General features: G+C 50.7%; 55 protein-coding genes and 1 tRNA gene (1 of these 56 cut by a window edge). 38 read left to right on the top strand and 18 right to left on the bottom strand.

From position 1 onward, the window contains the following. The 6 genes in view from rfaD to CWM66_RS13715 are tightly spaced (at most 4 nt apart) and all read left to right on the top strand, a layout consistent with a single transcriptional unit that may run on beyond the window. Window positions 1-207 carry the 3' portion of an ADP-glyceromanno-heptose 6-epimerase gene (gene rfaD, locus CWM66_RS13740; RefSeq protein ID WP_007369507.1) on the top strand. Its footprint begins 726 nt before the window's first position, so only the last 207 of its 933 coding nucleotides appear in the window; the start codon falls outside the window, past its left edge; it ends in the stop codon at window positions 205-207. A 2-nt stretch (window positions 208-209) separates the two neighbouring features. Continuing rightward, window positions 210-1,256 carry an ADP-heptose--LPS heptosyltransferase RfaF gene (rfaF, locus tag CWM66_RS13735; protein ID WP_035886784.1) on the top strand — a complete coding sequence of 349 codons (1,047 nt, stop codon included), beginning with the start codon at window positions 210-212 and terminating at the stop codon, window positions 1,254-1,256. A gap of 3 nt (window positions 1,257-1,259) precedes the next feature. Continuing rightward, a complete protein-coding gene (rfaC, locus tag CWM66_RS13730; RefSeq protein WP_107146790.1) occupies window positions 1,260-2,240 on the top strand; it encodes a lipopolysaccharide heptosyltransferase RfaC in 981 nt (326 codons plus the stop codon). 3 nt (window positions 2,241-2,243) lie between these two features. After that, window positions 2,244-3,353 (top strand): glycosyltransferase family 9 protein, encoded by a 1,110-nt coding sequence (locus tag CWM66_RS13725; RefSeq protein ID WP_007369504.1) that lies wholly within the window; start codon window positions 2,244-2,246, stop codon window positions 3,351-3,353. A 4-nt stretch (window positions 3,354-3,357) separates the two neighbouring features. Continuing rightward, window positions 3,358-4,266 carry a glycosyltransferase family 2 protein gene (locus tag CWM66_RS13720; protein WP_107146789.1) on the top strand — a complete coding sequence of 303 codons (909 nt, stop codon included), beginning with the start codon at window positions 3,358-3,360 and terminating at the stop codon, window positions 4,264-4,266. Next, window positions 4,254-5,462, top strand: coding sequence for an O-antigen ligase (locus CWM66_RS13715; protein WP_035886787.1), 1,209 nt, complete (start codon window positions 4,254-4,256; stop codon window positions 5,460-5,462). Before CWM66_RS13720 ends, CWM66_RS13715 begins: the two co-directional genes overlap by 13 nt. Before the next feature lie 33 nt (window positions 5,463-5,495). Here CWM66_RS13715 and CWM66_RS13710 read toward each other — a convergent pair whose 3' ends face one another. Then, complete coding sequence (locus CWM66_RS13710) at window positions 5,496-6,449, bottom strand: polysaccharide deacetylase family protein (protein WP_035886859.1); 954 nt, start codon at window positions 6,447-6,449, stop codon at window positions 5,496-5,498. Window positions 6,450-6,602: 153 nt separating this feature from the next. Between CWM66_RS13710 and rfaQ the strand changes: the two genes are divergently transcribed. The 7 genes from rfaQ to coaD all read left to right on the top strand — a co-directional run bounded on the left by rfaQ (window position 6,603) and on the right by coaD (window position 13,498). Beyond that, on the top strand, window positions 6,603-7,670 hold the full coding sequence (gene rfaQ, locus CWM66_RS13705; RefSeq protein WP_035886789.1) for a putative lipopolysaccharide heptosyltransferase III: 1,068 nt from the start codon (window positions 6,603-6,605) through the stop codon (window positions 7,668-7,670). After that, on the top strand, window positions 7,667-8,794 hold the full coding sequence (locus CWM66_RS13700; protein ID WP_072440419.1) for a glycosyltransferase family 4 protein: 1,128 nt from the start codon (window positions 7,667-7,669) through the stop codon (window positions 8,792-8,794). Before rfaQ ends, CWM66_RS13700 begins: the two co-directional genes overlap by 4 nt. Before the next feature lies 1 nt (window position 8,795). Next, window positions 8,796-9,899, top strand: a complete 1,104-nt coding sequence (locus CWM66_RS13695; RefSeq protein WP_035886790.1) for a glycosyltransferase — start codon at window positions 8,796-8,798, stop codon at window positions 9,897-9,899. Between the two features lie 11 nt (window positions 9,900-9,910). Then, entirely contained in the window at window positions 9,911-10,900 is a 990-nt protein-coding gene (locus CWM66_RS13690) for a glycosyltransferase (RefSeq protein WP_007369497.1), read from the top strand. Window positions 10,901-10,967: 67 nt separating this feature from the next. Beyond that, on the top strand, window positions 10,968-12,242 hold the full coding sequence (gene waaA, locus CWM66_RS13685) for a lipid IV(A) 3-deoxy-D-manno-octulosonic acid transferase (RefSeq protein WP_007369496.1): 1,275 nt from the start codon (window positions 10,968-10,970) through the stop codon (window positions 12,240-12,242). Then, window positions 12,242-13,012 carry a glycosyltransferase family 2 protein gene (locus CWM66_RS13680; protein WP_007369495.1) on the top strand — a complete coding sequence of 257 codons (771 nt, stop codon included), beginning with the start codon at window positions 12,242-12,244 and terminating at the stop codon, window positions 13,010-13,012. Before waaA ends, CWM66_RS13680 begins: the two co-directional genes overlap by 1 nt. Before the next feature lie 3 nt (window positions 13,013-13,015). Then, window positions 13,016-13,498, top strand: coding sequence for a pantetheine-phosphate adenylyltransferase (coaD, locus tag CWM66_RS13675; RefSeq protein WP_007369494.1), 483 nt, complete (start codon window positions 13,016-13,018; stop codon window positions 13,496-13,498). Between the two features lie 97 nt (window positions 13,499-13,595). On the opposite strand, the gene mutM is transcribed toward coaD, so the two are convergent. The 4 genes from mutM to radC form a co-directional block, all read right to left on the bottom strand. Next, the gene (gene mutM / locus CWM66_RS13670; RefSeq protein ID WP_007369493.1) at window positions 13,596-14,405 is read right to left on the bottom strand and encodes a bifunctional DNA-formamidopyrimidine glycosylase/DNA-(apurinic or apyrimidinic site) lyase; all 810 of its coding nucleotides are present in this window, start codon (window positions 14,403-14,405) and stop codon (window positions 13,596-13,598) included. Between the two features lie 75 nt (window positions 14,406-14,480). Continuing rightward, a complete protein-coding gene (rpmG, locus tag CWM66_RS13665; RefSeq protein WP_003024094.1) occupies window positions 14,481-14,648 on the bottom strand; it encodes a 50S ribosomal protein L33 in 168 nt (55 codons plus the stop codon). A gap of 20 nt (window positions 14,649-14,668) precedes the next feature. After that, window positions 14,669-14,905, bottom strand: coding sequence for a 50S ribosomal protein L28 (rpmB, locus tag CWM66_RS13660; protein ID WP_002436699.1), 237 nt, complete (start codon window positions 14,903-14,905; stop codon window positions 14,669-14,671). Window positions 14,906-15,242: 337 nt separating this feature from the next. Beyond that, window positions 15,243-15,911, bottom strand: coding sequence for a DNA repair protein RadC (gene radC, locus CWM66_RS13655; RefSeq protein WP_007369492.1), 669 nt, complete (start codon window positions 15,909-15,911; stop codon window positions 15,243-15,245). A gap of 171 nt (window positions 15,912-16,082) precedes the next feature. Between radC and coaBC the strand changes: the two genes are divergently transcribed. The 3 genes from coaBC (at window position 16,083) to slmA (ending at window position 18,454) form a co-directional block, all read left to right on the top strand. Beyond that, complete coding sequence (gene coaBC / locus CWM66_RS13650; protein ID WP_007369491.1) at window positions 16,083-17,297, top strand: bifunctional phosphopantothenoylcysteine decarboxylase/phosphopantothenate--cysteine ligase CoaBC; 1,215 nt, start codon at window positions 16,083-16,085, stop codon at window positions 17,295-17,297. Then, complete coding sequence (gene dut, locus CWM66_RS13645; protein ID WP_035886792.1) at window positions 17,275-17,733, top strand: dUTP diphosphatase; 459 nt, start codon at window positions 17,275-17,277, stop codon at window positions 17,731-17,733. Before coaBC ends, dut begins: the two co-directional genes overlap by 23 nt. Before the next feature lie 124 nt (window positions 17,734-17,857). After that, window positions 17,858-18,454, top strand: a complete 597-nt coding sequence (slmA, locus tag CWM66_RS13640; RefSeq protein WP_007369489.1) for a nucleoid occlusion factor SlmA — start codon at window positions 17,858-17,860, stop codon at window positions 18,452-18,454. Window positions 18,455-18,636: 182 nt separating this feature from the next. Here the strand turns inward: slmA and pyrE are convergent, their stop codons facing one another. Both pyrE and rph read right to left on the bottom strand, forming a co-directional pair. Beyond that, the gene (gene pyrE / locus CWM66_RS13635) at window positions 18,637-19,278 is read right to left on the bottom strand and encodes an orotate phosphoribosyltransferase (RefSeq protein ID WP_007369488.1); all 642 of its coding nucleotides are present in this window, start codon (window positions 19,276-19,278) and stop codon (window positions 18,637-18,639) included. Window positions 19,279-19,428: 150 nt separating this feature from the next. Continuing rightward, the gene (gene rph / locus CWM66_RS13630) at window positions 19,429-20,145 is read right to left on the bottom strand and encodes a ribonuclease PH (RefSeq protein WP_007369487.1); all 717 of its coding nucleotides are present in this window, start codon (window positions 20,143-20,145) and stop codon (window positions 19,429-19,431) included. A 122-nt stretch (window positions 20,146-20,267) separates the two neighbouring features. Between rph and CWM66_RS13620 the strand changes: the two genes are divergently transcribed. Continuing rightward, complete coding sequence (locus CWM66_RS13620; RefSeq protein ID WP_079517218.1) at window positions 20,268-21,131, top strand: YicC/YloC family endoribonuclease; 864 nt, start codon at window positions 20,268-20,270, stop codon at window positions 21,129-21,131. Window positions 21,132-21,309: 178 nt separating this feature from the next. On the opposite strand, the gene CWM66_RS13615 is transcribed toward CWM66_RS13620, so the two are convergent. Beyond that, window positions 21,310-23,853, bottom strand: a complete 2,544-nt coding sequence (locus CWM66_RS13615) for a filamentous hemagglutinin N-terminal domain-containing protein (protein WP_107146788.1) — start codon at window positions 23,851-23,853, stop codon at window positions 21,310-21,312. 639 nt (window positions 23,854-24,492) lie between these two features. Here CWM66_RS13615 and CWM66_RS13610 point away from each other — a divergent pair. After that, the gene (locus CWM66_RS13610; protein ID WP_007369484.1) at window positions 24,493-24,771 is read left to right on the top strand and encodes a hypothetical protein; all 279 of its coding nucleotides are present in this window, start codon (window positions 24,493-24,495) and stop codon (window positions 24,769-24,771) included. Window positions 24,772-24,898: 127 nt separating this feature from the next. On the opposite strand, the gene ligB is transcribed toward CWM66_RS13610, so the two are convergent. Then, window positions 24,899-26,590, bottom strand: a complete 1,692-nt coding sequence (gene ligB / locus CWM66_RS13605; RefSeq protein WP_007369483.1) for an NAD-dependent DNA ligase LigB — start codon at window positions 26,588-26,590, stop codon at window positions 24,899-24,901. A gap of 258 nt (window positions 26,591-26,848) precedes the next feature. Between ligB and gmk the strand changes: the two genes are divergently transcribed. The 8 genes from gmk to lpxO all read left to right on the top strand — a co-directional run bounded on the left by gmk (window position 26,849) and on the right by lpxO (window position 37,097). Next, entirely contained in the window at window positions 26,849-27,472 is a 624-nt protein-coding gene (gmk, locus tag CWM66_RS13600; protein ID WP_007369482.1) for a guanylate kinase, read from the top strand. A gap of 54 nt (window positions 27,473-27,526) precedes the next feature. Continuing rightward, window positions 27,527-27,802, top strand: a complete 276-nt coding sequence (gene rpoZ, locus CWM66_RS13595; protein WP_007369481.1) for a DNA-directed RNA polymerase subunit omega — start codon at window positions 27,527-27,529, stop codon at window positions 27,800-27,802. Between the two features lie 18 nt (window positions 27,803-27,820). Further along, complete coding sequence (gene spoT / locus CWM66_RS13590) at window positions 27,821-29,941, top strand: bifunctional GTP diphosphokinase/guanosine-3',5'-bis pyrophosphate 3'-pyrophosphohydrolase (protein WP_007369480.1); 2,121 nt, start codon at window positions 27,821-27,823, stop codon at window positions 29,939-29,941. Between the two features lie 4 nt (window positions 29,942-29,945). Next, window positions 29,946-30,635, top strand: a complete 690-nt coding sequence (trmH, locus tag CWM66_RS13585; protein ID WP_035886794.1) for a tRNA (guanosine(18)-2'-O)-methyltransferase TrmH — start codon at window positions 29,946-29,948, stop codon at window positions 30,633-30,635. Between the two features lie 3 nt (window positions 30,636-30,638). Continuing rightward, a complete protein-coding gene (recG, locus tag CWM66_RS13580) occupies window positions 30,639-32,720 on the top strand; it encodes an ATP-dependent DNA helicase RecG (protein WP_107146787.1) in 2,082 nt (693 codons plus the stop codon). Window positions 32,721-32,844: 124 nt separating this feature from the next. Then, window positions 32,845-34,230: an NCS2 family protein gene (locus tag CWM66_RS13575; protein WP_007369477.1), complete on the top strand. Its 1,386-nt coding sequence runs from the start codon at window positions 32,845-32,847 to the stop codon at window positions 34,228-34,230. A gap of 120 nt (window positions 34,231-34,350) precedes the next feature. Next, on the top strand, window positions 34,351-36,087 hold the full coding sequence (locus CWM66_RS13570; protein ID WP_107146786.1) for an AsmA family protein: 1,737 nt from the start codon (window positions 34,351-34,353) through the stop codon (window positions 36,085-36,087). 101 nt (window positions 36,088-36,188) lie between these two features. Beyond that, on the top strand, window positions 36,189-37,097 hold the full coding sequence (gene lpxO / locus CWM66_RS13565) for a lipid A hydroxylase LpxO (RefSeq protein ID WP_007369475.1): 909 nt from the start codon (window positions 36,189-36,191) through the stop codon (window positions 37,095-37,097). A 42-nt stretch (window positions 37,098-37,139) separates the two neighbouring features. On the opposite strand, the gene yicI is transcribed toward lpxO, so the two are convergent. Further along, window positions 37,140-39,458, bottom strand: coding sequence for an alpha-xylosidase (gene yicI, locus CWM66_RS13560; protein ID WP_107146785.1), 2,319 nt, complete (start codon window positions 39,456-39,458; stop codon window positions 37,140-37,142). A 10-nt stretch (window positions 39,459-39,468) separates the two neighbouring features. Further along, window positions 39,469-40,860, bottom strand: coding sequence for a glycoside-pentoside-hexuronide family transporter (locus CWM66_RS13555; RefSeq protein ID WP_072440438.1), 1,392 nt, complete (start codon window positions 40,858-40,860; stop codon window positions 39,469-39,471). A gap of 289 nt (window positions 40,861-41,149) precedes the next feature. Between CWM66_RS13555 and CWM66_RS13550 the strand changes: the two genes are divergently transcribed. Together CWM66_RS13550 and CWM66_RS13545 are read left to right on the top strand one after the other, a co-directional pair. Beyond that, window positions 41,150-41,244, top strand: a tRNA-Sec gene (locus CWM66_RS13550). Between the two features lie 162 nt (window positions 41,245-41,406). Beyond that, window positions 41,407-42,585, top strand: a complete 1,179-nt coding sequence (locus tag CWM66_RS13545; protein WP_107146784.1) for a tyrosine-type recombinase/integrase — start codon at window positions 41,407-41,409, stop codon at window positions 42,583-42,585. Window positions 42,586-42,617: 32 nt separating this feature from the next. Here CWM66_RS13545 and CWM66_RS29100 read toward each other — a convergent pair whose 3' ends face one another. The 4 genes from CWM66_RS29100 to CWM66_RS13530 all read right to left on the bottom strand — a co-directional run bounded on the left by CWM66_RS29100 (window position 42,618) and on the right by CWM66_RS13530 (window position 45,752). Then, a complete protein-coding gene (locus CWM66_RS29100; protein ID WP_199200046.1) occupies window positions 42,618-42,785 on the bottom strand; it encodes a hypothetical protein in 168 nt (55 codons plus the stop codon). 1 nt (window position 42,786) lies between these two features. Then, on the bottom strand, window positions 42,787-44,307 hold the full coding sequence (locus tag CWM66_RS13540; protein ID WP_107146783.1) for an anti-phage dCTP deaminase: 1,521 nt from the start codon (window positions 44,305-44,307) through the stop codon (window positions 42,787-42,789). Window positions 44,308-44,747: 440 nt separating this feature from the next. Next, the gene (locus tag CWM66_RS13535; protein ID WP_107146782.1) at window positions 44,748-44,951 is read right to left on the bottom strand and encodes an ogr/Delta-like zinc finger family protein; all 204 of its coding nucleotides are present in this window, start codon (window positions 44,949-44,951) and stop codon (window positions 44,748-44,750) included. A 3-nt stretch (window positions 44,952-44,954) separates the two neighbouring features. After that, window positions 44,955-45,752 (bottom strand): capsid protein, encoded by a 798-nt coding sequence (locus CWM66_RS13530; protein WP_107146781.1) that lies wholly within the window; start codon window positions 45,750-45,752, stop codon window positions 44,955-44,957. Window positions 45,753-46,323: 571 nt separating this feature from the next. Between CWM66_RS13530 and CWM66_RS13520 the strand changes: the two genes are divergently transcribed. From CWM66_RS13520 to CWM66_RS13490, 7 genes are all read left to right on the top strand, one after another. Next, complete coding sequence (locus CWM66_RS13520; protein ID WP_107146780.1) at window positions 46,324-46,590, top strand: AlpA family transcriptional regulator; 267 nt, start codon at window positions 46,324-46,326, stop codon at window positions 46,588-46,590. Further along, on the top strand, window positions 46,587-47,135 hold the full coding sequence (locus CWM66_RS13515) for a host cell division inhibitor Icd-like protein (RefSeq protein WP_107146779.1): 549 nt from the start codon (window positions 46,587-46,589) through the stop codon (window positions 47,133-47,135). Before CWM66_RS13520 ends, CWM66_RS13515 begins: the two co-directional genes overlap by 4 nt. Beyond that, on the top strand, window positions 47,132-47,359 hold the full coding sequence (locus CWM66_RS13510; protein ID WP_020454813.1) for a hypothetical protein: 228 nt from the start codon (window positions 47,132-47,134) through the stop codon (window positions 47,357-47,359). The genes CWM66_RS13515 and CWM66_RS13510 overlap by 4 nt, the downstream gene beginning before the upstream one ends. After that, window positions 47,356-47,676, top strand: coding sequence for a DUF5375 domain-containing protein (locus CWM66_RS13505; RefSeq protein WP_107146778.1), 321 nt, complete (start codon window positions 47,356-47,358; stop codon window positions 47,674-47,676). The genes CWM66_RS13510 and CWM66_RS13505 overlap by 4 nt, the downstream gene beginning before the upstream one ends. Before the next feature lie 13 nt (window positions 47,677-47,689). Next, entirely contained in the window at window positions 47,690-50,023 is a 2,334-nt protein-coding gene (locus CWM66_RS13500) for a primase-helicase zinc-binding domain-containing protein (protein WP_107146777.1), read from the top strand. Window positions 50,024-50,486: 463 nt separating this feature from the next. Continuing rightward, window positions 50,487-51,440, top strand: coding sequence for a retron St85 family effector protein (locus CWM66_RS13495; protein ID WP_107146776.1), 954 nt, complete (start codon window positions 50,487-50,489; stop codon window positions 51,438-51,440). Continuing rightward, the gene (locus tag CWM66_RS13490) at window positions 51,427-52,377 is read left to right on the top strand and encodes a retron St85 family RNA-directed DNA polymerase (RefSeq protein WP_107146775.1); all 951 of its coding nucleotides are present in this window, start codon (window positions 51,427-51,429) and stop codon (window positions 52,375-52,377) included. Before CWM66_RS13495 ends, CWM66_RS13490 begins: the two co-directional genes overlap by 14 nt. A gap of 715 nt (window positions 52,378-53,092) precedes the next feature. On the opposite strand, the gene CWM66_RS13485 is transcribed toward CWM66_RS13490, so the two are convergent. Beyond that, window positions 53,093-53,266: a YlcI/YnfO family protein gene (locus CWM66_RS13485; RefSeq protein WP_072000377.1), complete on the bottom strand. Its 174-nt coding sequence runs from the start codon at window positions 53,264-53,266 to the stop codon at window positions 53,093-53,095. A gap of 132 nt (window positions 53,267-53,398) precedes the next feature. Between CWM66_RS13485 and CWM66_RS13480 the strand changes: the two genes are divergently transcribed. Both CWM66_RS13480 and CWM66_RS13475 read left to right on the top strand, forming a co-directional pair. Then, window positions 53,399-53,707 (top strand): SymE family type I addiction module toxin, encoded by a 309-nt coding sequence (locus CWM66_RS13480; RefSeq protein ID WP_007369470.1) that lies wholly within the window; start codon window positions 53,399-53,401, stop codon window positions 53,705-53,707. Window positions 53,708-53,817: 110 nt separating this feature from the next. Next, window positions 53,818-54,855 (top strand): virulence RhuM family protein, encoded by a 1,038-nt coding sequence (locus CWM66_RS13475; RefSeq protein WP_107146774.1) that lies wholly within the window; start codon window positions 53,818-53,820, stop codon window positions 54,853-54,855. 146 nt (window positions 54,856-55,001) lie between these two features. Here CWM66_RS13475 and CWM66_RS13470 read toward each other — a convergent pair whose 3' ends face one another. After that, window positions 55,002-55,685 carry a hypothetical protein gene (locus CWM66_RS13470; protein ID WP_107146773.1) on the bottom strand — a complete coding sequence of 228 codons (684 nt, stop codon included), beginning with the start codon at window positions 55,683-55,685 and terminating at the stop codon, window positions 55,002-55,004. Window positions 55,686-56,162: 477 nt separating this feature from the next. On the opposite strand from CWM66_RS13470, the gene CWM66_RS13465 reads away from it, so the two are divergent. Continuing rightward, window positions 56,163-56,444, top strand: a complete 282-nt coding sequence (locus CWM66_RS13465) for a hypothetical protein (RefSeq protein ID WP_007369466.1) — start codon at window positions 56,163-56,165, stop codon at window positions 56,442-56,444. Between the two features lie 103 nt (window positions 56,445-56,547). On the opposite strand, the gene CWM66_RS13460 is transcribed toward CWM66_RS13465, so the two are convergent. Next, window positions 56,548-57,174 (bottom strand): LuxR C-terminal-related transcriptional regulator, encoded by a 627-nt coding sequence (locus CWM66_RS13460; protein ID WP_107146772.1) that lies wholly within the window; start codon window positions 57,172-57,174, stop codon window positions 56,548-56,550. Between the last annotated feature and the right edge of the window lie 497 nt (window positions 57,175-57,671).

The following is a 57,671-nucleotide window of genomic DNA, read 5'->3' as shown; positions in this document are numbered from 1 at the left end:
TTCCAGGCGGTTGCGGATGCGACGCTGGCTTACCATAAGAAAGGTTCTATTGAGTACATTCCGTTCCCCGAGAAACTGAAAGGTCGCTACCAGGCGTTTACCCAGGCGGATCTTACTAACCTGCGCAAAGCGGGCTATGACAAGCCATTTAAAACCGTTGCCGAAGGCGTCACCGAGTATATGGCCTGGCTGAACCGCGACGCGTAAGTATGAAAATTTTGGTCATTGGCCCGTCATGGGTGGGCGACATGATGATGTCGCAAAGTCTCTATCGCACGCTCAAAGCGCGCTTTCCCCAAGCGATAATCGATGTGATGGCACCCGCGTGGTGCCGTCCTCTTTTATCACGCATGCCGGAAGTCAACGAAGCGATCCCGATGCCATTGGGCCACGGCGCGCTGGAAATTGGCGAGCGCCGCAAGCTGGGCCATAGCCTGCGGGAAAAACGCTATGACCGGGCATACGTCCTGCCAAACTCCTTTAAATCGGCGCTGGTCCCCTTCTTTGCCAGAATCCCTCATCGTACCGGCTGGCGCGGCGAGATGCGTTATGGGCTGCTGAACGATGCGCGGGTACTGGATAAGCAAGCCTGGCCGCTGATGGTCGAACGCTACGTAGCGCTGGCCTATGACAAAGGCGTCATGGCCTCGGCGAAAGATCTGCCGCAGCCGCTACTGTGGCCACAGTTGCAGGTCAATGACGGGGAAAAAACACAAGCCTGCGCCGCATTTGCCATCTCAGCAGAACGCCCGATGATTGGCTTCTGCCCCGGCGCGGAGTTCGGCCCGGCCAAGCGCTGGCCGCACTATCACTATGCGGAACTGGCAAAGCAGTTGATTGACGAAGGTTATCAGGTGGTGCTGTTCGGTTCCGCGAAAGACCATGAAGCGGGCAACGAGATCCTCGCCGCGCTGAATGTCGAGCAACAAGCCTGGTGCCGCAATCTGGCCGGGGAAACCCAGCTGGAACAAGCCGTGGTGTTGATCGCCGCCTGCAAAGCGGTCGTCTCCAACGACTCCGGTTTGATGCACGTCGCCGCCGCGCTCAACCGTCCGCTGGTGGCGCTGTACGGCCCAAGCAGCCCGGATTTTACCCCGCCGCTGTCGCATAAAGCGCGCGTCATCCGTTTGATTTCCGGCTATCACAAAGTGCGTAAAGGCGATGCTGCCGAAGGCTATCATCAGAGCCTGATCGATATTACGCCGCAACGCGTACTGGAAGAGTTAAATGCACTGCTGCTGGATGCGGAAGGATAACCGATGCGGGTATTGATCGTGAAAACCTCCTCAATGGGCGATGTGCTGCATACCTTGCCCGCGCTGACAGATGCCATGCAGGCGATTCCTGGGGTCCGCTTTGACTGGGTGGTCGAAGAGGGATTTGCCCAGATCCCCTCCTGGCATGCCGCCGTTGATCGCGTCATTCCGGTGGCAATCCGCCGCTGGCGTAAAGCCTGGTTTTCCGCGCCCATTGTGGCAGAGCGCAAAGCCTTCCGCGAAGCCGTGCAGGCCGAACGGTACGATGCCATTATTGATGCGCAGGGATTGGTGAAAAGCGCCGCGCTGGTTACCCGGCTGGCGCGCGGAGTAAAACACGGGCTGGACTGGAGCAGCGCCCGCGAGCCGCTGGCAAGCCTGTTTTACAATCGTCGCCACCACATCGCAAAACAGCAACATGCGGTGGAACGTATCCGCGAGCTGTTTGCAAAAAGCCTCGGTTACGCGAAACCGCAAACCCAGGGCGATTATGCGATTGCGCGCCATTTTGCCGTTGCCGATACGGCGCATCCGCCGTACGCCATCTTTTTGCACGCCACCACCCGCGATGATAAACACTGGCCGGAAAGCCGCTGGCGTGAACTGCTCGAATTAATGCAACCAACCGGCATCCATATTAAACTCCCATGGGGTGCGGAACATGAACGCCAACGAGCGGAACGCATGGCTGCGGGCTTTGATCATGTTGAAGTTTTGCCTAAACTTTCGCTGGCGCAGGTTGCGGCGCAACTTGCCGGCGCGCAGACTGTCGTTTCCGTCGATACGGGGCTGAGCCATTTAACGGCTGCGCTCGATCGCCCCAATATCACGCTGTTTGGCCCAACCGATCCGGGGCTAATTGGCGGATACGGCAAAAATCAGCATCAGGTGGTAAGCCCAACCGGGCGGATGGGAGATATAACAGCGGATGAGATTTTCACGTTTCTTCAGAACCACCAGCCACTGCGCGACAGAGATGCCTAATCAATGAGTTATATTTTTCTGCTGATTTTATTACTGCCGGTGAAAATCATCCGCAAGTTATTCCGTAAGAAAACCGGGCGCAATCTGGTCATTCAAACGGCTAAAATCGGCGATTTTATTAATGTGACACCTTTACTGGCGTACCTGCAGAAAAGTGACGTACTGATGAGCCGAAGCGTCAGCATGCTGGCACAGCATGATGAGACCATTGAAACGGCTTTTTTTATTGAGCAGCGCAAACGCAATCTGTGGCAAAAACTCAGTTTCGCCTGTCATATCATGAACCGCTACGACAATGTTTATCTGCTGCAACCGAATAGCGCAAACCTGTTCTTTGCCGCTGTTTGTAATGCCAGTAATAAGCAGTTTCTCAGTACTTACGCGCGCAAGTGGTATCACGGGGTCTTCTATGCAACGGCAGATGGTATCGTCGATCATGGAAAAAAGACGTTGTCCGTAACCAATTATCTGCAGTTGGCTGACCGTTCACTGTCCTGGGAGATGTCTCCCAAGCATGCGACAAAACCGCTCTTCAGGCCTGCCGTCTATCCGGAGATCCTCGATAAACCCGGCGTCATTCGTATCGGTATCAGTATTTCCGCAGGTAACAAAGCCAAAACGGTTCCGCCGGTTATCTGGAAACGGATTGTTGATTGCCTGGCAACGCTACCCTGCGTGTTTTACGTGTTTGGAACGCCGAATGAGCAGTCGTGGATGGATGACATTACCGCAGCCTACGGCAACTTCCCCAATTTCGTTAATATGATAGGTAAAGTCTCACTTGAAGAATTGCCCTGGGCTATATCCAAAATGGACTGCTATATCGCTTCGGATTCGGGGAATATTTATATCGCCGATGCGGTTAATGTTCCGGTCGTTATGCTGTTCGGGCCGTGTTGCCATTACGAACAACGCCCCTTAGGCAAGACACTTTTGATTGGTGATGACAAGAATATTTGCTCTTATGTTTTTGAAACACAATATTATTTTTCGCAAGATCGTGAGGAATTATTTGCCGTTACCGATACCTCGCTTGATCAGATTGAACAATTCATTCGTGAATTACCCAAAGCCAGCGCATTACTAAATGTTAGCGACGCACAAGGTAACTGATTCTATGGCTTTTCTTAGCGTCATCATCGCAGCACATAACGCTGAAAAAACACTTACCGCGACCCTTGAAAGCCTGCTGGCAGCAATCGATACCTGCGCTCAAGAGCTCGAAATTATTATTTTTAACGACAGCTCAGAAGATGCAACGCAAACCATTATTGATACGTGGAAGGATAAATTACCGCACGTTATTAGCCGTCAGGTAAACTACCGCAATGTCGGCCAGGTTCGTAATAGTGCCGTTTCTCTGGCCTCGGGTGAATACATCACAATGCTCGATAGTGATGACCAGCTAAAACCCAATAGTCTGCGTGATGCAGTAAATTTCCTCAAAGCACAGCAGCCAGATATGCTGTTGACACGTTTGCTTGAGATCCGCGATACCAGCAAAATTTCCACCTCGTGGCAGGGTTTTAATCCGATACCGTTATCAACACATGATGCTGTGCGACGTTTTCTGCTCCATAAGGATTTTCAGGCGCATCTTATTGGGCAGTTTATCCGTCGGGAGCTCTATAACAGCAATCCCATTCCTTCAATGATTTGTTACGAAGATTTTGCTGTATTTCCCGGGATGTTGATGCAGGCTAAAAAAATATTTTATCAGCGCCAGGGATATTATTATTACATTAAACGTAACGACAGCCTCTCCAGTACCCTGAGCGCCAGCAAAATTGCGCCGCTTATTGAGTGTACGTTACAGATGGAAAAAACCTTTCCACGGAAATTCCGGCACCTGGTTAATTGCCACTGGTTTGATATTTACAGCAATCATAAGAAATATCTTACTGATAAACAGTTGCTCATAGTCAGGCAGCGCGTCAGTGAGCTTTATTCGCTTTCATTTTATCTGTCCAGCGATGTTCGTTTCAGCTATAAAAAAAGGGTCATTGAGGCACTATGGAAAAAGTAAGATTACGGCTTTATCTGTTAACACTTGTTTTAGCATTTGCCTCGGTGGCACTTGCCCTTGTCAATTCAGGCATGCAGAGACAATGCTTTTATATTGCCGTATACGCCAGTATTATTGGCTTACTTTTTGAGTACAAACGAATTTCCCTTCGTCCTTTTAGTATCGCACTGCCAATTTTACTTATCGGCGTGTTAAATCTGGCGTGGTACTTCATTTATGAATACCAGACGGAAGGCATTAACAGATATAGCGACTACCTTGGCGCCAGCAAGAAGCTGATGCTGGCAAGCTTGTTAGTTTTCTATATTGATCGATTTAAGTACTACGTAACCAAAGAGAACTTCCAGAAATATTTCCTGATCGCCACAGCTACGGGTTATACGCTGGCAACGGCTTACGGCCTGTGGCAAGCCTCACAGGGCGTGGATCGCGTTATGATGGCAATTAATCGCGCGACCGTGTCCGCCTATGTGTATTCCGTTCTTTCGTTGGCCTTCGTTTATAGCCTCTATTTGCAGCAAAGTGTAAAACTCTACGTGCTGGCTGGCGTCACTATTTTGCTTTCCTGGTTCATTATTCTACTGACCGGTACGCGAGCGGCTATGGGACTGTATTTAATTCTGGCCATTGTGCTGACACTTTACCATTTCCGTAAATTCCATCTTAAATCCATGGTGATTTTTTGCTGCATCGTGGCAGGTATTTTTCTCGTAAGCTATAAGCCGCTGATTGAGCCTAAGATTGCACAAACGCAATCGGAGATTGAGGATTATCAGAAAGGTCAGGATAGTACTTCACTCGGCGCTCGCTTCTCCATGTGGATTATTGGCGTACAAAACGGCCTTGCACACCCATTAGGGCAGTCCATCGAGAGCCGTGAAATCTGGTCGCAAAATTATGTCAACGATGGGCATCCGCATCTTGCGGCCTCACTTGAATACATCAGGATTCATTTGCACAATGAATTTATCGAGAAGTATTCGCTTCAGGGTATCCCGGGGCTGCTGCTGCTCTTATTCTTCTTTATTTCGGTGATTTCTTACGCCATCCGCAATAATAACGGACTGCTGCTGGTGACAGTGCTGCTTTTACTACTGTACGGAATGACTGACGTCATACTTCTGAGTTCGGAGGCAGTGCTATTCTTTATGGCCATCTTTGCGCTGGCCACATCCTTTTCGCGAAGGGAAGCGTGACGATAAAAAAATGCCCGATAAATCGGGCATTTTTTATTTCTGCTGCTGATAAAACCCGGCCAGCGTCATACCCTGTGTTCTGGTAGCCAGCCACTCAAACAGCTCTTCAAGATCCCGGTACAGCCCCTCAATCGCGGCCTCATCCTTAAAGGTTGGGCTGCCGCCCGGCATAAATTCCGATGAATGCAGCATAAACTCGACGTATCCATTCCCTTGCGCCAGACATTTTTGCGCAACATCAATCATCTGTGCTGTATTTCCGCCGGAAGGGCGTAACCAGTTCACCGAAGGCGAACGGTATTTACCGCGCAACCGATCGTAGCTCTGCTTAATCACGTTGAGCCACGCGGGATGCTTATATTGAATGCTCATCGGAACCTCAAGCAGTGAACTGGTTCCGGGCTTAGAAATATCATCAACATCAATGAAATAGGCATGCTGCGGGAAATGCTGGTAATCCGTACCGCCAGAACCCTGCGGCGCGCCTTTCGCATTACGCCAGTTAACACGAGGTGTGACCGAACAGTCTACCTGGTAGCCCAGTTCGATAAGCAATTTCGCGTAGCGGCTGTCGAACGCCCAGCGTCCGGCGCGATGGCTCAACATTTTGGTGCTGAATGTATCCTCAAGTAACTGCGTCATAAAACAGACTTTTTCACGCAATACTGCCGAGGGATACTCAATCAGATAGGGCTGCCAGCGCCAGTCATCGCCCGTTAAATCATGATCCGGGGGGCTATTCCATGCATGCAGGTGCATCCCAACCTCCCCTTCCCCCCGGGCGATGACGTCTTTCGCGAACTCAACAAACGCTGGATCGGTTGCCATTTCATAATTGGTTAGCCAGACAGGTTTAAACCCGAAACGCTCACACAATGATTGAAAACGTGCCAGATACCGCGCGTTCTCCGTTTTGATCTCGCGGCGATTTTGCCAGAGGTTATCACCCTCTGTATCAATCGTGATGATAAACGCCGGTTTATCCATATTTAGCCCAGGTAAAATAAAGGTCAGCGCTATGTTACGCACTCTCATCACAATGAGTAAACCCTTAGAGATAAAATCCTGACGGCATGGAGAAAGAGTGCAAGACAACAGCAGGTCTATTAGAATTGCAGGCAGGTTGTTGCCGATAAGACGATGATGAATAACATACTGAATACGCCTGATTTACGCATTTTATTGATTAAACTTCGTCATCATGGCGACATGTTGCTGACCACTCCGGTGATAAACTCGCTTCGCCGGGGCTTGCCGGATGCACAGATTGATGTCCTGCTGTACGAAGAAACACGCGATATGCTGGCAGCGCACCCGGCGATTAATACGATTTACGGTATCGATCGCAAATGGAAGCAACTTGGTACGCTCAAACATTTGCAAAAAGAGTGGCAGTTACTGTGCGCACTCAGGGCCCGCCAATATCATCTGGTGATAAACCTTGCCGATCAATGGCGCAGCGCTATCGTTACTCGCTTTACCGGCGCACCGGTTCGTCTCGGCTTCGGCTTCAATAAACGTAAAAACGCCTTTTGGCGCTTTTGTCATACCGAACTGGTTTCCGTTGCAAACCACAATGCGCTGCACACCGTTGAGCAGAATTTATCTATTCTTTCTCCTTTATCGGTTCCTCCCGTCTCAACGGTGACGATGAGTTACAGCGCGGATGACTGGAATTTCGCCCGGCAACAGCTGACAGCACAAGGCGTCAGCGATCGCTATATCGTTATTCAGCCAACATCACGCTGGTTCTTCAAGTGCTGGGATGAAAACAAAATGGCGCAAACTATCACGGCGCTGCGACAGGAAGGCCATACCATTGTGTTGACGGCCGGGCCAGATAAAAAAGAGCTGTCGATGGTCGACAGGATCCTCAGCGCATCGCCGCAGGACGGCGTTATCTCGCTGGCAGGCCAGCTCTCGCTGCGCCAGCTTGCGTCGCTTATCGACCATGCCGATCTGTTTATTGGTGTTGATTCTGTACCCATGCACATGGCCGCAGCGTTGCAAACACCCTGCGTTGCGCTTTTCGGCCCGTCAAAACTCACTTTCTGGTCGCCCTGGCAAGTTAATGGCGAAGTTATCTGGGCGGGTAATTTTGGGCCACTCCCCGACCCTGACGCCGTTGATACTAAAACCAGTGAACGTTATCTCGATGCTATCCCCGTTGATGCGGTTGTCGATGCAGCGAAGAGGTATCTGGCATGAAACGTCATCGGCTGGCTATTGTTCGTCAAAAATATCGTCCTGATGGCGGTGCGGAGCGCTTTGTTTCCCGTGCGCTCATGGCGCTTGGTAATCAGGATCTGGAATTAAACGTCATCACCCGCGAATGGCAAGGGGAGCGCCAGGACGACTGGCACATTCATATTTGCAATCCCGCCAAATGGGGACGTATTAGCCGGGAACGGGGCTTTGCTAACGCTGCGCGCGCGCTATGGCAGGAGCAGCAATTTGATATCGTTCAGAGTCACGAGCGTATTGCGGGTTGCGATATCTATCGCGCCGGCGACGGCGTGCATCAACGTTGGCTCCGGCAGCGTTCGCGTATTCTTCCCGGTTGGCGTGCAAAAATGCTGATGCATGACCGCTATCACCGCTATGTTATGCGCGCCGAACGCGAAATGTATCAGTCGCCAGAGCTGAAAGCAGTCATCTGCAATGCGGAGATGATTAAGCGAGAAATCATCGAAGACTTTTCCGTTGACGCAAAAAAGATTCACGTCATTTATAATTCAATAGATTCCAGCCGTTTCATTCCGGCGGAGAGCGCGCAGCGTGCAGCGTTGCGCCAGCAGTATGGGCTTCCTGCTGCTGCAACTGTTTTTTGCTTTGTTGGCTCGGGTTTTGAACGAAAAGGCCTCGCTGCGGCGATTGAGGCGATAGCAGGAACTACGGCTTATCTGGTTGTCATAGGCCAGGATAAAGCAGAAAAGCGTTATCAGGCGCTTACCCAGTCACTGGGCTGTAAAGAACAGATCCGGTTTATGGGTATGCAAAAAGAGACGCTGCCTTTTTATCAACTTTCCGATGGCCTGTTGCTACCAACGTTGTATGATCCTTTCCCAAACGTCATTCTGGAAGCGATGGCATGCGGTTTACCCGTCATCACTTCGGATAGCTGCGGTGGAGCGGAATTTATAGAGCAAGGAAGTAATGGTTTCTTCTGTGATGCCCTTGATATCGGCAAGTTAAGAGAGGCTGTGATGGCCATTCCATCACTGGAAAAGAGTAATGACATGGGCAGGAAAGCCCGCGATAAGGTTAAGGACTCAACCCCAGGAAAGCTGTCAAGCCAGCTAATTTCGCTTTATCAAAATATTCTGGATTAATATGCGCATCCTGATGATTATTGATGGCTTACCCGGTGGAGGCGCAGAAAAAACCGTCCTCACGCTCTCCAGCGGCTTAGTGGAAATGGGACACCAGGTCTCGCTTTTCTCACTGCGTAAAGTGTGCGATTACCCCATTCCCGAAGGTGTGGATTTCCAGGTAATTCAGGATAAATGCAAAAAACCCTGGCGCAAGCTGACAGAGATCCCGCGTCGGGCAAAGCTGTTAGATGAAGCGATTACTACCGCAGAACGTAGCGGAAAGTTTGATATTGTTTTTTCCCATCTGCATAAAACCGACCGTATTGTTGCCCACAGCCGCGCGCTTGATCGCGACAAAGTCTGGTTTTGTATTCACGGCATGTTCTCATTTTCTTATCTTTGCCACCGCCGTGGATTTTCCCGCTGGTTTAAGCATCTGAAGATTCGGCACACCTACGAAAACCGCAATGTGGTGGCCGTCTCGTCAGCCGTGCTGCACGATCTTTCCGACACGCTGGCAATCCCTCTGCGTCGCAGCGCAGTTATCCATAACCCCTTCGATATTGAAGCTATCCAGCAACTGGCCGAACAGCCGTTTGAAATGCAGGGGCAGGACTACCTGATTCACGTTGGGCGTTTCCACGAACACAAAAGGCACGACCGCTTGCTGCGCGCTTATGCGCTTAGCAAAATCGAGGCGCCTTTAGTGATGATGGGTAACGGCTCAGATGCAAAAATCGCCCAGTTAAAGGCGCTTGCAGGCAGTCTTGGAATCGCTGACAGGGTTGTGTTTCGTTCATTTGTACCTAACCCCTATCCCTGGATCAAGGGTGCTCGCCTCTTAGTGTTAAGCTCGGACTGCGAAGGATTTGGTAATGTTCTGGTCGAGGCGATTATCTGCCAGACGCCACCGGTGAGCACTAACTGCCCGGGTGGGCCGGCGGAGATTTTGACAGGGCCACTTGCTCGCGGCCTTAGCGGCCTGAGCGACGAGTCGCTGGCAAAAACGTTATCCGATATGTATGCCAATAATTCCCAGGGAATAGATGGCGAGAAAATTTCATCTTACGGTATCAACGCGATTTGCCAGCAGTATCTTGCTCTGGCGGAAAATAATAAGTAATCAGGTTTCTTATGCAAATTTCAGCGCCTATGTTAAGCGTGGTGGTTGCCGTCTATAACGGCGAAGCGTTCCTCGACCAGTTTTTCACTTGCCTCGTCGCACAAAAAATCGACAGCATGGAAGTGATCATTGTCAATGATGGTTCTACGGATGGATCGATGCAGATCGTGGAACAATGGCGCGATCGACTACCGCAGTTACAGGTTATTGAGCAAGAAAACCAGGGTGTATCGGTTGCCCGCAATTCCGGGCTTGCCTGCGCAAAGGGAAAATACCTCTCTTTTCCGGACATTGATGACGTTTTCAAACCCGGTATGTATCAGCGCCTGCTTGACATGGCCAACACGGGGAATCTGGATGTTGCGACCTGTAACGGTAACTATGTCTGGGAAAACGACAAAAAACCCACCCGTCCGATTTTTCCGCCTGAAAAGTTACAGTCAACGGGCGTCATGACTGGCCCGGCATGGCTTAAACAGGCCCTGGATTCGCGTAAATTCCTGCATGTCACCTGGCTGAATATCTATCGCCACGATTTCATTCTTCAGAATAACTTTCATTTCGAACCGGGTCTTCGCCACCAGGATATCCCCTGGACAACGGAAGTTCTGCTCGCTGCCGAGCGCGTGCAATATACCAGCGAGCAATTTTACGATTACTACATCCACTCAGCATCTGTTTCGCACATGCCGGACACTGACGACACGCTGATTCGCTCGGCGCGCCACTACATGAAAATCCTGCAAATGCTGGACGCAATTAACCAGCGCTATGCGGATAAAGTGAAAAATATACCGGCATGTTACTGGCAGATAGCCAAAGAAGGGCTCGGCATCATCCATACCTTTGATAACATGAAGGATGAAAGCAAGAAGGCGATGATCATTCGCGAGTTTTTCGAAAAAGGCATCTGGAAGCTCATCTGGAAAAGTGCAAAAAGTCCACGTTTGCGCTGGCGCCTTGGCCGCCGCTACTTCCGTCTCAAAAGGTATCTGGCATAAGGTATAGCTTTAGCTGCCCTAAATGCTTAGAATTTGCCCGCCGAATCTTAAAAAAACGGATAGTCGCTTGGAATTGTTGTATACCACCCTGCTTTACTTAATACAGCCTCTGGTGTGGTTGCGATTATTACTTCGCAGCCGCAAAGCCCCTGCTTACCGTAAGCGCTGGGCTGAACGCTATGGATTTTGTCGTAACAAAGTGAAGCCGGACGGTATTTTGCTGCATTCCGTCTCCGTAGGCGAAACCCTGGCGGCGATCCCGCTGGTACGTGCGCTGCGCCATCGCTACCCTGCATTACCGATCACCGTCACCACCATGACACCAACCGGCTCGGAACGCGTGATGTCCGCGTTTGGTAAAGACGTTCATCACGTTTATTTGCCCTACGATCTGCCGTGCGCCATGAACCGTTTCCTGAATACCGTGCGCCCGAAGCTGGTGATCGTAATGGAGACCGAGCTATGGCCGAATATGATTTCCGCCCTTCGTGCCCGGAAAATTCCGCTGGTAATTGCTAACGCGCGCCTTTCCGAGCGCTCGGCGAAAGGCTATTCCCGGTTGGGTAAAGCGATGCGTCGTTTGCTCAGCAAAATCACCTTAATTGCCGCGCAAAACCAGGAAGATGGCGACCGTTTCCTGCAACTGGGCCTGAAACGTAATCAGCTTACCGTCACCGGTAGCCTGAAGTTCGATATTTCTGTGACGCCGGAACTTGCCGCGCGCGCCGTGACGCTGCGCCGCCAGTGGGCGCCGCGCCGTAAAGTATGGATTGCCACCAGTACGCATGAAGGTGAAGAAACCATCATTTTACAGGCGCACCGCAAGCTGCTGGAAACCTTCCCCGATTTGCTGCTGATCCTGGTTCCTCGCCATCCTGAGCGTTTTCCGGATGCGCGCAACATGACGCAAAAAGCCGGGTTCAGCTACATCCTGCGCAGCTCGGGCGAGATCCCGTCCGGCAGCACCCAGGTGGTCATTGGCGATACCATGGGCGAACTGATGCTGCTGTACGGCATTGCCGACCTTGCTTTCGTCGGCGGCAGCCTGGTTGAGCGCGGCGGTCATAATCCTCTGGAACCCGCTGCCCATGCCATTCCTGTGCTGATGGGGCCGTATACCTTTAACTTCAAAGACATTTGCGCACGTTTGCAGGAAGCGGAAGGGCTGATCACTGTGACCGATGCCGATTCGCTGGTGAAAGAAGTTTCCACACTGCTGACGGATGAAGACTACCGTTTATGGTACGGTCGCCATGCCGTTGAGGTTCTGCACCAGAACCAGGGCGCGCTGGCGCGTCTGCTGCAACTCCTGCAACCGTATTTGCCTCAGCGGAGCCATTAATGTCCAGACGTTTGTCGGTGGTGATGATCGCCAAAGATGCGGCGGATCTGCTGCCCGATTGCCTTGCGTCCATAGCCTGGGCGGATGAAATCGTGCTGCTGGATTCCGGCAGCAGCGATGATACCCCCGGCATTGCCAGCCGCGCCGGTGCTAAAGTCTTCAGCCATACCGACTGGCAGGGTTATGGTATTCAGCGTCAAATTGCCCAGCGTTATGCCAGCGGCGACTATATTCTGATGATTGATACCGACGAGCGCGTAACCCCTGAGCTGGCAGAACAACTGCGTCAGGCGCTGGCTGCGCCGCAGCCCGGCGCGGTTTATAGCATTGCTCGTCGCAATTACTTTCTCGGGCGTTTTATGCGCCACAGCGGCTGGTATCCGGATCGCGTCACGCGCCTGTACGAACGCGAACGTTATCAGTACAACGATAACCGCGTTCATGAGTCACTCGATGCGCCACAGGCGCAGACTATCGCCCTGAGCGGTGATTTACTGCATCTGACCTGCCGTGATTTCGCCAGTTTCCAGCGCAAGCAGCTCAATTACGCCACGGCGTGGGCGCAGGAACGTCATCAGCATGGGAAAAAAACCTCGCTGCCGGGGATTTTCGCTCATACTTTGGGCGCATTCGCAAAAACGTTGCTGCTGCGCGGCGGCGTGCTCGATGGCAAACAGGGCTGGCTACTGGCGGTGGTTAACGCGCAGTATACGTTTAATAAATACACCGAGCTGTGGGCGCTGAACCACGGTTATTCAGAGAAAGAATAAGCGATGAGTACAAAAGCGATTTATCCCGGTACTTTCGATCCGATCACCAATGGCCACATCGATATCGTGACCCGCGCTGCGACCATGTTTACTGAGGTTGTACTGGCCATTGCCGCCAGCCCAAGTAAGAAGCCGATGTTCAACCTTGAAGAACGCGTAGCGCTGGCGCAATCGGCAACAGCACATTTATCAAATGTGACAGTGGTGGGATTCAGTGATTTGATGGCGAACTTTGCCCGCGCGCAGCAGGCAAATATTCTCATCCGCGGTCTGCGTGCCGTCGCAGATTTCGAGTACGAAATGCAACTGGCGCATATGAACCGCCATCTGATGCCGGAACTGGAAAGCGTGTTTCTGATGCCGTCGAAAGAGTGGTCGTTTATCTCTTCATCGCTGGTGAAAGAAGTGGCGCGCCATCAGGGCGATGTCGCTCACTTCCTGCCGCCGAACGTGCATCAAGCGTTGCTGGAGAAGCTTAGTGCCTGATGGCGCTTCGCTTATCAGACCTGCAACACCGGTGTGCCTGACCGCTATTTAGCAAAGCACAACAGCATCCCGCAGCCGCCATCCAGCAAAAACGCGCTTATTTCTGGCAGCGGCGACAGTAAAACGTTGAGCGCTGTGCGTGCTTCGCGGCCATAATCGGCGTACCGCAGACGCGACAAGGTTCCCCCTCCCGCCCGTACACCTGTAACTCCTGCGCAAAATAGCCGGGTTTCCCGTCGCTTTGCAGGAAATCTTTCAGCGTGGTTCCGCCCTGTTCAATGGATCGCAACAGCACGGCTTTGATCACCCTCACCAGAATTTCACACTCCTGTCGCGACAGCGAAGAGGCCAGGCGATCGGGATGGATCCCGGCGGCGAACAGCGATTCGCTGGCGTAGATGTTTCCTACGCCGACCACCAGCTTGTTATCCATCAGCCAGGGTTTGATGGCCGTCTTTTTCTTCGCGCACTTCTGCTGCAAATAATCGGTATTAAAGGCTTCGCTTAACGGTTCAGGGCCAAGGTGTGCCAGCACATTGTGGCCTTCCAGCTCTTTGGTCCACAGCCATGCGCCAAAGCGGCGAGGATCGGTGTAGCGCAGCACTTTGCCGTTGCTCATCACCAGATCAACATGGTCATGCTTTTCAGCCGGAAGCTCATGGGGAAGGATGCGTAAGCTGCCGGACATACCCAGATGGATGATGATCCAGCCATCCGGCAGCTCCAGCAGCAGATATTTCGCGCGGCGCTGAACACTCAGCACCGGTTTATCGCTCAGGGCGTGGATCTCATCGGAAACCGGCCAGCGTAATCGCCCGTTGCGTACCACCGCATGAAGAATGGTTTCGCCAACCAGGTGCGGTTCGATACCCCGGCGGCTGGTTTCTACTTCGGGTAATTCAGGCATCTCATCTCCGGCTTGCGGGTTATCAGAAATGCAAAAACCCCGACAGTGCGGGGTTTTTGTGCAAGAAAACTAAAATTATTTGATTTTAGCTTCTTTGTACAGCACGTGCTGACGGACAACTGGATCGAATTTTTTCAGTTCCAGTTTTTCCGGCTTAGTACGTTTGTTCTTCGTGGTGGTGTAGAAGTGACCAGTACCAGCGGAAGAAACCAGCTTGATTTTCTCACGAATACCTTTAGCCATGATTTATATCCTCTAAGTACTTAGTACTTTTCGCCACGGGCACGCAGTTCAGACAGAACTGTATCGATGCCTTTCTTATCAATTACACGCATACCTTTAGCAGATACACGCAGGGTGACAAAACGCTTCTCGCTCTCAACCCAGAAACGGTGAGAGTGCAGGTTCGGCAGGAAACGGCGTTTAGTCGCGTTCAGTGCGTGGGAACGGTTGTTACCGGTCACCGGACGCTTGCCAGTAACTTGGCAGACTCGGGACATGTCTATTCTCCAAAAATCAAATTAGCTCGAGCTTCGTATGGGGTATCGGCGCCTCGTCAGGCTTTACAGCCCGGTCATCGCAGTTCTACACGTCATCTTTCCGGCTGCCTCTGTGTTGGCTGCGCTCGCTTATCCAGGTCACGTACTTATACGCTCACGGGGATTCACTCTCTTGCCGCCCTGATGCAACTTGAATGATTTAGTGTCTAAGTGAACTCTCGATTGCCAGGCCCAAATGCCAAACCCGAGATTCTCAAAGGTGGCGTAGTATACGCTGAGTCGGCGGTGTGCTCAAGTCCCGAACAGACAAAGATCCCGATGGATCGCCTAAAATGGCTTAAATCCAGCCGCGTTCTGCAAACGAAACGCACTCTCCGCGACCAACAACCAGGTGATCAAGCACACGGATGCCCATGAACTGGCAGCATTTTATCACTCGCTCAGTGATTTGCTTATCCGCCTTGCTTGGCTCAGCGTTACCTGAAGGGTGATTATGCGCGAGGATCACAGCGGCTGCATTCACTTTTAACGCTTCACGCAGAATTTCCCGCGGATGCACTTCGACATGGTTAATGGTGCCGCTAAACAACCGGCAGTGCTTCAGTATCCGGTTCTGGTTATCCATCAGGATCACCATAAAGATCTCGCGCTCTTCTCCTGCTAACTGACTCTGCAGGAATTCACGCGTCATATCAGGACTTAGCAGCGAGCTCTCTTCCAGCAGGCGCGCATTATAGTAACGACGCGCCAGCTCGCCGATGCCTCTTAACTGCGCATATTTCGCCACACCGATTCCGTGTACATCCTGAAAATCTTCCAGCTCAGAAGAGAGCAATGTATAAAGCGAACCAAATTGCTTCAGCAGTTCGCGGGCAACGGTTAATACACACTTTCCTCGCGTTCCGGTGCGCAGAAAAAGCGCTAATAATTCCACATCCGATAGTGCCTCAATGCCGTACTGCAGCATCTTTTCGCGCGGCTTCTGGGGTGTCAAAACAATGTCCATATTCCCTCCTCCCGATCCCACATTTATGTTGCCATTTCACGCCCCCCTCTTTCGACAACCAATTTCAAAGCCTGCGTAGCGCCTCGCAAAGTGCTCTGCGGGCAAAAGCACGACAACATCAGGATTGTGATAAAATGCCCAGCTTCTGGTGAAATCCAACAGGAAAGAATCATGATCAGTCTGGCGGGTAAAAAAATTGTCCTCGGCGTAAGCGGCGGTATTGCGGCTTACAAAACGCCTGAGCTGGTGCGCCGTCTGCGCGATCGCGGCGCGGAAGTTCGCGTGGTAATGACCGAAGGCGCCAAAGCCTTCATCACCCCGCTGAGCCTGCAAGCCGTTTCCGGGAATCCGGTTTCCGACAGCCTGCTCGATCCCGCTGCCGAAGCGGCAATGGGCCATATCGAGCTGGGTAAATGGGCCGACCTGGTGATTCTGGCGCCCGCCACCGCCGATTTGATTGCCCGCGTCGCCGCCGGAATGGCCAACGACCTGGTTTCCACGATTTGCCTCGCCACCCCTTCGCCTGTCGCGGTAGTACCAGCGATGAACCAGCAAATGTATCGTGCCGCAGCAACCCAGCATAATTTGCAGGTGCTGGCCTCACGCGGTCTGCTGCTGTGGGGGCCGGACAGCGGTAGTCAGGCCTGTGGCGATGTCGGCCCTGGCCGCATGCTGGATCCGCTGACGATCGTCGATATGGCAGCCGCGTATTTTTCGCCTGTCAAAGATCTGCAACATCTGAACATCATGATTACCGCCGGCCCGACCCGTGAGCCGTTAGATCCTGTGCGTTACATTACTAATCTCAGTTCCGGTAAGATGGGCTTCGCCATTGCCGCCGCCGCCGCCAGCCGCGGAGCGAACGTCACGCTGGTTGCAGGCCCGGTCACGCTACCGACACCTGCGCTGGTGCAACGCATAGATGTCACCACCGCGCTGGAGATGGAAGCAGCCGTGCAGCGTAGTGCGCAGCAGCAGCACATTTTTATCGGCTGTGCCGCCGTCGCGGATTACCGCGCGGCCAGTGTGGCGGAAGAGAAAATTAAAAAACAAGGCGATGAAATCACGATAAAAATGGTAAAAAACCCGGATATCGTCGCTGGCGTAGCCGCACTTTCTGCCCATCGCCCCTTTGTCGTGGGGTTTGCCGCCGAAACAAATAATGTGGAAGAATATGCCCGGCAGAAACGCGCCCGCAAAAACCTTGACCTGATTTGCGCTAACGATGTTTCACAATCAGATCAAGGCTTTAATAGCGACAACAACGCACTACATCTTTTCTGGCAGGAGGGCGACAAACGTCTGCCGCTGGAACGCAAAGAACTTCTGGGACACCAATTACTGGACGAGATAGTTACCCGTTATGATGAAAAAAATCGACGTTAAGATTCTGGACCCGCGTGTCGGCAAGCAATTTCCGCTACCGACTTATGCCACCTCCGGTTCCGCCGGACTTGACCTGCGCGCCTGTCTCGACGACGCCGTAGAGCTGGCGCCAGGCGCAACAACGTTGCTGCCAACCGGTCTGGCAATCCATATTGCCGATCCGTCGCTCGCTGCGGTTATTCTGCCGCGTTCAGGGCTGGGCCATAAGCATGGCGTGGTGCTGGGTAATCTGGTTGGTCTGATTGACTCGGATTATCAGGGGCAACTGATGGTTTCCGTCTGGAACCGCGGGCAGGACAGCTTCACTATCGTTCCGGGCGAACGCATCGCGCAAATGGTGTTTGTACCAGTTGTGCAGGCAGAATTTAATCTGGTGGAAGAGTTCGACGCGACTGAACGCGGCGAAGGCGGCTTTGGCCATTCCGGGCGTCAGTAAACCGCTCTATTTAACGCATCACACGGCGAAATAACGCGATAACATCACCGCAAACGCACATTGTTTGCGGTCGCCGTGTGGTCGCTCGCCTGACAAGTGTTTATTTTCAGGGGTATTTTAGAACATGGCAGAAAAACAAACTGCGAAAAGGAATCGCCGCGAGGAAATACTTCAGTCTCTGGCGCTGATGCTGGAATCCAGCGATGGAAGCCAGCGTATTACTACCGCGAAACTGGCCGCTTCCGTTGGCGTATCCGAAGCCGCTCTGTACCGTCATTTCCCCAGTAAAACGCGCATGTTCGATAGCCTGATTGAGTTTATCGAGGATAGCCTGATCACCCGCATCAACCTGATTTTAAAGGATGAGAAAGACACGACCACGCGACTGCGCCTGATTATGCAGCTAATCCTCGGCTTCGGTGAACGTAACCCTGGCTTAACGCGCATCATGACTGGCCACGCGCTGATGTTTGAGCAGGATCGCTTGCAAGGGCGCATTAACCAGCTTTTCGAACGCATTGAGGCGCAGCTGCGCCAGGTCCTGCGCGAGCGCAAAATGCGTGAAGGCGAGGCCTATGCCACTGACGAAACGCTGCTGGCAAGCCAGTTGCTGGCGTTTTGTGAAGGGATGCTGTCGCGCTATGTGCGCAGTGAATTTAAATACAGCCCAACCGACGACTTTGACGCCCGCTGGCCGTTGCTCGCCGCGCAACTGCGATAATCTCTCTTTATGCAGCCTTTGTGGCTGCATTCTCACTTTCCGGCAATCTGTGAAAAAGCCCAACGCAATTCGTTAACTGTTGATAGCCTCAAGCACCTCAGTTTATTCACTCTATGTGAACACGCAGGGCACAAAACTGTTATGACACACGCCCGGCAGGCAACGTCTGCCGGGCACTACGGTTATACGCCGTACTGTTCGCGATACGCACGAACCGCAGCCAGGTGATCGGCCATCTCCGGCTTCTCTTCCAGATACGCAATCAAATCTTTCAGCGTGATAATTGAGATCACTTTGCAGCCGTAATCACGCTCCACTTCCTGAATCGCAGAGATGTCAGCGCGGCCGCGCTCCTGACGATCCAGCGAAATCAGCACGCCAGCCAGCGTCGCGCCATTGGCCTGGATAATTTCCATCGACTCGCGGATAGCGGTGCCCGCGGTAATGACGTCATCCACCAGCATCACCCGGCCCTGCAACGCGCTACCGACCAGATTGCCGCCTTCACCGTGATCTTTCGCTTCTTTACGATTAAAACAGTACGGCACATCGCGCTCATGATGTTCCGCCAGCGCCACCGCAGTGGTAGTCGCAATCGGAATACCTTTATAAGCAGGGCCAAACAGCAGGTCGAAATCAATCCCGGAATCCACCAACGCTTCGGCGTAAAAACGGCCTAACAGAGCCAGATCGCGCCCGGTATTAAACAGCCCGGCGTTGAAGAAATAGGGGCTTTTACGCCCGGATTTCAGCGTGAATTCGCCAAACTTCAGTACCTGCTTATTAAGCGCAAATTCAATAAACTGACGCTGATACGCTTTCATGGATTCGCTCCTCATCTCACTTTTCAATTTACAGATTATGTAAAATAGTTCGCGCAGCATCGCGAAGGCAACCAGAGCCTGCCGCTAGCAAAGAGGCTGCGTGAAGTATGACGCGCAAAAAAAAGGGCGACTCTCAGTCGCCCTTAATAATTAATTCGCCAGCGCCGCTTTCTGCGTCGCGATAATCGATTCGATTCCCCCTCTGGCCAGCGCCAGCAGAGTCAATAACTCTTCATGGGAGAACGGCTCGCCTTCCGCCGTGCCCTGAACTTCAATCATGCGGCCATCTTCGGTCATCACCACGTTCATATCGGTCCCAGCGGCGGAGTCTTCCACATACTCCAGATCGCACACGGCCTCGCCGTTAACGATACCCACGGATACGGCGGCAACCATGCCTTTCATCGGATTGGTTTTCAGTTTTCCGGCCGCAACCAGTTTGTTCAGCGCATCCGCCAGCGCTACACAAGCACCGGTAATAGACGCGGTACGGGTGCCGCCATCGGCCTGGAGCACGTCGCAGTCGAGCGTGATGGTGAATTCACCCAACGCGTTCAGGTCAACCGCTGCACGCAGCGCACGGGCAATCAGGCGCTGGATTTCCATGGTGCGACCGCCCTGTTTGCCTTTTGCGGCTTCACGCGCGTTGCGGGTATGGGTGGAACGCGGCAGCATGCCATATTCAGCGGTGATCCAGCCCTGTCCCTGACCTTTCAGGAAACGCGGCACACCTTCTTCAATAGAGGCGGTGCAGAGCACTTTGGTATCACCAAATTCAACCAGCACGGAGCCTTCAGCGTGTTTTGTATAGTTACGGGTCAGGGTGACGGGACGCACCTGAGTGGCGCTACGACCTGCTGGACGCATGATGATTTCTCCGGCTATTCGAATGTGGCTGCGCATTATACTGGCTTACCGTGGTTATTCCTATCCTGATAAGGCCACGAAAGCTATAATCCCCGCATCTCTCTTTAAAAACGGGAACGTCTATGATCCGCAGTATGACCGCCTACGCCCGGCGTGAAATCAAGGGTGAATGGGGCTCAGCCTCCTGGGAACTGCGCTCGGTAAACCAGCGTTATCTGGAAACTTACTTCCGCCTGCCGGAGCAATTCCGCAGCCTTGAACCGGTTGTCCGTGAACGTCTTCGTACCCGTCTGACTCGCGGCAAAGTGGAGTGCAACCTCCGTTTTGAACCCGATTCCAGCGCGCAAGGGGAACTGATCCTCAACGAAAAACTGGCTAAACAGCTGGTATCTGCCGCCAACTGGGTCAAATTGCAAAGTGACGAAGGGGAAATTAATCCGGTAGATATCCTGCGCTGGCCTGGCGTGATGGCCGCACAAGAACAGGATTTGGATACCATCGCGGCACAAATTCTCGCTGCGCTGGACGGTGCGCTGGATGACTTTATCGTCGCCCGTGAAACCGAAGGTCAGGCGCTGAAAGCGCTCATCGAGCAGCGTCTGGAAGGTGTGAGTACCGAAGTCGCCAAAGTACGTGCACATATGCCGGAAATCCTGCAATGGCAGCGCGAGCGGCTGGTTGCCAGGCTCGAAGAGGCGCAGGTACAACTGGAGAATAATCGCCTTGAGCAGGAACTGGTGCTGATGGCGCAACGTATCGATGTTGCCGAAGAACTGGACCGGCTCGAAGCGCATGTAAAAGAGACCTACAACATTCTGAAGAAAAAAGAAGCCGTGGGTCGTCGCCTCGACTTTATGATGCAGGAGTTCAATCGTGAGTCGAACACGCTGGCATCCAAGTCGATTAATGCTGAAGTCACCAATTCCGCTATCGAGCTGAAAGTGTTGATTGAGCAAATGCGCGAGCAGATCCAGAATATTGAGTAATCTTTTTCGCGCTGTAGCTTTACCAGTAAAAAAGCCATCTAAAAAATGGCTTTTTTACTGAGTTTTATACCAGGCAGAGGCCATATCATCCACGAACTGTCTACAAATGATAATCGTTCGGCGCTGTTCCATAAAAGCAGCATTGCTGCTGCTTTTATGTTGAACATGGATATCAGAATTACTTACCGACAACCGTACCCAAAATATTGCTCACAGGAACACTGGAGTTTAACCCCTGAACGCCGCCAATAACCCCGAGCAGATTATTTACCGACTGTGCAGTGATATTGACTACGCCATTGCTGAAAAGATTGCTGTAATTATAAACACCGCCACCTGCGTTGATATTAATAACTTTTCCGGCAAAAATATCACCATAGTTATTCAGGTTGTTCGCTACGTTGAAATTCATTTCATTATCAGAAGAAATAGTATTTCTGTTAGTTAATGAACCCTTTGCAGTGGTAACCGAAACTTTATTTTTCCCGACAAGATATCCTGTGTTCTCAAAAGAGTAGTTCATCGTCAATACCAAATCCTTATCCGCCGTGATAACACCCGTCAGATTGCCGTTTTTGGCGTTACCGGTGCTGCGGTTATCCAGGGATGATGCAGTGATATTAACATCACCATAAGATTTGATGACAGCATAGGCATTATTTATAGCATTAGCTTTAATATTTGCAGCCGTTCCCCCGACTGTCTGGCTATTGGCATTAGAGAACAGACCGGTGGTCATAACATCTAATGTACCCGCCTGAGCAATAATACGGCTATCTTCGCTATAAATATTTTTAGCGGTCAAATTAACTGAACGTTTACCGATGATCCCACCTTTTTGGTCAGCCATACCAAAATAGAACCCATACGGATCGCCATAGTTGTTACCATTATTATTAAAGAGACTACCTTTGGTGGTAATGTTGATATCATTAACAGCAACAACCAGCGCTGCATTGCTGTTCACATCACCTGTAGCAGTGATATTGATATCTTTACCGAGCAACATGCCGCCGTAGTTATCAATTAACCCGCCGTTTATACTCAGTGTTCCTTCATCAGAACGGAGCACACCCACATAGTTCTCAAGTTTACCGGATGCCGCGACGCTTACATTACCCACAGCACCGATGCTGCTTGCATAGTTAACCAGATTTTTTGTTTCAACGTTAACGTTTTTCTCTGAAGAGATTTTGCCGTAGTGGTTATCGATATTATAGCTGCTCTTAATATCGATATTACCATTCGATGAAATTTGACCATTATTTTCCAACGCATAGGATGAAATCATAATGCCACCATCGCCAGCAATAATCCCGCGAGAATCACTGCTGCTAACATCGGCGGTCTTCGTATTATTGTTAATCAGAGTACTGTTTTTAGCATCAATTTTAATATGACCATTTACAGTACGGATACGACCACCGGTATTGTCGATGGTATTATAACTATTATTAATTAACTCGATATTCTGAATCGCATCTATAGTACCATTTCTGTTTGCGGTATTCAGGGAGTTAATGCCAATATAGCCGCCGTTAATCTGGCCATCGCTATTGTCAAAGAACCCTGTTTCGAGAGCAACGATTCCGCCGGTCAGACCATATGTTTTTTCCGTTCCAGCGTTACGCAGTGTATTGCCATTAGTGTTGATCGCCAGCAACCCAGCCGAAGCCATTTTGCCGTTCATGTTGTTCAGATAGCCGCTACTGATTGCGATATCTTTACCTGCCTGAATATTACCAAGGCCAGAGTTGTCTAACGTATTTTTGGCAGTATCGATGTACACTGACGCGTCACTGGCAATACTGCCGCCAGAGTTATTAAGATCGCCAGCCAACTTTATCAGAACAGTGGCATTGGATTTAATCGACGCATTTTTATTATGTAACTGACCCTGGGCATCAAGGGTAAAACCACCCTTGCCTGCGGCGATCACACCGCTATTATTTACGCCAGTTCCTTGTTCTGTACTGATAAGCGTGATTTTGTCCGCATACATTCCCCCCAGCTTCGCAACGTCGAGGCTATTGCTTTTACGGAAACCTTCAGCTCTCACGCTGCCGGTGATTTGATTGTTCGTATTAACATAGTTATTACCCAGAATGAGTGTCAGATCTTTAGCTACGCCGACATAACCCTTGACCGTTACAGCACGAGTAATAAGTTCCGTTGGGGACTCATTGAGCAACTGAGCCTCAACGCTAATATCACCGCTATTAACGGCGTATCCTCTCAGCACGCCATTCTGCACGTCAGGCGTCCCGGAGGTTAACGTCACTTTATTCGTATTAATAAAACCGCAGCCCGAACAGGTGATACCCGATGGGTTAGCAATGATCAGATGTGCTTCATTACCCGCAACTTCCAGCATACCGGCCAGGTTACTACGACCTGAACGTACTTCGTTGAGAATAATTTTGGCGCTACCGGAAGTCAGATTGCTGTTACCGCTTATCACACCCGCGAGAGCCGTATTAGCACCATTGGTGCTGTTATTAAATATGGCCCCTTCCTTTCCCACATTCAATTTGTCATAGATATTATGTGAGAGCCCATTTTCATTCGCTTTATTGATATCTATAACCGATACATTATTAACAGTTCTGGCCGCTGCTGCACGATTACTGTTAATCATGTCCGCGTATACAACCAACGGTAATGACAAAATAACCGCAGTAGCAATAGGTGTGACTTTAACTAAATAACGCTTTTGTTTCATTATAACCTCCGAATATGATCTTTAGTTATTTGTGCGTGGCTGTATACGGAAATTGTTGCCAATCAGTAAGTAAAGAAGAGCTGACACCCAGAAAAATAAGTCAGTATTTGTCCGGGAAGAAGAATTGAAGCCATGATGATAAATGCCGTTGCTATTCGTTTAATAACAGCACTAATAAAATGAATTTAATAACACAACACAGTAAACATCAGAACTCCCTGTCACTGGTTATTCCTTCATTTATCGATAAACATCGACTCACAATTCCATTCACAAATAAAGTGACAACAGGCCATGCTCAAATCGCATTAAAACTCCGATAACTCATTACTGTAAAAGAAAAATCCTCAGAATCAGTCCGCCTTTATTTACCAAAGGCGATACTAATTGTATTGTCACAGCTCTGGCAAGCCTGTTTTATCCCGACAACTAAAAAATCATATTTTTCTCGCGCTCTGCATAAAACATATTACTATAAACAATAACAGAAATTAAATTATTGATATTAAGAAATAAATCACCTCATCAAAAAATAGAACATCTTCGATAAACCCAAATTAAAAGAATAAACATTGACTTGTCTTTCTTGTGAAAAATAAAATTAAAACGTCATCAGGACATTTATTTAAGGGAAAAGAAATGCGTGAATTAAACACTCAAGAAATTGCAGCAGTTTCCGGTGCCAGCCTTGCCTCCATTGGGAGCTTTTTAGGTTTCCAGGCAGGAAATCTTGCCGACTTCATCACATCAAAAATTGGTCTGTCTACTAATTTCGGCAGCTATACCAGCCAGATTGGCACAGGTATCGGCCAATTATTCTCGCTGAATTTTACTGACGCCAAAGCAAACATTACCAATGGTTATAACGGCCTGGTAAGTGCAATAATTACAGCCGTTGGCAGCTTTTTTAAAGAATAAAAAAACCTGTAATTAACAGGAAGAGCCAGCGCATTACTACTGCTGGCTCTTTTTATTAAAAACCAGCATTATTGCCCAGATTTAACGTGATGCTGTTCAATTGATTACCTCCAGAAATATCGAATGATTATTCACTGCCCACGGTAAATCCTCGTACTTTCTGTTTCTCCAGCCAGTCCGCCAGAGATGTCACTTCCGGCAGACTCAACCAGCGCTGTATCTGCCGGACACGCTCTGCCCCCACGCCTGGCAACGCAAGCCATTCTTGTTCCGTCTTTCCGGTAAGTTCCTGCCAAAGGCTGATGCCCTGTGCATTTAATGCAGACTGAGGCAAAGGAATTCCTAACGCGTTAACCCAACGGATAAAAGGATATTGGCGTACCACGTTAAAACGATGCCAAAGCTTTAGCCCGCGAGCGGGAGAAATGCCGGGCGTCGCCTGCAACTGCTCCTTTGTTAATGCCAGCCAGGAAAAGAGATGTTCGAAATGATGTGCCTGATGCAACATCCGCCAACTACTTTCTCCCAGCCCCTCGATCCCCAGAGCCTTTGCAGAACTTAGCCATACCAGCCTGGCAATAAACTGTTCATTGCACTCTGCCGTGGCATAAAAGCAGCTAAGCGATGAAAAAAGTGGAGCCGGTGGAACCGGTTTTTCACGAACAAGGCTGCGCCAGACCACACGGTTAAGACGGGGAATACCCTGCCCGGCAAGACTCACAGAAACCTGATCGCCCGGTGCAATATCCAGTTCCTGCCAGCGCCGGACAGAACCAAGATTTACCCTCTGGACGCGTTTATCATCCAGTTGCACGGGTTCAAGCTGTGCAACGACGGCAATTTTCCCGGTACGCCCAACGGCAAACTGAATATCTTTTACGCTGGCGACTTCCTCTACCGGATCATATTTCCATGCCACCACCCAGTCACCGTGCCCAGGCAACCACGCCTTGCCCTGAGGTTCAGCACCCGAGCGAACGACGATACCGTCTGTCACGAAGGGTAAGGGTGAGGTAAACCAGCGGGCACGTAAGCGCTCCACGTCCTGAACAATATTGACCGGCACGCTGTAATCGAGCACCTCGCTAAATCCGCTCTTGCTCAGCGCAACCAGCCGTTGTGCCAGCGTTGCCGGGCCATCCGGCCATGCCCAGACAAAAAAACCCATTTCTCGAAGCAGGTCTGGTGCGTCGCGGCGCATCATCGCACCAGCAACTCTGGCTCGGGCATTTAAGCCACCCGACTGTTTCTGGATATGGTTTTCACGGCGCAGAAAGAGTTCGCCCTGCAAAACGCTGTTCGCCAGCTCGCCGCTAACATTGTTGGGAATCGCCGGGATCGCGAGGGCTTTTGTCGTCCAGTCCTCGCCCGCCAGCCCATTTCCACGGCTGATGGCCTGTACCAGCTTGCCCTGGCGGTAGACCAGCGTGAGCGCTACGCCATCCACTTTTGGCTGTACCCAGAGATCTTTTTTCCCGGCCATCCACTGTTGCAGCGCCTGCTTATTCGCCAGCTTGCGCACACCGGTATGCGCAACCGGATGAGTTGTATTACCGCCAGGCGGTATTGATGAGTTGAAGGATATTTCGAGCGAAAAGCAGCGCTGCCAATAGGCAAGCCGGGCGTTTAGTCTATCGTAAACATCATCGCTGACATCGCTTGCTCCCGATTTCCAGTAGGCCTCATTCCACTGCGCGAGCTGCTGCTGCAAACGGCTTACTTCTTCCTGCGCCCGCGAAGGCGACCAGACGGGGCAAGTTGCAAAGCTGAATACGCTCCATAGCAACAGACAAACTGCGGCTCCGGCTCTTCTCCACATAGATATTTCTCCCTTTTGATAGCGCAATCGTTATAACGCCGGGAGGGAACCGTTTTCGATCAATAAACAGAGCGGTTGCGAGACAGGTTCCGGAGATTCGCGATGGCGGTGAAAATTTGCAAACAAAACAGGAAAGCGGGCCGCAAAATGCCATACTGAGAGGGAAAAAGTGTGACAAATGCTACGTCACGTAGCGCTGATGTGTATAATAGGCACGTATGTAAGTTTCCTTTCGCAATTCACATACAAAAGACTCTCATGGCTCAAGGCACGCTATATATTGTTTCCGCCCCCAGCGGCGCGGGTAAATCAAGCCTCATCCAGGCTTTGCTGAAAACCCAACCGTTATACGACACTCAGGTTTCTGTTTCGCACACCACGCGCGCACCGCGCCCGGGTGAAGTGCACGGCGAACACTATTTCTTTGTTAATCATGACGAATTTAAAGCCATGATTGATGATGACGCGTTTCTTGAGCATGCCGAAGTATTTGGCAACTTTTACGGCACCTCCCGCGCAGCCATTGAGCAAGTACTGGCGACCGGCGTGGATGTGTTCCTTGATATCGACTGGCAGGGCGCGCAGCAAATTCGCAGCCGCATGCCGCAGGCGCGCAGCATCTTTATACTGCCGCCGTCAAAGCTGGAGTTGGATCGCCGCCTGCGTGGACGCGGTCAGGACAGCGAAGAGGTAATTGCAAAGCGGATGGCGCAGGCCGTTGCGGAAATGAGCCATTACGCAGAATATGATTACCTGATTGTGAATGATGATTTTGATACCGCTCTGGGCGATTTGAAAACCATTATTCGCGCTGAACGCCTGCGTATGAGCCGCCAGAAGCAGCGACATGACGCTTTAATCAGCAAACTATTGGCAGACTGAGCCTGGTTTCAGTATCATGCCCAGTCATTTCTTCACCTGTGGAGCATTTTAAGTATGGCACGCGTAACTGTTCAGGACGCTGTAGAGAAAGTAGGTAACCGTTTTGACCTGGTGCTGGTCGCCGCGCGTCGCGCTCGTCAGATGCAGGTTGGCGGTAAAGATCCGTTAGTACCGGAAGAAAACGATAAAACCACCGTTATCGCGCTGCGCGAAATCGAAGAAGGTCTGATCAACAACCAGATCCTCGACGTGCGTGAGCGCCAGGAACAGCAAGAGCAGGAAGCCGCAGAACTGCAGGCCGTTACCGCCATTGCTGAAGGTCGTCGTTAATTAACCTGCAGGTCACCCTTGTATCTGTTTGAAAGCCTGAATCAACTGATTCAAAACTATCTGCCTGAAGATCAAATTAAACGTCTCAGGCAGGCGTATCTCGTTGCACGTGACGCTCACGAGGGCCAGACACGTTCAAGCGGTGAACCCTATATCACGCACCCGGTAGCGGTGGCCTGTATTCTGGCCGAGATGAAACTCGACTACGAAACGCTGATGGCCGCGCTGCTGCATGACGTGATTGAAGATACCCCGGCCACTTACCAGGATATGGAACAACTGTTCGGCAAAAGCGTTGCCGAGCTGGTGGAAGGGGTATCCAAACTTGATAAGCTCAAGTTTCAGGATAAAAAAGAAGCACAGGCCGAAAACTTTCGCAAGATGATCATGGCGATGGTGCAGGATATCCGCGTCATCCTGATCAAACTGGCCGACCGCACCCATAACATGCGTACGCTGGGCTCGCTTCGCCCGGACAAGCGTCGCCGCATCGCCCGTGAAACCCTCGAAATCTATAGTCCGCTGGCGCACCGTTTAGGTATTCACCACATCAAAACCGAGCTGGAAGAGCTGGGTTTCGAGGCGTTGTACCCGAACCGCTATCGCGTGATTAAAGAAGTGGTGAAAGCCGCGCGCGGCAACCGCAAAGAGATGATCCAAAAAATCCTCTCGGAAATCGAAGGGCGTTTACAGGAAGCGGGCATTCCCTGCCGCGTCAGCGGACGTGAAAAACACCTCTATTCCATCTATTGCAAGATGGTGCTGAAAGAGCAACGCTTTCACTCGATCATGGATATTTACGCTTTCCGCGTTATCGTTCATGACCTGGATACCTGTTACCGCGTCCTGGGCCAGATGCACAGCCTGTACAAACCGCGTCCCGGTCGCGTGAAAGACTACATCGCCATTCCGAAGGCGAACGGCTATCAATCCCTGCATACCTCGATGATTGGTCCACATGGCGTACCGGTAGAGGTGCAAATCCGTACTGAAGATATGGATCAAATGGCGGAAATGGGGGTTGCAGCGCACTGGGCCTATAAAGAGCACGGCGAGAGCAGCACCACTGCCCAAATCCGCGCCCAGCGCTGGATGCAAAGCCTGCTGGAGCTGCAACAGAGCGCCGGTAGCTCGTTTGAATTTATCGAGAGCGTTAAATCTGATCTCTTCCCCGATGAGATTTATGTTTTCACCCCGGAAGGCCGTATTGTCGAGCTACCTGCTGGTGCGACGCCGGTGGATTTTGCCTACGCGGTTCACACAGATATCGGTCACGCCTGTGTCGGTGCACGTGTTGACCGCCAGCCGTATCCGCTGTCGCAATCACTCGCCAGCGGCCAGACGGTAGAGATTATTACCGCGCCGGGCGCCCGCCCGAATGCCGCATGGCTGAACTTTGTCGTCAGCTCAAAAGCGCGCGCGAAAATCCGTCAGATGCTGAAAAACCTCAAGCGCGACGACTCGGTAAGTCTCGGTCGACGTCTGCTGAATCATGCGTTGGGCGGCAGCCGCAAGCTGGCCGAAATTCCGCAGGAGCATATTCAGCGCGAGCTTGAGCGTATGAAGCTGGCGACGCTTGACGATCTTTTGGCTGAAATCGGCCTTGGCAACGCCATGAGCGTCGTGGTCGCGAAAAACCTGCAACAAGGGGAAGCGGTGCAAGCCGCACCAACGCCGTCCAGCTCCAGCGGCAACGGTCATTTGCCGATTAAAGGCGCAGATGGCGTGCTGATCACCTTTGCCAAATGCTGCCGTCCGATCCCCGGCGACCCGATTGTCGCCCATGTCAGCCCGGGTAAAGGGCTGGTTATCCACCATGAGTCCTGCCGTAATATTCGTGGCTACCAGAAAGAGCCAGAAAAATTTATGGCTGTGGAGTGGGATAAAGAGACCGCGCAGGAATTTATCACCGAAATCAAGGTGGATATGTTCAACCATCAGGGAGCGCTGGCCAACCTCACGGCAGCAATTAACACGGCTTCATCCAACATTCAGAGCCTGAATACGGAAGAGAAAGATGGCCGCGTGTACAGCGCTTTCATCCGACTGACGGCGCGCGATCGCGTCCATCTGGCGAATATCATGCGTAAAATCCGCGTGATGCCGGATGTGATTAAAGTCACCCGTAACAGAAACTAATTGTATGAATTCTCAACGTTATGCGCGTATTCGCGAGATGCTCGCCAGACGTCAGCCCGATCTGACAGTTTGCATGGAGCAGGTTCACAAGCCCCATAACGTCTCTGCCATTATCCGCACCGCAGACGCCGTCGGCGTGCATGAAGTCCACGCTGTCTGGCCAAGCAACCGCATGCGCACCATGGCCTCCTCCGCCGCAGGCAGTAATAGCTGGGTGGAGGTGAAAACACACCGTACCATTGGCGATGCTGTCGGCGTACTGAAAGCGCGCGGCATGCAGGTACTCGCCACGCATCTGTCGGACAAAGCGGTCGACTTTCGCGAGATCGACTACACGCGCCCGACCTGCATCCTGATGGGTCAGGAGAAAACCGGGATCACGCAGGAAGCACTGGATCTGGCGGATCAGGACATCATCATTCCGATGATCGGCATGGTGCAGTCGCTCAACGTTTCCGTGGCCTCAGCATTAATTCTGTATGAAGCGCAGCGTCAGCGGCAAAACGCCGGTATGTACCAGCGCGAAAACAGCATGCTGCCGGATGAAGAGCAGCAGCGCTTGCTGTTCGAAGGAGGTTACCCGGTGCTGGCGAAAGTCGCGAAACGTAAAGGGCTGCCTTACCCGCACGTCAATTCGGAAGGCCAAATCGAAGCCGACCCCACGTGGTGGTCCACTATGCAGGCGGCAGGATAACCGATGAAAGGTAAGCTGCTCGACGCGGTGCCCTTAAGTTCGCTGACCGGCGTCGGCGCGGCGCAGAGCAGCAAACTGGCGAAAATTGGCCTGCACACCGTGCAGGATCTGCTGCTTCACCTGCCGCTGCGTTACGAAGATCGCACCCAACTTTACCCCATTGCCGACCTGCTGCCGGGCATCTACGCCACGGTGGAAGGCGAAGTGCTGAACTGCAATATCACTTTCGGCGGTCGCCGGATGATGACCTGCCAGATCAGCGACGGTTCCGGCATCCTCACCATGCGCTTTTTCAACTTCAACGCGGCAATGAAAAACAGCCTCGCCACTGGCCGCCGCGTGCTGGCCTATGGCGAAGCAAAGCGCGGGAAGTATGGTGCGGAGATGATTCACCCGGAATACCGCGTGCAGGGCGATCTCAGTACTCCCGAATTACAGGAAACGCTTACGCCGGTTTATCCCACCACCGAAGGGATTAAGCAGGCGACATTGCGTAAACTGACCGACCAGGCGCTGGAACTGCTGGCGACCTGCGCCATCAGCGAACTGCTGCCGCCTGAGCTGGCAGAGGGCATGATGAGCCTGCCGGAAGCGCTGCACACACTGCATCGCCCACCGCCGTCATTGCAGTTGGCTGAACTCGAAGCGGGTACGCATCCGGCACAGCGCCGTTTGATCCTTGAAGAATTACTGGCGCATAACCTGAGTATGCTGGCGCTGCGCGCCGGGGCTCAGCGCTATCATGCGCAGCCGCTCGTTGCCAAAGATGAGCTGAAGCAAGACCTGCTGGCGTCGCTACCGTTTAAACCGACCGGCGCACAGGCGCGGGTCGTGGCGGAAATCGAGCGCGATATGGCGCTGGATATTCCGATGATGCGCCTGGTACAAGGCGATGTCGGCTCCGGTAAAACGCTGGTTGCCGCACTGGCCGCATTACGGGCGATCGCCAACGGTAAGCAGGTGGCGATGATGGCACCGACCGAGCTGCTGGCTGAGCAGCACGCCAACAATTTCCGCAACTGGTTTGCGCCGCTCGGTATCGAAGTGGGCTGGCTGGCGGGAAAACAAAAAGGGAAGGCGCGCCAGGCACAGCAGGATGCCATTGCTAATGGCGAAGTCCAGATGGTGGTCGGCACGCACGCTATTTTCCAGGAGCAGGTGCAGTTTAACGGCCTCGCGCTGGTGATTATCGATGAGCAACACCGCTTTGGTGTCCACCAGCGTCTGGCGCTGTGGGAGAAAGGCCAGCAGCAGGGTTTCCATCCTCACCAGTTAATCATGACGGCCACCCCGATTCCACGCACGCTGGCGATGACCGCCTATGCCGATCTCGATACGTCGGTTATCGACGAACTGCCGCCGGGCCGTACGCCAGTCACCACGGTTGCCATCCCGGATACACGCCGCAATGAGATTATCGATCGCGTGCGCAATGCCTGCATCGATGAAGGCCGTCAGGCGTACTGGGTATGTACGCTGATTGAAGAGTCCGATCTTCTGGAAGCGCAGGCGGCAGAAGCCACCTGGGAAGAGCTGAAACTCGCGCTACCGGAGCTGAATGTCGGGCTGGTGCATGGCCGCATGAAGCCAGCGGAAAAACAGGCAGTCATGCAGGCGTTCAAACAGGGTGAGCTGCATCTGCTGGTCGCGACCACGGTAATTGAAGTCGGCGTGGATGTGCCCAACTCCAGCCTGATGATTATCGAAAACCCGGAGCGGCTCGGCCTTGCGCAACTCCACCAGCTACGCGGGCGCGTCGGGCGCGGCGCGGTAGCCTCGCACTGCGTTTTGCTCTACAAATCCCCGCTCTCAAAGACAGCGCAAAAACGCTTACAGGTGCTGCGCGACAGCAACGACGGCTTTGTCATTGCGCAAAAGGATCTGGAAATTCGCGGTCCCGGCGAGCTGCTCGGAACTCGCCAGACCGGCAATGCGGAATTCAAAGTCGCCGACCTGCTGCGCGACCAGGCGATGATCCCGGAAGTTCAGCGTGTCGCCCGCCATATTCACGAGCGTTATCCTCAGCTTGCAGCGGCATTAATCGAACGCTGGATGCCGGAAACAGAACGCTACTCCAACGCCTGAGTTTCAGGACTTTAGCCGTTAGAAAGAACATCCCTTCGAAAAGTGTGCTTTTAACATAGCAACCGTTTGCTTTTACCAAACAGTCCGATAAAATCAGCGCTTTTCCATCAGGGGATTGTCTGAGATGTCCTTAAACACCATCGAGTCCGAAAGTGCGCAACCGGTTGCGCAGACTCAACCCAGCGAGCTGATCTATCGCCTTGAAGACCGCCCGCCGCTGCCGCAAACCCTGTTTGCTGCACTGCAACACCTGCTGGCGATGTTTGTTGGCGTGATTACGCCCGCGCTGCTGATCTGTCAGGCGCTGGGGTTACCGGCTCAGGACACTCAGCACATTATCAGCATGTCGCTGTTCGCCTCCGGCGTCGCTTCCATCATCCAGATTAAAGCCTGGGGCCCGGTGGGTTCCGGTCTGCTGTCGATTCAGGGCACCAGCTTCAACTTCGTTGCGCCACTGATTATGGGCGGCACGGCGCTGAAAACCGGCGGTGCGGATGTACCAACTATGATGGCTGCGCTGTTCGGCACCCTGATGCTGGCAAGCTGTACCGAAATGGTTATCTCGCGCATTCTGCCGCTGGCACGCCGCATTATTACCCCGCTGGTTTCCGGCGTGGTGGTGATGATTATCGGCCTGTCGCTGATCCAGGTTGGCCTGACTTCCGTCGGCGGAGGTTTTGCCGCGATGGGCAACCACACCTTCGGCGCGCCGAAAAATCTGCTGCTGGCGGGCGTGGTGCTGGCCATCATTATTCTGCTCAACCGTCAGCGTAACCCGTACCTGCGTATTGCTTCGCTGGTGATTGCCATGGCGGTCGGTTATGTGCTGGCGCTGTTTATGGGCATGCTGCCGGAATATAGCGCGCCAGCGAACGCATTTATGGTACCAACGCCGCTCTATTATGGCCTGAGCATTGACTGGAACCTGCTGCTGCCGCTGATGCTGGTATTTATGATCACCTCGCTGGAAACCATCGGCGACATCACCGCCACCTCTGACGTTTCCGAGCAGCCCGTCGCCGGCCCGGTGTACATGAAGCGCCTGAAAGGCGGCGTGCTGGCAAACGGCATCAACTCGTTTGTTTCGGCGGTGTTCAACACTTTCCCGAACTCCTGCTTTGGCCAGAACAACGGCGTGATTCAGTTGACCGGCGTCGCCAGTCGCTATATCGGTTTCTTCGTGGCGCTGATGCTGGTTGTGCTGGGTCTGTTCCCGGCGGTCAGCGCTTTCGTTCAGCAGCTGCCTGAGCCGGTGCTCGGCGGCGCAACGCTGGTGATGTTCGGTACGATTGCCGCTTCCGGCGTGCGTATCGTCTCCCGCGAGCCACTGAACCGTCGCGCGATTATGATTATCGCGCTGTCGCTGGCCGTGGGCCTTGGCGTTTCCCAGCAGCCGCAGATCCTGCAATTCGCGCCTGACTGGCTGAAAAACCTGCTCTCCTCCGGTATCGCCGCAGGCGGTATCACCGCAATTGTATTGAATCTGATTTTTCCGCCAGAGAAAAACTGACCGCGCCACGGCAGCCGGGCTTACCGGCTGCCGCTGTCATCTCCTTTCATCATTCCGCCCTTGAGCATTGCGCATAAATCGTGCATAACTGCCTGATTGACACTTCGGGGATGGAAGATCATGAAATTTCTTGGAAAGCTGCTTTTAGTTGTCGTTATCGTCCTGCTACTGGCGATAGTGGCCGCTTATTTTCTGCTGCAAACCCGTTGGGGTGCGACACAGGTCAGCAACTGGGTGAATAACAACAGCGACTATCACCTCACTTTTGATGTGATAGAACATCGTTTCTCCTCGCCTTCCCATGTGTTACTGAAAAACGTCAATTTCGGCCGCAAAGGCAACCCGGCGACACTGGTCGCTAAAACCGTGGATATTGGCCTGAGCAGCCGCCAGTTGACCGATCCGCTGCACGCCGACACTATTTTATTGCAGGATGGCACGCTCAATTTCTCCCCGTCTGCCGCGCCGCTTCCCTTCCAGGCCGATCGCCTGCAACTCAATAATATGGCGTTCAATAGCCCGACCACGGGCTGGGATCTGAGCGCGCAACGGGTGATGGGCGGTGTCTCGCCCTGGCAGCCGGTGGCCGGCAATGTGCTGGGCAGTAAAACGCAAATCCAGATGAGCGCCGGTTCGCTGACGTTAAACGGCGTTCCGGCCAGCAATGTGCTTATTCAGGGCAGTATCGACAAAGATGTTGTTACCCTGACGACTATCGGCGCGGACATGGCGCGCGGCTCGCTGACCGGCGATGCGAAACGCACTGCCGATGGCGGCTGGGTGGTGAATAATCTGCGCCTGAACGATATTCGCCTGCAAAGCGATAAAACCCTGCTCGATTTCTTCAACCCGCTCACCACACTGCCGTCATTACAGATTGGCCGTGTCGACGTGACGGACGCGCGTTTACAGGGGCCGGGCTGGGCGGTTACCGACCTCGATCTGAGCCTGAGCAATTTGACGCTGATTAAGGGTGACTGGCAGAGCGACGACGGCAGGCTGTCGATGAACGCCAGCGAGTTTATTTACGGCTCGCTGCACTTGTTCGACCCGATCCTGAATGCCAACTTTTCTCCGCAGGGAATTGCGCTACAGCAATTCACCTCGCGCTGGGAAAACGGCATGGTGCGCACCTCCGGTAACTGGTATCGCGCGGGCCATGCGCTGGTGCTCGACGACGCCGCATTCGCCGGGCTGGAGTACACACTGCCGGAAAACTGGAAGCAACTGTGGATGGACGATCTGCCGCCGTGGCTGAACACGGTAACGCTGAAGAAATTCAGCGCCAGCCGCAACCTGGTGATTGATATCGATCCGACGTTCCCGTGGCAGCTCACCGCGCTGGATGGTTATGGCGACAATCTGCAACTGGTGCGCGAAGGGAAATGGGGCGTCTGGGGCGGTAGCGCAAAACTAAATGCCGCAGCGGCAACATTCAACCGCGTGGACGTGCGCCGTCCGTCGCTGGCGCTGAATGCCAACGGCAACATGGTCAATATTACTGAGCTGAGCGCCTTCACCGACAAAGGGTTGCTGGAGGCGAAAGCCGTGGTCTCGCAAACGCCGGATCGCAGCGTCAATGTCAGCCTGAACGGACGCGGTGTACCGCTGAATGTGCTCCAGGAGTGGGGCTGGCCAGCATTACCGATAAGCGGCGATGGCAACCTGCAACTGACCGCCAGCGGCAGCATACGCGCCGATGCCCCGCTGAAGCCCAGCGTTAACGGCGAGTTATCTGCGGTAAACGTACAGAAACAGCAGGTAAAACAGAGCATGCATGGCGGCGTGGTATCGGGCGGCGTAGTGGCGCCATCCGCAACTGAGACGCCCGCACAGCCCGCCCCTGCCCAGCCCTGAAACATTACTTTAACAAAAATTGCGCCTTCCCCGTGAGAATGTGGAAGGCTTTTTAACGGTGATCTACGATTCTTCTCAATTTTTGAGGAAGGACAGTTACGATGACCGCCGTTATCATTCTCGCCGTTTTTCTTATCAGCGTGTTCTATGCGCATTCCCGCGGCATAGAGAAACAAAAGCTTTCGCGCCAGCTGTTTGATCATTCGACGTTTATGGCGCCGATCAATATGTTTATGACCGGTTTTTCGCGCCTGCCGCCAAAGCAGCCTTTTTTTGATACTGCCGCGTTTCCCGAGTTACAAAAGATTACTGATAACTGGCAGGTAATACGTGAAGAAGCGCTGCGTTTGCAGGATCACATCAAAGCAGCGCAGACCAATAATGACGCCGGTTTTAACACCTTCTTTAAACGCGGCTGGAAGCGTTTTTATCTGAAATGGTACGACGATGCCCATCCTTCGGCGCAGGCGCTCTGCCCGGTCACTACCCGGCTGGTTAACCAGATCCCCTCCATTAAGGCGGCGATGTTTGCCGAGCTTCCTCCGGGCGCTTATCTTGGTAAACACCGCGACCCGTATGCCGGTTCCGTGCGTTACCACTTAGGCTTAGCCACGCCGAACGACAATCGTTGTTTTATCGAAGTCGATCGCCAGCGCCACAGTTGGCGCGACGGAGAAGCCGTGATTTTTGACGAAACATATGTTCACTGGGCGGAAAACAAAACGGACCAGACACGCATTATTCTGTTCTGCGACATCGAACGGCCAATGAAATGGCGATGGGCGCAGGCGATCAACCATTGGGTTGGTGCCACGCTGATGTCTGCCGCCAGTTCGCCGAACGACGAAGGCGACCGTACCGGCGCCATCAACCGGATCTTCAAATATATTTATGCCCTGCGAGAAGGCGGCCAGCGCCTTAAAAAACGCAGCCGCAAGCTCTACTATGCGTTGAAATACCTGGTTATTATCGCGATCTTTGCTGCGATTATTGTGCCGGGTTTACTGTAATTGCTCCCTCTCCCGACAAGGAGAGGGAAATACCCCTCAAAATCAGAGCGTAATACGCACTTCACTACCCTGCGGCGTAATCACCACACCCAGCTCGCTGCCGGACTGCGTTGCGCCCTGCACCCCGGCAATCTGTGCGATATTGCGCAGGCACAGCGTCCAGTTACGCCCTGCACCGTCAGCCTGTATCGTAATCACGCCATGTGCACGTTTCGCCCGCAGACTGAAGATCACCGCGCCGCGGGCATCCGGCACTTCGCACAACGCTTCACGTCCGTCATCCAGGGAAAACAGCTGAAATGCCGTGTCCTCGTGCCAGGCATAATCCGGCCGCTGATCGTTACTGCCCAGCGCCAGCAGCGTATTGTCACGTACGTAAACCGGCAGGCTCATAAAGTTGTGGCGCTGTTTATGCCAGTGGCTGCCGATCTGGACGTCGTTATGCCACAGGTGCGTCCAGCGTCCTTCCGGCAGATAAAACTGCACATCGCCCGCTTCACTGAACACCGGCGCGACCAGTAGCGCATCGCCGAGCATATACTGCCTGTCGAGATAGTCGCAGGCGGGATCTTCCGGGAAGGCCAGCATCATGGCACGCATCATCGGCACGCCAGATTCATGCACCTGCGCAGCCTGGCGATAAAGGTACGGCATCAGGCGACATTTCAGCTGTGTGAAGTGGCATACCACATCGCAGGACTCTTCATCGTACGCCCACGGCACGCGGTAGGATTTGCTGCCATGCAGGCGGCTGTGGCTGGAGAACAGCCCGAACGCGCACCAGCGTTTGTAGACATGCGCAGGCGCAGTATTTTCGAAGCCGCCGATATCGTGGCTCCAGAAGCCAAAACCGGAAAGTCCAATGGATAACCCACCGCGCAGGCTTTCGGCCATCGATTCGTAGTTGGCGTAGCAGTCGCCACCCCAGTGAACCGGGAACTGCTGCGCACCCACGGAAGCCGAGCGGGCAAACAGCACCGCTTCCTGCTCGCCAAGCGTCTCTTTCAGCACATTCCACACCAGTTCGTTGTAGATGTACGCATAATGGTTGTGCATCTTCTGCGGGCACGCGCCGTTATACCAGGCCACATCGGTCGGAATGCGTTCGCCGAAATCGGTTTTGAAGCAATCCACGCCCATCGCCACCAGGCCTTTGAGCTTATCGGCGTACCACTGGCAGGCTTCCGGGTTGGTAAAGTCATAAATCGCCAGCCCCGGCTGCCATTTGTCCCACTGCCATAGCGAGCCATCCGGGCGTTTCAGCAGGTAACCCTTCTCTTTCAGCTCGCGGAAAACGGGCGATTTTTGCCCGATATAGGGGTTGATCCAGACACAGATTTTCAGCCCGCGCGCTTTCAGCCGCTTCATCATGCCGGCCGGATCCGGGAAGGTCAGCGGGTCCCATTCGAAATCGCACCACTGGAAGGCCTTCATCCAGAAGCAGTCAAAATGGAACACATGCAGCGGCAACTGGCGTTCGGCCATGCCATCGATAAAGCTGTTCACCGTCGTTTCGTCGTAGTTGGTGGTGAACGAAGTGGTCAGCCACAGGCCGAATGACCACGCGGGCGGCAGCGCCGGACGGCCAGTAAAGCGGGTATAGCGATCCAGTACCGCCTGCGGCGTCGGCCCGTCGATAACGAAATACTCCAGATGCTCGCCTTCAACGCTGAACTGCACTTTGGAGACCTTCTCCGAACCGATTTCAAATTCCACGGCTTCCGGGTGATTGACCAGCACGCCATAACCATGATTGGTCAGATAGAAGGGGATATTTTTGTACGACTGCTCGGTGCTGGTGCCGCCATCGCGGTTCCAGGTTTCCACCGCCTGGCCGTTGCGCACCAGCGCGGTAAAGCGCTCGCCGAGACCATACACCGTTTCGCCCACGCCGAGATCCAGCCGCTCAAAAAGGTAGTTGCGCCCGCTGTTGCCATTCTGCACATAGCCGTTATTTTTCAACTGGCTGCCGGTGATGCGTTCGCCATCGTGCAGAAAATCTATCGCCCAGTTGTCGCCTTTCCCCACGCGAACGCTAAGCGAACCGCTTTGCAGCTCGGCAAACGCTTCCGTGTTGCGTATCTCCACGTGAACGTTTTGCGCAACGTTAAGCGGGAAGTGCGGGCCGTTATCCAGCGCCCCCTGAAAGTGCTCAATGCGCACGCCGATAATCCCCTCCTGCGGCGAGAAAAAGCGCAGCGTAAACAAAGGGGTATCCAGTTGCCAGGTGCGCTCACGCACATCGCGCGGTGCGGCATAGACCACCATCTCATTGCCCTGCGGTTCAACTTCAAATACCTGAACCGGCTGGATTAACGTCAACCCCGGCTGGATAAGCCAGTTGCCATCACTAATTTTCATCTGTCACTCCTTACAGTAATTCTTCCCGGGCTGAAACATGGCCAAACCCCTGCTTGCCGCGGTGCTCGCCACGCGCCAGTTGCGCCATGATCGCTTTCAGGAACGGGGTTTTCAGCGTGTAAAAGCGTTTGGCGATAATGGCGCTGAGCAGGTAGCAAAGCGCCGGAACCAGCGTGAACAAGGCAATAATGATGCTGATGGTGGTGCTGTTCTGGCTGTGAGCCGCGGCATCGTAACCGCCACCGGCCAGCGCCCAGCCAATCAACGCGCCGCCAAATGCAAGGCCGAGTTTCAGTACAAACAGCGTACCGGCAAAGCTGATGCCGGTAAGGCGCTTACCGTTGCACCATTCGCCGTAATCGACGGTGTCGGACATCATCACCCACTGGATTGGCGTTACCAGTTGGTGCAGCACGCCGATGACAAAGATAAAGATGAACATGGTGACGCTGGCCTGGATAGGCACGAAGAACATGGCGATGCTCAGCACGGTGAGCGCGGCGTTAGTCCACCAGAAGATGGTGACTTTGCATTTCCAGTCGGTCAGCGGTTTCGCCAGCGCGCTGCCAATCAGGTTGCCGACGCAGTAGGTGGTGAGGAACGCGGTAAAGATGGCGGCATCGCCCATGATCCAGGTGACGTAATACATCATCGCGCCGCCGCGCACACAGACGGCAAGGATGTTGAGGATGGTCAGCACACCAACGATGCGCCACTGGTCGTTCTGCCAGATATCGCGCAGATCTTCACGCATTGAGGTGGTGCTCGGCGGTGCCTGGATACGCTCTTTGGTAGTGAAGAAGCAGAACGCCAGCATCATAAAGGCGACCACCGAGAGCACCGCAATCCCGCCCTGGAAACCAGCGACTTTGTCTTCGCCGCCAATTAATTTCACCAGCGGCATCATCAGCACCGTGGAGAGCATGCCGCCTGCGGTGGCGAGCACGAAGCGCCAGGATTGCAGCGAGATGCGCTGTGTCGGGTCATTGGTGATAACGCCGCCGAGCGCGCAATAAGGAATATTGACCACGGTGTAAAGCAGGGTGAGTAACGTATAAGTTACAGCGGCATAAATCATTTTGCCGCTCATGCTGAGATCCGGCGTGCTGTATGCCAGCACGCAGACCACGCCAAACGGCAGCGCGCCGAAGATAATCCACGGGCGGAATTTCCCCCAGCGGCTGCGCGTGCGGTCGGCAAGCAGCCCCATGCACGGGTCGGAAATGGCGTCTAAGGCGCGCGCCAGCAGGAACATGGTGCCGACAAACCCGGCGGGAATACCGAAAATATCGGTATAGAAAAACATCATGTACAACATCACGTTATCGAAGACGATATGGCTGGCGGCATCGCCCATCCCGTAGCCAATTTTTTCTTTTACAGAAATAATCTGACTGTCCATTTTTGTTTCCTTTACGCGTGAAAAGTGCACAGAGAGCGGTTTCACACGTTGTAAACGATTGGTTTTCAGCCGGGTATTGCGATTTCTTGTTATCAATTTACGTTTATTCTTTTCTGTGATCGCACCCCCTTTCACCGAAGCGAAGCGGCTAAACGATGGAAAAGATAGGGATTTATCTTAAACCGAGGATTTTACCGGCAGCACAATGAGAAAAATTCTGATGAGGGTATGTGGTAAATGACTGAAAGTAGCTATAATGCGCCCCGCCTCCATGTAGCAATGCAGGCGCGGAAGATCGTCATCTCCGGTGAGGTGGCTGGACTTCAAATCCAGTTGGGGCCGCCAGCGGTCCCGGGCAGGTTCGACTCCTGTGATCTTCCGCCAAAGTTGCTCCGCACCTTTCCAAGAAAGTCTAAAAAATCCTTTATTTTCAATCAATCTCGTAAATACATTATCCGTAACAGTCCGATAAGTTCTCCCTGAATCCATGAAAGATATGTATAGTGATGTGTATAGGTTTTTTATACACACTTTTGACTTATACACATGGCCTTAACAGACATACAAATCAAACGAGCAAAACCCCAAGACAAGCCATACACCCTGAACGACGGGCAGGGTCTGTCGTTGCTTATCAATCCCGACGGCTCGAAAGGCTGGCGTTTCCGTTTCCGCTTTGCCGGTAAAGCACGATTAATGTCATTTGGTAGCTATGGCTTGGTGAGTCTTTCAGAAGCACGTGAGAAACGTGAGGTTGCACGTAAGCAAGTTGCTAATGGCATTGACCCGGTTGAGGAAAGGAAAGCCCAGAAATTGGCGCAGCAGCTCTCCACTGAAAACTCTTTCGAAGCCATTTGTCGAGAATGGCACGCAAACAAAGCTGACCGCTGGACGGTGGCCTATCGCGAAGAAATCATTAAGACCTTCGAGCAAGATGTTTTCCCATTTATTGGTAAACGTCCCATTAGTGAGATCAAGCCTCTAGAACTGCTTGAGGTGTTGCGAATAATAGAGAAGCGTGGGGCCTTAGAGAAAACCAGAAAAGTTCGTCAACGATGCGGCGAGGTCTACCGATATGCGATCATAACTGGCCGTGCTGAATATAACCCAGCGCCTGATTTATCTATTGCTCTCGCTGCCCCGAAGCAAAAGCACCATCCATTTTTATCAGCCGAAGAGCTACCACATTTCGTTAGAGATCTTGAAGCATATACCGGCAGCATCATTACTAAAAACGCTACAAAGATTATTATGCTTACTGGAGTACGAACTCAAGAGATGCGCTTTGCTACATGGGATGAGGTTGACCTTGAGAAAGGTATATGGGAGATCCCCGCAGAAAGAATGAAAATGCGAAGACCACACCTTGTGCCGTTATCAACTCAGGTGATTGAACTGTTCAAGCAACTGATACCTATCACGAGACATTACCCTTACATTTTTATTGGCAGAAACAACCGTAGTAAGCCAATTTCTAAAGAAAGCGTCTCACAGGTAATTGAGCTGCTTGGCTATAAAGGCCGAGCAACAGGCCATGGGTTTCGGCATACAATGTCGACCATACTACATGAGCAAGGGTTTGATAGTGCATGGATTGAAGTGCAATTAGCGCATGTCGATAAAAATAGCGTTCGTGGTACTTATAATCATGCGCTATATATAGAAAAAAGACGTCTAATGATGCAGTGGTATAATAAATTTATTGAAAATATGCTTTGTACATAAAATAAAAGAGCCCCTTAAGGGGCTCTTTGTATTTATTTTTTTCTAGTCTTACTTTGCGATAAGGCCAACCCATTCAAAACTTTGACAGACTTAGATGAGAATTCATCTACTCCCATCAAATTTCGTTTCCACTCCGGCCAATCAGTGGTACTCTTCTTTGTTGCAACTATATGTTTAATAAAACCATTATCGCCATTCATCTTAAACTCCTATAATTCTGGCAAATAAATTAACAGAAATCTTCTCTCTTTCCAAGTAAGAAATAGGCAAAAGCAAAGTTCTTAATGAAGCATTTGCCTCACTCCACTTGACCACATTCCCTACTGAGTCTTTTCTTTTAATTCTATTTCCATTTCCATTAACTAAAGAAAATAAATTATAATAAACTCTAGGTCCTATTCCAATGAAAGGTTCAAAAATCACCTTCTCTGATACAGAAGTATCCCCTGTAATGGATTCTTTATGAAAATCGAAGGCTTTACTTTTTGGATATGGCTCTATATAAACAACTCTTTTTATACCAGCAGCAATAATATGCTTAGCACAATTATGGCATGGAAAAGTAGTGCAATATATAGAAGCATCTTGCGTGCTAACTTGACTTCTAGCACAAGATAATATCGCTTCCATCTCTGCATGGACAACACGCCCATACTCAGTAATATCTTTTATTAGACTATCACTCAAGATAGTGGATATTTTCGCCCTAGACTTTTTAGGTAACTGCCGTAGAATATCATCAATTATTTCTTTTTTTTGCCTTGCATTAGAATCATATCCTAGTTTGTAGTCTCTTCCATTTTCAACATCTTCATATATTTCTTTTTCAGAGTTAAAATAAGGCCAATATAATCCACCGCCAAATTTTGGAACATCATTAGCGCCAGTAGATATAATAGAAAAATCTTTCGCCAAAACTGCGCCGACTTGCCTAGATAAGTCGGCTGATCTTAATGCAGAAGAAAATGCCATATACATCGCAAATTCATCAAAAGTTGGAGTAATGAAAGGATTCCCAAATAGTAAGTCAAATACTCTTTTTATATCGTTATTTAATTTATCATCATTTCCATCCTGGCTTAAGAAGAAATCTGCCAAGTGGAATGCATCTCTAGTATGCTGCCCATACCCAGACTCCTCACCTTCATCCCTGGAAATTAATTTCCCCGCATCCTCTTCAGATATCCCTTTATTATTAACCAAATTATTCAATCTACGTTGCTCATCCGAAAAAATCCCGAAAAGCAAGAAACCTGCGCCATAGACTTTTCTAAACCAATAAACTTCCTCTTGATGTTTTATTGAGTTAACTATATATACAACACCACGCTTTCTTGCCAAATCAGGAGGGGGGGTTTCTCTTACCTCATTAATTCTTGCTATTGACCCCAAAGCTAACACATAATTACAATCACTATCTTCCCTTAACTTATTCCCCTTAGTCATTAAACTATCTATTCTTTGGTAATTTCCCGCATAGTTTTCCTCACCGGTAAGCTCAGAGATAATATCTTTAGATACATGCACTTCAATACAGCCAAAATTATACAAACTCAATCTGTCTCTTATTTTTTTAGTAATCTGTTCTAAATCCGTACCAACAGAGCAAACTAATCCTATGACCATTTCATCTAAAGGTTTTTCAGAAAGGTGCCTGCCTCCATCCTTTCTTATAACTGCTGAGACGTCATCAGTTAGTTCTGTAATTTTTCTGATTTTCATAACACCTCTGACTCGTCCAAGAGATCCGATATAGTACTTATAATTATTTTTTAGCACATTTTCTCGTCACTGAATCAACTTTTTTCTACGTATCATACTTTTTTAGGGCTCACTTCATTGAAGATCATCTGTCATATGAAAGAGTTTTATCTCTATGATTAATTAGCGTTTAAATCCTAATAATGCGCGCAGTACTTTCCCCGCCTCGCCTGCCCGCTTTGCGGGGCGGTTTAAATGCAGATGCATGACCGGGCTCAGGCCGCGCCGGGACTGGCGCGGGCGGGGTTCAGGCTGGCAGAAAAATAAATGCAGTTAAATGCACCTGATGCATGCAGGGTATTTTTCGGAAAAATAACGGGATTTTTTGCGTTTTTTTGGGGGGTGAGAGTGCAGCCGGTAGCCAGTACCGGCGCACATAAATCGGGATGTTTTCGGGGGAATTATTGCGGCTGAATATCTGCCCGTAAAACCGGGGTTTCCGGCATCGCCGGTCTGCGTATCACGCCGTCGAGTGTCTCGGTGGTGCGGAACGTGGCCGAGCATTCAATACTGGTGCACTGGTGATAGCGCTGTTTGAGGTTTTCTGTCAGATAGCGGCTGGTACGCGTGTGCGCGGGCTGTTTACAGAACGGGCAGTGAAACATGGTTCAGCCCTCCGCCTGTTTTCTCTTTCCGGCCAGTTGCGTGGCAAGCTGCGAACGCTTCAGCGGACTTTTATACAGCGCCATATCCACGCCGGTCAGCGGCGGGCGGTGCATGCCGAGCTGTGAGAACACCGGCTCATTGTCCATGTCAAAGTTATAAAATTGTGCCTGCACCGCAACATGCATGTGCAGCTCCTCAGCCAGAATATCCGCCGGGCGCGTCGCACCGTTCAGCTCCAGCGCACGCAGGCGCAGACAGAACGCCCGCACCAGTGCCGGGCTGATGTCCCGCATGGCCTCTGCCCACTCTGCCTGTGCGCAGACGCTAAACGCTCGTGCATGCTCAGTGACATACGTTTTACCTGTCGTGCAGGCTTCCAGCATGGCGCGGGATTTGTCCGTCTCCAGTTCAGCAATCAGGCCGGTGAACTCCTCCGCCAGTTCACGACCGGCGATGTGTCTGCTGTGTCCGGCCCTGAGCTCCGGCGTCATGGCACCGCCGAGACTGCGGAAACGCTCGCGCCAGCTCTTCTCTGCTGCGGCGCTTTCCTCAAGCGCGTTCTTCCGTTCCTTTTCGCTGCGGGTGATGGCTGCGCCGATGTCGTTCAGTTTTAGCATGCTGCCGGTGTGAGCGGCTTTTGCCTCTGTAAAGGCCTTCAGGGCACGGTTGACGGCGGCGGCGTTATCCTCTGCGGCTTTTTTATGCACGGTCTTAAGGGCACCGTCGATAACGGCGCGGGAGGCACCAGTCTGCGTGCTGCCGATGGTTTTCATGATGGAGGTCATAAGTTCAGTTTTCATGGCGGGGCTCTCTGTGTTGTCAATGTAAGTGCATTCTGCCGCGCCCTGCACAACGAAACGACCGGTTGCAGTTGTGGCCGGGATGGCACAGAAAGCCGCTGAAAAACCGGCTCGCCAGAAAGAGGTCCCAGGAAAAGCCCTCTTTCTGTTTGTTTTTCTGTATTTAACTCTTCACACTGTTCACTGATAAATAAAATAATAATTAATACAGTAAGTTAAAGGGTGAACAGTTGAGAAATTAAGTGTTCACCGACTGTTCACTACTGTTCACCGGCTTTTTGTTTCTTCCGGTACAGCAGTATTTTTTTCTGATGTTTTTTCCTGTTAATACCCGCCTAATTAATCGGATAAAAAGGTTTGCAATTTTAGTTACTGGTTATATTGGCCGACATTGACATTTATTGGCAAACAGAGGCAAACCCGAAAAATAAGCTGCTTATTAAACAGACAACCATGCAGAAAACAGCCTGATGCGCCCTTGTTGTAATACGCAAAAATATTCACAAAATAGAGCGCTACCCGAAGCCGGAAAGACACGACCGGCACTGTATGGACATTATGAGGTAGCCCGATGCACACCGCTTTTTCTTCCCCGTCTTCTGCCCCTGCCGCGCCGTTAATGCCGGTTTCAGATGTTATTCAGGAGCGCTTTTTACGCCTGCCGGAAGTGATGCATTTATGCGGCCTGTCCCGCTCGACCATTTACGACCTCATCAGCCGTGAGGCTTTCCCGAAACAAATCTCTCTTGGTGGAAAAAACGTGGCGTGGGTGCACAGTGAAATTACCGCATGGATGAGCGACCGTATCGCAGCACGTAACCGGGGCTGTGATGCATGATGTTGCCCGGTCAGCAAAACGCCCCTTTTTCTGGCTTGCTTCCTGTCGGCGTTTCCAGGTATAGTTTTCCCGCTGTCGCAAAATCGGCAGCCGGGCGTGAGAACCCGAGTTTCTTCAAGGCGACACCGGACGCGCCATGCGTCTTTTTTTGTGTCTATGCCTCTGTGCACCTGTTGTTTACGCACCGGTTCTTAAACCGTTGCTGTATCTGCGTAATGGTGGCTCAGGCGGGGCAGCCTTCGGGCTGGCCGGTTCCCTTGAAGGCCGGTTTCTCACCCCCGTCTGGGCTACCACCAGAGCGTGAGAACTCCGGTGGTAGCGATAACCGCTACTTCAAGGAGGTTGCCCTTATGGCTACGACCCTCACCCTGTCTCACCCGCAATTTATCTTTATTTTCGCTGCCGTTCGTCGCTCCGTACATAAACCGCGTGTCTGTATGCTGCGCATTATTGCCGCCGATGAGCGTACCGCCCGTCGTTCCCTCGTTCGCGATTATGTCCTCTCATTCGCCGGTCGCTTACCGGTTGCGGAGGTGTACGAATGAGCCACTCCATCCTCACCCTTGACGATCTCCGGTACCTCGAGCACCTGCGCAATATCGGCCATCTGGTCAGCGAGCTGGCAGCGGAACAGGACAATGTGACCCTCCGCCGCGATCCGGCTGAGCGTCTGCAACTCATTTCCCTGATTTACCTGATGACGGATCAGCTCGATGCCGTCATCGAGCGATGCAACCGGCGCTGGCTCGACGGGGAGGAAAAGGTATGAAACAGCCGTTACCACCCGTCCTGCGCGCTGCACTTTACCGCCGCGCCGTGGCCTGTGCCTGGCTGACCCTGTGTCAGCGCCAGCACCGTTACCCGCATCTGACGCTCGATGCGCTGGAGTCCGCTATCGCTGCCGAGCTGGAAGGGTTTTATCTGCGCCAGCACGGCGAGGATAAAGGCCGCCAGATTGCCTGTGCGCTACTGGAAGATTTAATGAATGCCGCACCGCTCAAAACCGCGCCAGCGCTCTCCTTTCTCGGCCTGGCCGTGATGGAAGAGTTATGCGCCCGCCACATTAAGTCGCCGGTACTGCACTGAGGGATAAAAAACAATGAAAATGAACGTAACGGAAACCGTGAAACAGGCGTGCGGCCACTGGCCGCGCATTCTCCCGGCACTGGGCGTAAAAGTGATGAAGAACCGGCATCAGCCCTGCCCGGTGTGTGGCGGCGCTGACCGTTTCCGCTTTGACGATAAAGAGGGGCGCGGGACGTGGTTCTGCAACCAGTGCGGCGCAGGCGACGGGCTGAGCCTGATTGAAAAGGCGCTGGGCGTGACGGTCAGCGAAGCCGCCGACCGCGTGAACGCCGTAACCGGCAATCTGCCGCCGGTTGCCCCGGAGATGATTGCTGCTGATACGGCAGAAACCGAAGCCGGGCGCAGGGAGGCCGCCGCGCTGGCGGCCAGTCTGCTGGCGAAAAGCCGCTCAGCCTCCGGTAACGCCTACCTGACCCGCAAGGGCTTTCCTGCTCTGGAATGCCTGACGCTCACCACCACGCACAGAACCGGCGGCGTGACCTACCGCGCCGGGGATGTGGTTGTCCCGCTGTATGACGACAACCGCGCGCTGGTTAACCTCCAGCTCATTAACGCTGACGGGGAAAAGCGCACCCTGAAAGGCGGCCAGGTGAAAGGGGCATGCCACACCATCGAAGGGCAGAAACAGGCGGGAAAACGTCTGTGGATAGTCGAAGGTTACGCCACGGCGCTGACCGTGCATCATCTGACCGGCGAAACCGTGATGGTGGCGCTGTCGTCCGTGAACCTTCTTTCTCTGGCGAGCCTTGCCCGCAGCCAGCATCCGGGCTGTCAGATTGTCCTCGCGGCCGACCGCGACCTGAACGGTGTCGGCCAGACAAAAGCTGCTGCGGCCGCAGACGTCTGCGCCGGTGTGGTTGCCCTGCCGCCAGTGTTCGGTGACTGGAATGATGCGTTCATGCAGCAGGGTGAAGAGGCCACGCGCCGGGCGATTTACGATGCCATTAAGCCACCGGTCGCGAGCCCGTTCGACACCATGAGCGAAGCGGAATTTACCGCCATGAGTACCAGCGAAAAGGCGATGCGGGTGCATGAGCATTACGGCGAGGCGCTGGCGGTTGACCCGAACGGGCAGCTCCTCTCCCGCTATGAAGCCGGAGCCTGGAAAGTGATTGCCCCGGCTGACTTCTCCCGCGATGTGGCGGCACTCTTTCAGCGCCTGCGCGCGCCGTTCTCATCAGGGAAAATTGCGTCGGTGGTGGAGACCCTGAAACTGATTGTCCCGCAACAGGGCGCTCCGGCACGGCGGCTGATTGGCTTCCGTAACGGGGTGCTGGACACGAAAACCGGCACATTCAGCCCGCACAGCAAGGCGCACTGGCTGCGTACCCTGTGCGAGGTGGATTTCACCCCGCCGGTGGCGGGCGAAACACTCGAAACCCACGCGCCACATTTCTGGCAATGGCTCGACCGCGCCGCCGGTGGCCGCGCCGACAAACGCGACGTGATACTCGCCGCACTGTTTATGGTGCTGGCTAACCGCTATGACTGGCAGCTTTTTCTTGAGGTGACCGGGCCGGGCGGCAGCGGGAAAAGTATTCTGGCCGAGATTGCGACCCTGCTCGCAGGCGAGGACAACGCTACCTCCGCGACGATTGAAACACTCGAATCTCCGCGTGAGCGTGCTGCGCTGATTGGCTTTTCGCTGATTCGTCTGCCTGACCAGGAGAAATGGAGCGGTGACGGCGCGGGGCTCAAGGCCATCACCGGCGGCGATGCGGTGTCGGTTGACCCGAAATACCGCGACGCCTATTCCACGCACATTCCGGCGGTGATTCTGGCCGTGAATAATAACCCGATGCGCTTCACCGACCGCAGCGGCGGCGTATCACGACGCCGGGTAATCCTGCACTTCCCGGAACAGATAGCCCCGGAGGAGCGCGACCCGCACCTGAAGGACAAAATCGCCCGCGAGCTGGCCGTCATTGTGCGCCAGCTTATGCAGCGGTTCAGCGACCCGATGACCGCCCGCGCACTGCTCCAGTCACAGCAGAACTCCGGCGAGGCACTCAGTATCAAGCGCGACGCTGACCCGGCCTTTGATTTTTGTGGCTATCTGGAAGCCCTGCCGGATGCTGACGGGATGTATATGGGGAACGCCAACATTATTCCACGTCAGCCGCGCCTGTACCTTTATCACGCCTATCTGGTCTACATGGAGGCTCACGGTTACAAGAACACCCTCAGTCTGACCATGTTCGGTAAAGGGCTGTCGTCCATGCTGAAAGAGTACGGCCTGAATTACGATAAGCGGCGAACAAATCAGGGTGTGCAGACAAACCTGACGCTGAAAGAAGAAAGCAACGGCGACTGGTTGCCGAAGTGCGATGAGCCCGCAGTAAAATAACCTACCTCAGACCGGCTATCGTCGGTCTTTTTTTTGCCCTGACTTGTCAAAAGTGAAGAGTTAACTGTTCACTCTTCACTAACCATTCACTTACCATCACATTGAAAATAAAGATTAAATTCACTCAGTGAACAGTATGACCAGTAAATATAAAAAAGATAATTTTGCTAAGCAAAAACCGCAGTATCTCATACCAACAAAGCATTTTTCTTGTACCAAATCGAATCGTCATGCCCTTGAATCTCTTTGCCAAATATGAGAACTTCATGTAACCAAACCTAGCATTTTATGGGTTAATAGCCCATCGAGCCATGAGTCATGGTTTCGCCTAGAATTTTAGCTATGCCCGTCGTTCAGTTATCGGAGCGGCGGCTGGGGGCCACCGATCCGATAACTGATCGACGTGCTCAAGTAGGTTTGGTTTTTCTGACCCCTAACATTTTGGTGTGTAAGGATCTTACCAATGTTAACTCAGCTCAAAAAAATTGGTACTGAAGTTCAACGAGCCACCAATTTATTTGCAACCTACGTTGATAAAAACAAAGTAAAATGCCCGGGGGATGTGAAAAAATTTATTTTCCTATGTGGTGCCAATAAAAATAACGGAGAACCTTCTGCTAGACGTATTGAGCTCATAGATTTCTCTGAGAAACACTTAAATAATTGTCATTTTTTTCTCGCCGAACTCGTATTTAAAGAACTTAGCAAAGACGAAGAAGAGTCATCCTCTGATAACTTATTAGATATCGAAGCTGATTTATCAAAACTAGCCGATCATATCATTATTGTTTTAGAAAGCTATTCCTCTTTTACAGAGCTTGGGGCGTTTGCATACAGTAAACAATTACGGAAAAAACTTATTATAATAAATAATACAAAATTTATTAATGAGAAGTCTTTTATAAATATGGGCCCGATAAAAGCAATAACTCAACAGTCCCAGCAATCTGGTCATTTCTTGCATTACAAAATGGCAGAAGGAAATGAAAGTATTGAGCGCTCTGATGGAATAGGGCAAATTTTTAATCCTTTGTACGATATCTTATCAAAAAACGATAGAGTAATTTCCCGCACTTTAAAAAAAGAAGATCTAGATCCTTCTTGTAACTTCAATAAAGATTCCGTTAGATTCATTCATGATATAATATTAGCTTGCGGGCCCCTGCAGCTTAGTGAGCTTATTGAAATAACTATAAAGATTTTCGGAACAGATAGTTTATATAGAAAGGAAATTTTAAAGCATTTAGGCATTTTAATGGCAATTAAGATTATTTCCTGCAAGAATGATCTTTATTATTCATGTTACAAACAATACTATTTTAAATATGATTTTGATATAGATAGCATATCATCAATGTTTAAAGTATTTTTCTTAAAAAATAAGTTGGAAAGGATTAGGGTTAATGAAGATATATAATTTAATTGACTCCGAAACATTAATGAGAAAAGGATTTACCAGTGAGGTGATGCGTTCTCCTGAACGCCCAAAGAAATGGGAAATCGCAAAAAAGAATGGTGGTGTTAGGACCATTTATCACCCGTCAGCTAAAGTTAAGCTAATACAATATTGGCTAATAAATAATGTCTTTTCCAATTTACCTATTCATGATGCAGCCTATGCCTTTGTTATAAAACGTTCGATCAAAAGCAATGCTTTACTCCATGCTAATGCTAAAAACAAATATTACGTTAAAATAGATTTTAAAGATTTTTTTCCTTCGGTAAAATTTAGTAACTTTGAGAATGCATTCAATACTTATCGAGATCGTATTGATTTTCCTACTGAGTATGATCAAGAACTCTTACAACTAATAAAATCTATATGTTTTATTTCAGATGGCAGCCTTCCAATCGGTTTTCCTACTTCACCTATTATTGCAAATTTTGTTGCTAGAGAATTCGATGAGAAACTTACTTTAAAACTTAATTCGATCGACAGACTTAATGCTATTTACACAAGATATGCAGACGATATCATCGTATCTACAAATATGAAAGGTGCAAGCGATATAATATTGAACGCGGTTAAAAGTACCTTAAGAAAAATTGAACCAAATTTTAAAATTAATAATGAAAAGATCCATATATGTAGTGCCTCAGGTGGCAGCATAATTGCTACCGGATTAAAAATATGTCACGACTTCCATGTCACTTTACATAGATCAATGAAGGACAAAATACGTTTGTATTTATCTCTTTTATCTAAAGGGAAATTGAAAAAGGAAGATTACAATAAACTTTCTGGCTACATTGCTTACGCAAAAAATATTGACCCTCATTTTTATACAAAATTGAATAGGAAATATTTTCAAGAGATGAGAGGGCTAGAAAACTCGCATAACAGAATAAGCTAAAATTTTTATTGAAGCTTAAACTATCGATGAATTTCACCTATCTTCACAATGTTCAAAGTATGTATAGAAATATGTATAATATCATAAGATCAAAAACACTAAAAACATTAAAATCAAACAGTTATAGTAAAAAACGAACTCCTGTGATCTTCCGCCAAAATGAAAACATTCCACATATGCTAATAGTTTATTCAATTCTTATTAATCATTTCCTTAATTTATTCGTTATAAGCATATAGATAATTTTTTGTGGAACAGATCAAAACATCAACAACACAACTAATTTCACAATTCTCCTTATTGGTAAGTTATACATTCACTCTAATCAAGTTGAATATATAACTACAACTATTCGTTTCAGAGCGTCCTGTATAAAACGCTCTCCCGCGCCGAAGAAAATTCTGGAAGATCACATCAGCACGAATTTAATAGAGTTAAGGAATTAAACAATTTATTAGATTAAAAATTATTTGAATATGCCGCCAGGTTTTCTCTTAGAGGAAACCAAACATTATATTTTATCTCACCTACATTTTTGACAGCTTATTAGCTTAACAATAAATCAAATATGAAAACGACTAAGATCTGTTATTCTTTTGAATTTTAGTTATATATGAATTTATAAAAACATAATAATTTCATTCTGATTCCATACTTTCTAAAACAGATTTAGAGAAACTAATTCCAATCCTTTAAAAATAAAAACAAGTCATTTTTATGCTTTTCCCTGTTCCACCTCAAGCCGCATTCTGCAAGCCTCTTTCACCCACTTACTAAAATTCCCTTTTCCGGCTGCCTTCTCAATCTGCTCCAAAAGCTCGTCCTCAAAGCGGATGTTCTTCATCGTGCTTTTAGATCGATCAAAATTCAGCTTTTTCTTCTCTTGCATGGTAGGTACCACTTCAGCTAAGTTATATTCATGTGGTACCTACCACATGAAACCGGACTTCATAAACAACGCCCCGATGTGATGCAACACAACCGGAGCGTCTAACCATCCCCAACTATCAAGGAGTTGATAATGGCTGATCCGCATTCTACCCCAGACTTTACGCCCACCGGAACCGAGCACAGTGTAATTGTGCGCTATCGCCCGAATCAGGGCGACACCAGTACGCCGTGCATTATGCTTTCCGGCAAGTGGCTGCGCGATGCCGGGTTTGATACCGGGCAACATCTGCTGGTGAAGGTGATGCAGGGTTGCATTGTGCTAACCAAACACAGCGAGAAGGAAGAGTGGCTGGCAAGCGAGCTGGATAAAACCCGCAGGCAACTCAGGGAAGTGAAAAGCGTCATGAAAAACGCCTATCTGCAATCAAAGCCTAACTGAGCGCCCTTTCTCCTTTATCTTCATAGTGGTTGCGCTAATGAAATGCAGTATGAGTATCTGGCATACTGCATAGCTTATTCAGCAATCAGAACGCATATCGCGGAGGCAGCATGGCAGATGAACGCTTAACCCAATCCCCGGCAGGTGAATTTATCATGTTCGCCAGCGGTGACGGGAAAGTACGCATTACATGCCGCTTCGAGCATGAAACCTTATGGCTCCCGCAGGCGTCCATTGCCGCACTTTACCAGGTCACCCCGCAAGCAATAACCCAACATATCAAAGCCATTTATGAAGAGGGAGAACTTGAACAAAACGCAACCTGTAAGCCTTACTTACAAGTTCAACAGGAAGGGACACGGCAGGTAAGTCGCAACACTCTTCACTACAGTTTGCCAGTCATACTTGCCATCGGCTACCGCGTTCGCTCCACCCGGGGCACACAGTTCCGTCAGTGGGCAACCCAGACGCTCCAGGAATACCTGATTAAAGGTTTTGTGATGGACGACGAGCGGCTGAAAAACCCGCCAGTCGGTTCTTCTGCCGTGCCTGATTATTTCGATGAGATGCTGGAACGCATCCGCGATATTCGGGCCAGTGAGCGCCGGGTATATTTACGGGTTCGGGAGATCTTTGCGTTATCCGCCGATTACCAGCCGTCACTCAAAGAAACGACGCTATTTTTCCAGACTATCCAGAACAAATTACATTTTGCCTGTACCGGCCTGACCGCCGCTGAGCTTATTCATCAGCGGGCTGATGCTCGTCAACCCAATATGGGATTAACCAGCTATAAAGGTGAAGAAGTGCGTAAAAGCGACGTGACGGTGGCAAAAAATTATCTCAACCAGAATGAGGTTAGCGAACTCAACCGCGTGGTTAATATGTGGCTGGACTTTGCCGAAGACCAGGCCCGCCGTCGTCAGCAGGTATTTCTGCGTGACTGGCAGTTAAAGCTGGATCAATTTCTGCAGTTCAACGACCGTGATGTTCTGCAAGATGCAGGAAAAATAAGTAAAAAAGCAGCAGATGAAAAAGCACAAACGGAATACGTCCAGTTTGCTGAGCAACAGCGGCGCTTAAAAGAGTCGGAAGGAGAGAAAAGCATCGCAGATTTACTTCCATGGAGTAAAAAGCCACGTAAATAGTGGAATCTTTTATTTTCAATAATACAAAAAATAAAGAGATAATCAGGATTTATATATCATAAAATTGATTTTTATTTTTATACCCCCGATTGTCAATCGGGGGTATAAAACACCCCCGAGATGTTATGGTTCATCAGTTTTTATAATCACGATCTTGTTTTTTTCAAGCGCATAAAAATATGACCATCCCAGCGCAGATCATATTTTATGTTTCCGATACCGGATAAACCAAGGTTATGGGCGATAACATTAAAAACAGCTTCGCATGAACAGGCATTATTTTTTCTCAGCCTGTAAACCCCCTCGTTAACATCAAATAAATAAACCGATCCGCCACAATTTAACAGTGCCGTAGAATGTGAAAAGCTGGAATACGTATGCTCAAGGGGATGCGGGATCCTTTCGCTTAATGCCGTGGATATAACAATGGCAGTATTATTATATGCAGGAACATTGTTCAGAATACATTTCATGTGGAATCTCGCAGCAGTATCGCCCGCCAACTCATAATGTAATCTGTAACCGGCTCGCCTTGCCAATAAATCCTCCTGCCTGTTTAGCGTTTGCAGAAGTTGTATACGCCCTTCTGTTGTTCTGTGCATTTTTATGGCAGAATTTTGCACATAGTTACCAAAATCAAAAAAACGCTGTTTGTCATTAATGGCAAATCCAACTGTATTTTTATCATTGGCAATTTCTCGCAGCGCATCAGAAGTCCAGTACAGAGAAGAACCGAAGCAAATCCCATTAAGCTGATGCTTATCAAGATAATTATTATAATCCCTATAAATATCGACGCACTTCTCAAATCCATTTAATATTTCAGTCATTTGCATTGCACCTTAATTTTATAACTTATTAATCCATTAAAAAAGCACATTAAGATCGAATCGCATGGATGAAAACTATATAAGCATGCACTGTAAGAATCTTCTAAAAACGCTTTAAATAAGAATTACAATAAACGCTAATGCGTTTAACACAATGATTGCTATTTGATGGTTTGTTATTCGCGTTACGACGCAATGCAAACAGCATTAACAATGCAATACACTATTTTCCCTTCCCCCTAATGGGCCCCCTCTGTATTTGCAAGGGTGACGATAATAATGGAGGATAAGGAAATATTACCGCATTCATCAAACGCGCCCGGCCAGAAAGACGAACCCCGTAGCATAAACCTTACCAACGTTATCTGCGCATAAATCAACCAATATCGGGCGCAACTGCGATTTATCACTCAGGATGTTCAGGAGTAACATAGACACTCCAAAAACCGACAGATAACCACCGACAGACAACAACCGATGAAACGCTCACTTTTTATCGTCATCACCGTTTTTTACTTCAACACCACTTTTGCCGCAGCGCCGTTACCAAAAGATGTCAGTGATTTCCGCGCGCTTGCCGAGCAGTGTGAACATTTTGCCAGCGAACAGGACAGCGATCTCAATGAGCAACAGCAAAAAGCACTGGATGCCAACCTTGAAGCTACCTGCGGTAAGGCCGTGGTTCAGCTCAAAACGTTACGGGAAAAGTATAAAAACGACGAGGAATTAATGAAGGTCATCAATGCCTATGATTTCTGATAGCTCTTCTGACGTGAATACATCATGGAAGGTGCCAACAGAATCTCCTGGTATATTGCCGCGGCGTTGCACCAGGCAATCTGAACCGTTTTGCGAAGAAAGCTTATTGCATATGCGTTAACAAATGTCGGCCAGGGGGAGCAGGAAGAGTGTAGCGTGTCGGGGATCTGACCTTCAACTCGTTGCTGTCTTTGCGCTCCTGAAAGGTTGCCTCCGGTACAACTTTACCGGCAATACAGCAAAAACAGTCATTCCAGTTATTGTAGATCTGGATCAGTTCCGCGACGCTGTTTAACCCGAGTTTCCGCAGGATCGCATTTTTATAATTACTGACGATTTTCTTATCCAAACCGAGCGCTTGCGCAATTTCATCACCCGCCTGGTAATCCAGCAGGTGGAGTAAAATCTTATGTTCCGTTTTATTCAGGTGGATTTCCCGGGAAGTATCAAACTTTGCCTTTCCTTTCAATAGCTTAAGAATTTTCTTAAGCTCATGCTTCAGAAAAGACAAAGAGGAAGCTTTGTCCACTTTTATGAATCTTGAACATATAAATGAAGGAAAACTTTTTTCTTCACTCAGGATTAAAATGAGTTTATCAACACTAAAGAATAATATTTGTTCATCCCCACGATCGTACGCAATCAATGTATGCGTTGCGCAAGGATTAATCGCTTTGAGCAGTATATCCATGCCCATCACAAAGTAACTGTCCTGTGAGATGATATACATATTCAGCCCCCGATAAGGTTATTTCTCGCCTCGTCCACATGACTGATACGTTTGTCAGAGTAATGTTAACGTTTGCCGCAGGGTTTATCTTTCACATTGAAAAACAAAGTTTTCCAACCCATTGTATTATTAATAAATAATGTCCTCAGGTATTCTTATCTGCCGGCTCGCCTGCACCATCTGAGTTGTTAACAATACATTATATTTCCGTTAAAAACTTCGCAAGCTCATCGGTAACATAAAACGAAAAAAAAGAACTGGAATATATCAACCAAATGCACTACGAGAGCCCAAAAGTTTATTCATACGGAATTTTTTAACACCGTATGTATTAACAGGTTGATTAACATATCTTAATTATGAAAAAAGAAAAAAAGGATGAAGGGAAAATTTCATTTTCTAATTTTTGCTACCTGTCTAATAGTCGACCTACTAAAATTAGTTATCTTTTTCTTAATAGCAAGAATATCGATCATGTTTTAGGATTTTTCATGTGG

It is taken from the genome of Kosakonia sp. H7A (genome assembly GCF_003028445.1).
In the GTDB taxonomy this organism is placed as follows: Bacteria; Pseudomonadota; Gammaproteobacteria; order Enterobacterales; family Enterobacteriaceae; genus Kosakonia; species Kosakonia radicincitans.
This window is presented reverse-complemented; position numbering and strand designations above follow the sequence as displayed.

Coding starts and splice junctions, on each gene's coding strand:
- rfaF (WP_035886784.1), top strand. CDS start 210: ATGAAAATTTTGGTCATTGGCCCGTCATGGGTGGGCGACATGATGATG.
- rfaC (WP_107146790.1), top strand. CDS start 1,260: ATGCGGGTATTGATCGTGAAAACCTCCTCAATGGGCGATGTGCTGCAT.
- CWM66_RS13725 (WP_007369504.1), top strand. CDS start 2,244: ATGAGTTATATTTTTCTGCTGATTTTATTACTGCCGGTGAAAATCATC.
- CWM66_RS13720 (WP_107146789.1), top strand. CDS start 3,358: ATGGCTTTTCTTAGCGTCATCATCGCAGCACATAACGCTGAAAAAACA.
- CWM66_RS13715 (WP_035886787.1), top strand. CDS start 4,254: ATGGAAAAAGTAAGATTACGGCTTTATCTGTTAACACTTGTTTTAGCA.
- CWM66_RS13710 (WP_035886859.1), bottom strand. CDS start 6,449: ATGGATAAACCGGCGTTTATCATCACGATTGATACAGAGGGTGATAAC.
- rfaQ (WP_035886789.1), top strand. CDS start 6,603: ATGATGAATAACATACTGAATACGCCTGATTTACGCATTTTATTGATT.
- CWM66_RS13700 (WP_072440419.1), top strand. CDS start 7,667: ATGAAACGTCATCGGCTGGCTATTGTTCGTCAAAAATATCGTCCTGAT.
- CWM66_RS13695 (WP_035886790.1), top strand. CDS start 8,796: ATGCGCATCCTGATGATTATTGATGGCTTACCCGGTGGAGGCGCAGAA.
- CWM66_RS13690 (WP_007369497.1), top strand. CDS start 9,911: ATGCAAATTTCAGCGCCTATGTTAAGCGTGGTGGTTGCCGTCTATAAC.
- CWM66_RS13680 (WP_007369495.1), top strand. CDS start 12,242: ATGTCCAGACGTTTGTCGGTGGTGATGATCGCCAAAGATGCGGCGGAT.
- coaD (WP_007369494.1), top strand. CDS start 13,016: ATGAGTACAAAAGCGATTTATCCCGGTACTTTCGATCCGATCACCAAT.
- mutM (WP_007369493.1), bottom strand. CDS start 14,405: ATGCCTGAATTACCCGAAGTAGAAACCAGCCGCCGGGGTATCGAACCG.
- rpmG (WP_003024094.1), bottom strand. CDS start 14,648: ATGGCTAAAGGTATTCGTGAGAAAATCAAGCTGGTTTCTTCCGCTGGT.
- rpmB (WP_002436699.1), bottom strand. CDS start 14,905: ATGTCCCGAGTCTGCCAAGTTACTGGCAAGCGTCCGGTGACCGGTAAC.
- radC (WP_007369492.1), bottom strand. CDS start 15,911: ATGGACATTGTTTTGACACCCCAGAAGCCGCGCGAAAAGATGCTGCAG.
- coaBC (WP_007369491.1), top strand. CDS start 16,083: ATGATCAGTCTGGCGGGTAAAAAAATTGTCCTCGGCGTAAGCGGCGGT.
- dut (WP_035886792.1), top strand. CDS start 17,275: ATGATGAAAAAAATCGACGTTAAGATTCTGGACCCGCGTGTCGGCAAG.
- slmA (WP_007369489.1), top strand. CDS start 17,858: ATGGCAGAAAAACAAACTGCGAAAAGGAATCGCCGCGAGGAAATACTT.
- pyrE (WP_007369488.1), bottom strand. CDS start 19,278: ATGAAAGCGTATCAGCGTCAGTTTATTGAATTTGCGCTTAATAAGCAG.
- rph (WP_007369487.1), bottom strand. CDS start 20,145: ATGCGTCCAGCAGGTCGTAGCGCCACTCAGGTGCGTCCCGTCACCCTG.
- CWM66_RS13620 (WP_079517218.1), top strand. CDS start 20,268: ATGATCCGCAGTATGACCGCCTACGCCCGGCGTGAAATCAAGGGTGAA.
- CWM66_RS13615 (WP_107146788.1), bottom strand. CDS start 23,853: ATGAAACAAAAGCGTTATTTAGTTAAAGTCACACCTATTGCTACTGCG.
- CWM66_RS13610 (WP_007369484.1), top strand. CDS start 24,493: ATGCGTGAATTAAACACTCAAGAAATTGCAGCAGTTTCCGGTGCCAGC.
- ligB (WP_007369483.1), bottom strand. CDS start 26,590: ATGTGGAGAAGAGCCGGAGCCGCAGTTTGTCTGTTGCTATGGAGCGTA.
- gmk (WP_007369482.1), top strand. CDS start 26,849: ATGGCTCAAGGCACGCTATATATTGTTTCCGCCCCCAGCGGCGCGGGT.
- rpoZ (WP_007369481.1), top strand. CDS start 27,527: ATGGCACGCGTAACTGTTCAGGACGCTGTAGAGAAAGTAGGTAACCGT.
- trmH (WP_035886794.1), top strand. CDS start 29,946: ATGAATTCTCAACGTTATGCGCGTATTCGCGAGATGCTCGCCAGACGT.
- recG (WP_107146787.1), top strand. CDS start 30,639: ATGAAAGGTAAGCTGCTCGACGCGGTGCCCTTAAGTTCGCTGACCGGC.
- CWM66_RS13575 (WP_007369477.1), top strand. CDS start 32,845: ATGTCCTTAAACACCATCGAGTCCGAAAGTGCGCAACCGGTTGCGCAG.
- CWM66_RS13570 (WP_107146786.1), top strand. CDS start 34,351: ATGAAATTTCTTGGAAAGCTGCTTTTAGTTGTCGTTATCGTCCTGCTA.
- lpxO (WP_007369475.1), top strand. CDS start 36,189: ATGACCGCCGTTATCATTCTCGCCGTTTTTCTTATCAGCGTGTTCTAT.
- yicI (WP_107146785.1), bottom strand. CDS start 39,458: ATGAAAATTAGTGATGGCAACTGGCTTATCCAGCCGGGGTTGACGTTA.
- CWM66_RS13555 (WP_072440438.1), bottom strand. CDS start 40,860: ATGGACAGTCAGATTATTTCTGTAAAAGAAAAAATTGGCTACGGGATG.
- CWM66_RS13545 (WP_107146784.1), top strand. CDS start 41,407: ATGGCCTTAACAGACATACAAATCAAACGAGCAAAACCCCAAGACAAG.
- CWM66_RS29100 (WP_199200046.1), bottom strand. CDS start 42,785: ATGAATGGCGATAATGGTTTTATTAAACATATAGTTGCAACAAAGAAG.
- CWM66_RS13540 (WP_107146783.1), bottom strand. CDS start 44,307: ATGAAAATCAGAAAAATTACAGAACTAACTGATGACGTCTCAGCAGTT.
- CWM66_RS13535 (WP_107146782.1), bottom strand. CDS start 44,951: ATGTTTCACTGCCCGTTCTGTAAACAGCCCGCGCACACGCGTACCAGC.
- CWM66_RS13530 (WP_107146781.1), bottom strand. CDS start 45,752: ATGAAAACTGAACTTATGACCTCCATCATGAAAACCATCGGCAGCACG.
- CWM66_RS13520 (WP_107146780.1), top strand. CDS start 46,324: ATGCACACCGCTTTTTCTTCCCCGTCTTCTGCCCCTGCCGCGCCGTTA.
- CWM66_RS13515 (WP_107146779.1), top strand. CDS start 46,587: ATGATGTTGCCCGGTCAGCAAAACGCCCCTTTTTCTGGCTTGCTTCCT.
- CWM66_RS13510 (WP_020454813.1), top strand. CDS start 47,132: ATGAGCCACTCCATCCTCACCCTTGACGATCTCCGGTACCTCGAGCAC.
- CWM66_RS13505 (WP_107146778.1), top strand. CDS start 47,356: ATGAAACAGCCGTTACCACCCGTCCTGCGCGCTGCACTTTACCGCCGC.
- CWM66_RS13500 (WP_107146777.1), top strand. CDS start 47,690: ATGAAAATGAACGTAACGGAAACCGTGAAACAGGCGTGCGGCCACTGG.
- CWM66_RS13495 (WP_107146776.1), top strand. CDS start 50,487: ATGTTAACTCAGCTCAAAAAAATTGGTACTGAAGTTCAACGAGCCACC.
- CWM66_RS13490 (WP_107146775.1), top strand. CDS start 51,427: ATGAAGATATATAATTTAATTGACTCCGAAACATTAATGAGAAAAGGA.
- CWM66_RS13485 (WP_072000377.1), bottom strand. CDS start 53,266: ATGCAAGAGAAGAAAAAGCTGAATTTTGATCGATCTAAAAGCACGATG.
- CWM66_RS13480 (WP_007369470.1), top strand. CDS start 53,399: ATGGCTGATCCGCATTCTACCCCAGACTTTACGCCCACCGGAACCGAG.
- CWM66_RS13475 (WP_107146774.1), top strand. CDS start 53,818: ATGGCAGATGAACGCTTAACCCAATCCCCGGCAGGTGAATTTATCATG.
- CWM66_RS13470 (WP_107146773.1), bottom strand. CDS start 55,685: ATGACTGAAATATTAAATGGATTTGAGAAGTGCGTCGATATTTATAGG.
- CWM66_RS13465 (WP_007369466.1), top strand. CDS start 56,163: ATGAAACGCTCACTTTTTATCGTCATCACCGTTTTTTACTTCAACACC.
- CWM66_RS13460 (WP_107146772.1), bottom strand. CDS start 57,174: ATGTATATCATCTCACAGGACAGTTACTTTGTGATGGGCATGGATATA.